Source organism: Vibrio sp. ZF 223 (genome assembly GCF_003050585.1).
GTDB classification, from domain to species: domain Bacteria; phylum Pseudomonadota; class Gammaproteobacteria; order Enterobacterales; family Vibrionaceae; genus Vibrio; species Vibrio crassostreae.
In genome coordinates this window covers 1-57,671 of record NZ_PIGB01000016.1, presented here as the reverse complement: position 1 = coordinate 57,671, position 57,671 = coordinate 1, and the positions used below count along the sequence as shown (strand labels likewise).

Annotated in this window: 59 protein-coding genes and 1 rRNA gene (1 of these 60 running past the window's edge); 37 read left to right on the top strand and 23 right to left on the bottom strand. The window is 45.9% G+C overall.

What is annotated here, in order from left to right:
• A protein-coding gene (gene dnaN, locus CWO13_RS22245) for a DNA polymerase III subunit beta (protein WP_017058809.1) crosses the window boundary here: on the bottom strand, positions 1–50 show its 5' end (the start). It extends 1,051 nt beyond the left edge of the window; only the first 50 of its 1,101 coding nucleotides appear in the window; it begins with the start codon at positions 48–50; the stop codon falls past the left edge of the window.
• Positions 51–131: 81 nt separating this feature from the next.
• Complete coding sequence (gene dnaA, locus CWO13_RS22240; protein ID WP_019825569.1) at positions 132–1,553, bottom strand: chromosomal replication initiator protein DnaA; 1,422 nt, start codon at positions 1,551–1,553, stop codon at positions 132–134.
• A 310-nt stretch (positions 1,554–1,863) separates the two neighbouring features.
• Here dnaA and CWO13_RS22235 point away from each other — a divergent pair, with 310 nt between their 5' ends.
• From CWO13_RS22235 to CWO13_RS22115, 24 genes are all read left to right on the top strand, one after another.
• Entirely contained in the window at positions 1,864–2,613 is a 750-nt protein-coding gene (locus CWO13_RS22235; protein ID WP_009848135.1) for an amino acid ABC transporter substrate-binding protein, read from the top strand.
• A gap of 135 nt (positions 2,614–2,748) precedes the next feature.
• Positions 2,749–3,420 (top strand): amino acid ABC transporter permease, encoded by a 672-nt coding sequence (locus tag CWO13_RS22230; protein ID WP_009848134.1) that lies wholly within the window; start codon positions 2,749–2,751, stop codon positions 3,418–3,420.
• Positions 3,417–4,154 carry an amino acid ABC transporter ATP-binding protein gene (locus CWO13_RS22225; protein WP_048657813.1) on the top strand — a complete coding sequence of 246 codons (738 nt, stop codon included), beginning with the start codon at positions 3,417–3,419 and terminating at the stop codon, positions 4,152–4,154. Before CWO13_RS22230 ends, CWO13_RS22225 begins: the two co-directional genes overlap by 4 nt.
• Positions 4,155–4,361: 207 nt before the next feature.
• Positions 4,362–4,496, top strand: coding sequence for a 50S ribosomal protein L34 (gene rpmH / locus CWO13_RS22220; protein ID WP_004735800.1), 135 nt, complete (start codon positions 4,362–4,364; stop codon positions 4,494–4,496).
• Positions 4,497–4,541: 45 nt separating this feature from the next.
• Positions 4,542–4,865 (top strand): ribonuclease P protein component, encoded by a 324-nt coding sequence (gene rnpA, locus CWO13_RS22215; RefSeq protein ID WP_017055478.1) that lies wholly within the window; start codon positions 4,542–4,544, stop codon positions 4,863–4,865.
• Positions 4,832–5,089 (top strand): membrane protein insertion efficiency factor YidD, encoded by a 258-nt coding sequence (yidD, locus tag CWO13_RS22210; RefSeq protein ID WP_004735802.1) that lies wholly within the window; start codon positions 4,832–4,834, stop codon positions 5,087–5,089. The genes rnpA and yidD overlap by 34 nt, the downstream gene beginning before the upstream one ends.
• 2 nt (positions 5,090–5,091) lie before the next feature.
• Complete coding sequence (gene yidC, locus CWO13_RS22205) at positions 5,092–6,714, top strand: membrane protein insertase YidC (RefSeq protein WP_048657814.1); 1,623 nt, start codon at positions 5,092–5,094, stop codon at positions 6,712–6,714.
• A gap of 130 nt (positions 6,715–6,844) precedes the next feature.
• On the top strand, positions 6,845–8,206 hold the full coding sequence (gene mnmE, locus CWO13_RS22200) for a tRNA uridine-5-carboxymethylaminomethyl(34) synthesis GTPase MnmE (protein ID WP_048657844.1): 1,362 nt from the start codon (positions 6,845–6,847) through the stop codon (positions 8,204–8,206).
• A gap of 50 nt (positions 8,207–8,256) precedes the next feature.
• The gene (gene mioC, locus CWO13_RS22195; protein WP_102432941.1) at positions 8,257–8,691 is read left to right on the top strand and encodes an FMN-binding protein MioC; all 435 of its coding nucleotides are present in this window, start codon (positions 8,257–8,259) and stop codon (positions 8,689–8,691) included.
• Positions 8,692–9,173: 482 nt separating this feature from the next.
• Positions 9,174–11,069, top strand: coding sequence for a tRNA uridine-5-carboxymethylaminomethyl(34) synthesis enzyme MnmG (mnmG, locus tag CWO13_RS22185; RefSeq protein ID WP_017058802.1), 1,896 nt, complete (start codon positions 9,174–9,176; stop codon positions 11,067–11,069).
• Entirely contained in the window at positions 11,069–11,701 is a 633-nt protein-coding gene (gene rsmG / locus CWO13_RS22180) for a 16S rRNA (guanine(527)-N(7))-methyltransferase RsmG (protein WP_017058801.1), read from the top strand. The genes mnmG and rsmG overlap by 1 nt, the downstream gene beginning before the upstream one ends.
• Before the next feature lie 14 nt (positions 11,702–11,715).
• Complete coding sequence (locus CWO13_RS22175; RefSeq protein ID WP_019825554.1) at positions 11,716–12,489, top strand: ParA family protein; 774 nt, start codon at positions 11,716–11,718, stop codon at positions 12,487–12,489.
• Positions 12,490–12,512: 23 nt separating this feature from the next.
• A complete protein-coding gene (locus CWO13_RS22170; RefSeq protein WP_048662696.1) occupies positions 12,513–13,394 on the top strand; it encodes a ParB/RepB/Spo0J family partition protein in 882 nt (293 codons plus the stop codon).
• A 192-nt stretch (positions 13,395–13,586) separates the two neighbouring features.
• Positions 13,587–13,976 (top strand): F0F1 ATP synthase subunit I, encoded by a 390-nt coding sequence (locus CWO13_RS22165; RefSeq protein WP_017058798.1) that lies wholly within the window; start codon positions 13,587–13,589, stop codon positions 13,974–13,976.
• Positions 13,977–13,984: 8 nt separating this feature from the next.
• Positions 13,985–14,782 carry a F0F1 ATP synthase subunit A gene (atpB, locus tag CWO13_RS22160; protein WP_017632650.1) on the top strand — a complete coding sequence of 266 codons (798 nt, stop codon included), beginning with the start codon at positions 13,985–13,987 and terminating at the stop codon, positions 14,780–14,782.
• Positions 14,783–14,833: 51 nt separating this feature from the next.
• The gene (gene atpE, locus CWO13_RS22155; protein WP_004411110.1) at positions 14,834–15,091 is read left to right on the top strand and encodes a F0F1 ATP synthase subunit C; all 258 of its coding nucleotides are present in this window, start codon (positions 14,834–14,836) and stop codon (positions 15,089–15,091) included.
• Between the two features lie 58 nt (positions 15,092–15,149).
• Positions 15,150–15,620, top strand: coding sequence for a F0F1 ATP synthase subunit B (atpF, locus tag CWO13_RS22150; protein WP_010433231.1), 471 nt, complete (start codon positions 15,150–15,152; stop codon positions 15,618–15,620).
• Positions 15,621–15,635: 15 nt separating this feature from the next.
• Entirely contained in the window at positions 15,636–16,169 is a 534-nt protein-coding gene (atpH, locus tag CWO13_RS22145; RefSeq protein WP_009848122.1) for a F0F1 ATP synthase subunit delta, read from the top strand.
• A 13-nt stretch (positions 16,170–16,182) separates the two neighbouring features.
• On the top strand, positions 16,183–17,724 hold the full coding sequence (gene atpA / locus CWO13_RS22140; protein WP_010433235.1) for a F0F1 ATP synthase subunit alpha: 1,542 nt from the start codon (positions 16,183–16,185) through the stop codon (positions 17,722–17,724).
• A 48-nt stretch (positions 17,725–17,772) separates the two neighbouring features.
• Entirely contained in the window at positions 17,773–18,639 is an 867-nt protein-coding gene (gene atpG, locus CWO13_RS22135; protein WP_016794171.1) for a F0F1 ATP synthase subunit gamma, read from the top strand.
• A 34-nt stretch (positions 18,640–18,673) separates the two neighbouring features.
• Positions 18,674–20,077 carry a F0F1 ATP synthase subunit beta gene (gene atpD, locus CWO13_RS22130; protein ID WP_048610850.1) on the top strand — a complete coding sequence of 468 codons (1,404 nt, stop codon included), beginning with the start codon at positions 18,674–18,676 and terminating at the stop codon, positions 20,075–20,077.
• An 18-nt stretch (positions 20,078–20,095) separates the two neighbouring features.
• Entirely contained in the window at positions 20,096–20,518 is a 423-nt protein-coding gene (locus CWO13_RS22125) for a F0F1 ATP synthase subunit epsilon (protein WP_004735742.1), read from the top strand.
• A gap of 183 nt (positions 20,519–20,701) precedes the next feature.
• Entirely contained in the window at positions 20,702–22,060 is a 1,359-nt protein-coding gene (gene glmU, locus CWO13_RS22120) for a bifunctional UDP-N-acetylglucosamine diphosphorylase/glucosamine-1-phosphate N-acetyltransferase GlmU (protein ID WP_108083473.1), read from the top strand.
• A gap of 220 nt (positions 22,061–22,280) precedes the next feature.
• Complete coding sequence (locus CWO13_RS22115; RefSeq protein WP_108083477.1) at positions 22,281–23,900, top strand: sensor domain-containing diguanylate cyclase; 1,620 nt, start codon at positions 22,281–22,283, stop codon at positions 23,898–23,900.
• Positions 23,901–23,970: 70 nt separating this feature from the next.
• Here the strand turns inward: CWO13_RS22115 and punC are convergent, their stop codons facing one another.
• Positions 23,971–25,182 carry a purine nucleoside transporter PunC gene (gene punC / locus CWO13_RS22110; protein ID WP_102480826.1) on the bottom strand — a complete coding sequence of 404 codons (1,212 nt, stop codon included), beginning with the start codon at positions 25,180–25,182 and terminating at the stop codon, positions 23,971–23,973.
• A 163-nt stretch (positions 25,183–25,345) separates the two neighbouring features.
• Between punC and punR the strand changes: the two genes are divergently transcribed.
• Positions 25,346–26,260, top strand: coding sequence for a DNA-binding transcriptional activator PunR (punR, locus tag CWO13_RS22105; RefSeq protein ID WP_048657821.1), 915 nt, complete (start codon positions 25,346–25,348; stop codon positions 26,258–26,260).
• A 99-nt stretch (positions 26,261–26,359) separates the two neighbouring features.
• On the opposite strand, the gene ilvA is transcribed toward punR, so the two are convergent.
• From ilvA to ilvG, 5 genes are read right to left on the bottom strand one after another with little or no spacing between them, the layout of a single operon-like run.
• Complete coding sequence (gene ilvA, locus CWO13_RS22100) at positions 26,360–27,904, bottom strand: threonine ammonia-lyase, biosynthetic (protein ID WP_108083472.1); 1,545 nt, start codon at positions 27,902–27,904, stop codon at positions 26,360–26,362.
• A 2-nt stretch (positions 27,905–27,906) separates the two neighbouring features.
• Positions 27,907–29,748, bottom strand: coding sequence for a dihydroxy-acid dehydratase (gene ilvD / locus CWO13_RS22095; protein ID WP_048610861.1), 1,842 nt, complete (start codon positions 29,746–29,748; stop codon positions 27,907–27,909).
• A gap of 33 nt (positions 29,749–29,781) precedes the next feature.
• Positions 29,782–30,750, bottom strand: a complete 969-nt coding sequence (locus tag CWO13_RS22090) for a branched-chain amino acid transaminase (protein ID WP_048657823.1) — start codon at positions 30,748–30,750, stop codon at positions 29,782–29,784.
• A gap of 12 nt (positions 30,751–30,762) precedes the next feature.
• Entirely contained in the window at positions 30,763–31,047 is a 285-nt protein-coding gene (gene ilvM, locus CWO13_RS22085; protein WP_017055442.1) for an acetolactate synthase 2 small subunit, read from the bottom strand.
• 1 nt (position 31,048) lies between these two features.
• Entirely contained in the window at positions 31,049–32,695 is a 1,647-nt protein-coding gene (gene ilvG, locus CWO13_RS22080) for an acetolactate synthase 2 catalytic subunit (protein WP_048657824.1), read from the bottom strand.
• Positions 32,696–33,167: 472 nt separating this feature from the next.
• On the opposite strand from ilvG, the gene CWO13_RS22075 reads away from it, so the two are divergent.
• Complete coding sequence (locus CWO13_RS22075) at positions 33,168–34,691, top strand: YifB family Mg chelatase-like AAA ATPase (RefSeq protein ID WP_107899436.1); 1,524 nt, start codon at positions 33,168–33,170, stop codon at positions 34,689–34,691.
• A gap of 115 nt (positions 34,692–34,806) precedes the next feature.
• Here the strand turns inward: CWO13_RS22075 and CWO13_RS22070 are convergent, their stop codons facing one another.
• From CWO13_RS22070 to CWO13_RS23540, 6 genes are all read right to left on the bottom strand, one after another.
• Positions 34,807–35,760: a DUF2860 domain-containing protein gene (locus CWO13_RS22070; RefSeq protein WP_107899437.1), complete on the bottom strand. Its 954-nt coding sequence runs from the start codon at positions 35,758–35,760 to the stop codon at positions 34,807–34,809.
• A 139-nt stretch (positions 35,761–35,899) separates the two neighbouring features.
• Positions 35,900–36,499: a thiol:disulfide interchange protein DsbA/DsbL gene (locus CWO13_RS22065; protein WP_055318939.1), complete on the bottom strand. Its 600-nt coding sequence runs from the start codon at positions 36,497–36,499 to the stop codon at positions 35,900–35,902.
• A 55-nt stretch (positions 36,500–36,554) separates the two neighbouring features.
• Positions 36,555–37,541 carry a serine/threonine protein kinase gene (locus tag CWO13_RS22060; RefSeq protein ID WP_048662692.1) on the bottom strand — a complete coding sequence of 329 codons (987 nt, stop codon included), beginning with the start codon at positions 37,539–37,541 and terminating at the stop codon, positions 36,555–36,557.
• A gap of 74 nt (positions 37,542–37,615) precedes the next feature.
• Entirely contained in the window at positions 37,616–39,034 is a 1,419-nt protein-coding gene (gene ccoG, locus CWO13_RS22055) for a cytochrome c oxidase accessory protein CcoG (protein WP_108083471.1), read from the bottom strand.
• A 325-nt stretch (positions 39,035–39,359) separates the two neighbouring features.
• The gene (locus tag CWO13_RS22050; protein WP_009848104.1) at positions 39,360–39,623 is read right to left on the bottom strand and encodes a YihD family protein; all 264 of its coding nucleotides are present in this window, start codon (positions 39,621–39,623) and stop codon (positions 39,360–39,362) included.
• 131 nt (positions 39,624–39,754) lie between these two features.
• Positions 39,755–39,922 carry a hypothetical protein gene (locus tag CWO13_RS23540; RefSeq protein ID WP_004739323.1) on the bottom strand — a complete coding sequence of 56 codons (168 nt, stop codon included), beginning with the start codon at positions 39,920–39,922 and terminating at the stop codon, positions 39,755–39,757.
• Positions 39,923–40,205: 283 nt separating this feature from the next.
• Here CWO13_RS23540 and CWO13_RS22045 point away from each other — a divergent pair, with 283 nt between their 5' ends.
• Together CWO13_RS22045 and trhA are read left to right on the top strand one after the other, a co-directional pair.
• On the top strand, positions 40,206–40,997 hold the full coding sequence (locus CWO13_RS22045) for a sporulation protein (RefSeq protein ID WP_048610874.1): 792 nt from the start codon (positions 40,206–40,208) through the stop codon (positions 40,995–40,997).
• Between the two features lie 156 nt (positions 40,998–41,153).
• Complete coding sequence (gene trhA / locus CWO13_RS22040; RefSeq protein WP_048657830.1) at positions 41,154–41,807, top strand: PAQR family membrane homeostasis protein TrhA; 654 nt, start codon at positions 41,154–41,156, stop codon at positions 41,805–41,807.
• On the opposite strand, the gene CWO13_RS22035 is transcribed toward trhA, so the two are convergent.
• From CWO13_RS22035 to def, 6 genes are all read right to left on the bottom strand, one after another.
• Positions 41,804–42,379: a DUF3157 family protein gene (locus CWO13_RS22035; protein WP_102432382.1), complete on the bottom strand. Its 576-nt coding sequence runs from the start codon at positions 42,377–42,379 to the stop codon at positions 41,804–41,806. The genes trhA and CWO13_RS22035 overlap by 4 nt on opposite strands.
• A gap of 26 nt (positions 42,380–42,405) precedes the next feature.
• Complete coding sequence (locus CWO13_RS22030; protein ID WP_048657832.1) at positions 42,406–43,851, bottom strand: TrkH family potassium uptake protein; 1,446 nt, start codon at positions 43,849–43,851, stop codon at positions 42,406–42,408.
• Positions 43,852–43,930: 79 nt separating this feature from the next.
• Complete coding sequence (gene trkA / locus CWO13_RS22025; protein ID WP_004735766.1) at positions 43,931–45,307, bottom strand: Trk system potassium transporter TrkA; 1,377 nt, start codon at positions 45,305–45,307, stop codon at positions 43,931–43,933.
• Positions 45,308–45,416: 109 nt separating this feature from the next.
• Positions 45,417–46,697: a 16S rRNA (cytosine(967)-C(5))-methyltransferase RsmB gene (gene rsmB, locus CWO13_RS22020; RefSeq protein ID WP_017063007.1), complete on the bottom strand. Its 1,281-nt coding sequence runs from the start codon at positions 46,695–46,697 to the stop codon at positions 45,417–45,419.
• Between the two features lie 92 nt (positions 46,698–46,789).
• Positions 46,790–47,755 (bottom strand): methionyl-tRNA formyltransferase, encoded by a 966-nt coding sequence (fmt, locus tag CWO13_RS22015; protein ID WP_107899440.1) that lies wholly within the window; start codon positions 47,753–47,755, stop codon positions 46,790–46,792.
• Positions 47,756–47,793: 38 nt separating this feature from the next.
• The gene (def, locus tag CWO13_RS22010; protein ID WP_004735769.1) at positions 47,794–48,306 is read right to left on the bottom strand and encodes a peptide deformylase; all 513 of its coding nucleotides are present in this window, start codon (positions 48,304–48,306) and stop codon (positions 47,794–47,796) included.
• Between the two features lie 140 nt (positions 48,307–48,446).
• Here def and CWO13_RS22005 point away from each other — a divergent pair, with 140 nt between their 5' ends.
• Genes CWO13_RS22005 through CWO13_RS21990 form a run of 4 tightly spaced genes read left to right on the top strand, consistent with a single transcriptional unit; the run spans position 48,447 to position 51,708 of the window.
• Positions 48,447–49,538, top strand: coding sequence for a LysM peptidoglycan-binding domain-containing protein (locus CWO13_RS22005; RefSeq protein WP_107899441.1), 1,092 nt, complete (start codon positions 48,447–48,449; stop codon positions 49,536–49,538).
• Complete coding sequence (gene dprA, locus CWO13_RS22000; protein WP_048657836.1) at positions 49,535–50,647, top strand: DNA-processing protein DprA; 1,113 nt, start codon at positions 49,535–49,537, stop codon at positions 50,645–50,647. The genes CWO13_RS22005 and dprA overlap by 4 nt, the downstream gene beginning before the upstream one ends.
• Before the next feature lie 2 nt (positions 50,648–50,649).
• Positions 50,650–51,126, top strand: coding sequence for a DUF494 family protein (locus CWO13_RS21995; RefSeq protein ID WP_048657837.1), 477 nt, complete (start codon positions 50,650–50,652; stop codon positions 51,124–51,126).
• Positions 51,127–51,138: 12 nt separating this feature from the next.
• Positions 51,139–51,708, top strand: coding sequence for a DNA topoisomerase family protein (locus CWO13_RS21990; protein WP_107899442.1), 570 nt, complete (start codon positions 51,139–51,141; stop codon positions 51,706–51,708).
• 105 nt (positions 51,709–51,813) lie between these two features.
• Here the strand turns inward: CWO13_RS21990 and CWO13_RS21985 are convergent, their stop codons facing one another.
• Both CWO13_RS21985 and purE read right to left on the bottom strand, forming a co-directional pair.
• Positions 51,814–52,944: a 5-(carboxyamino)imidazole ribonucleotide synthase gene (locus CWO13_RS21985; RefSeq protein WP_102432376.1), complete on the bottom strand. Its 1,131-nt coding sequence runs from the start codon at positions 52,942–52,944 to the stop codon at positions 51,814–51,816.
• A 5-nt stretch (positions 52,945–52,949) separates the two neighbouring features.
• Entirely contained in the window at positions 52,950–53,435 is a 486-nt protein-coding gene (purE, locus tag CWO13_RS21980) for a 5-(carboxyamino)imidazole ribonucleotide mutase (RefSeq protein ID WP_017073863.1), read from the bottom strand.
• A 194-nt stretch (positions 53,436–53,629) separates the two neighbouring features.
• Here purE and CWO13_RS21975 point away from each other — a divergent pair, with 194 nt between their 5' ends.
• From CWO13_RS21975 to CWO13_RS21960, 4 genes are all read left to right on the top strand, one after another.
• The gene (locus tag CWO13_RS21975; protein WP_108083470.1) at positions 53,630–54,187 is read left to right on the top strand and encodes an L-threonylcarbamoyladenylate synthase; all 558 of its coding nucleotides are present in this window, start codon (positions 53,630–53,632) and stop codon (positions 54,185–54,187) included.
• A gap of 20 nt (positions 54,188–54,207) precedes the next feature.
• Positions 54,208–55,125, top strand: coding sequence for an oxygen-dependent coproporphyrinogen oxidase (gene hemF / locus CWO13_RS21970; RefSeq protein WP_048657840.1), 918 nt, complete (start codon positions 54,208–54,210; stop codon positions 55,123–55,125).
• A gap of 74 nt (positions 55,126–55,199) precedes the next feature.
• Positions 55,200–56,030: a shikimate dehydrogenase gene (aroE, locus tag CWO13_RS21965; protein ID WP_108083469.1), complete on the top strand. Its 831-nt coding sequence runs from the start codon at positions 55,200–55,202 to the stop codon at positions 56,028–56,030.
• Positions 56,031–56,048: 18 nt separating this feature from the next.
• The gene (locus CWO13_RS21960) at positions 56,049–56,318 is read left to right on the top strand and encodes a DUF1488 domain-containing protein (RefSeq protein ID WP_048662686.1); all 270 of its coding nucleotides are present in this window, start codon (positions 56,049–56,051) and stop codon (positions 56,316–56,318) included.
• Here CWO13_RS21960 and CWO13_RS21955 read toward each other — a convergent pair.
• Positions 56,315–56,860: a gamma carbonic anhydrase family protein gene (locus tag CWO13_RS21955; RefSeq protein ID WP_108083468.1), complete on the bottom strand. Its 546-nt coding sequence runs from the start codon at positions 56,858–56,860 to the stop codon at positions 56,315–56,317. The two genes, CWO13_RS21960 and CWO13_RS21955, sit on opposite strands and share 4 nt — an antisense overlap.
• Positions 56,861–57,449: 589 nt before the next feature.
• On the opposite strand from CWO13_RS21955, the gene CWO13_RS21950 reads away from it, so the two are divergent.
• Positions 57,450–57,671 (top strand): 16S ribosomal RNA (locus CWO13_RS21950); the annotation flags it as partial.

Sequence of the window (57,671 nt, the reverse complement as noted above, 5' to 3'; positions counted from 1 at the left end):
ACTTGTTGTAATGGCTTAATCAGGTGACTACGTTCAATGGTAAATTTCATATCTTGCTCTTACGGTCTAAATGGCACTGCGTAATAGTACGTGGCCAAGATTCTGCTTATTAAGGTTAAGAATACTGTGTATTAAGAAGAAAGGGTACGAATCAGGTTCGAATAATCTTCTTTAATGTCGTGGCTCTCTTCACGCAGCTGAGCAATCTTACGACAAGCATGCAGTACCGTCGTGTGGTCACGACCACCGAATGCATCGCCAATCTCAGGCAAGCTGTGGTTTGTTAGCTCTTTCGCCAGTGCCATCGCCAATTGGCGTGGACGAGCAACAGAACGAGAGCGACGCTTAGACAATAGATCAGCGACTTTGATTTTGTAGTACTCGGCTACTGTCTTTTGAATGTTATCAATAGTGACCAGTTTTTCTTGCAGTGCAAGTAGGTCACGCAGTGCTTCACGCACGAAGTCGATCGTGATCGGGCGGCCAGTGAAGTTTGCATTCGCAATAACACGGTTCAATGCGCCTTCCAGCTCACGAACGTTAGAGCGCAGGCGCTTGGCAATAAAGAACGCCACTTCATCCGCAAGGTGAATTTGGTGGTCTTCTGCTTTCTTCATCAAGATCGCAACACGCGTCTCAAGCTCTGGTGGCTCAATCGCAACCGTCAAACCCCAGCCGAAGCGAGATTTAAGACGATCCTCTACCCCGTTGATCTCTTTTGGATAACGGTCAGACGTTAGGATGATCTGTTGGTTGCCTTCAAGCAGCGCGTTAAAGGTATGGAAGAACTCTTCTTGAGAACGCTCTTTATTGGCAAAGAATTGGATGTCATCGATAAGCAATGCGTCAACACTACGGTAGTAGCGCTTAAATTCTTCGATCGCGTTGTTTTGCAGGGCCTTTACCATATCCTGAACAAAACGTTCTGAGTGCATGTAAACCACTTTCGCATTTGGCTTATTATCAACAATGGCGTTACCCACCGCATGCAACAAGTGCGTTTTACCTAAACCAGTGCCGCCGTATAGGAACAACGGGTTGTAGGCTGTTCCTGGGTTATCAGAAACCTGACGTGCCGCAGCCAAACCCAGTTGGTTCGACTTACCTTCAACAAAGTTATTGAACTTATGTTTTGGGTTCACGTTTGAGCGGTGATTCAAATCAACCGCGACAGGCTCTTCATCACGCCAAATATTATGGACAGGCTTGCGAGCTTGTAATTGCGCAGGTGCTGATGACTCAGCGGCCACATCGGCTGCAGTACGAGTCTGAGTCGGTGCTGGTGTCGCAGGCTTTGGTGCAATCACACGCTTGCTTCCCACTTCAAAATGAAGATGTGGGATATCGTTGCCGCAATATTCTTGCAGCAAACGGTTAATGCTATTTAGATACTTATCACGAACCCAATCGAGTACGAAACGGTTCGGTGCAAATAGAGTTAGAGTATTGTCATTGAGCTCCGCTTGTAACGGACGAACCCACATACTGAATTCTGTAGCTGGTAACTCTTCTTGAAGCTGTTGCAAACACTGCAACCAAAGCGAAGATGACACGGTGCCCCCACTCTATTTAAGTAATATGAAATGACTGCTAATTTTACCTGTTGATAAGTCAGATCACCAGCAATTGATCACAGATCCAGTGAATAAGATCCAAGTTATTCACAATAAATTTGTAATTAATCGATGGATCCACACATCTTGCCCCTAATTTACTCACACAATGATCCACTTATGCCCGGATCCTTGCTAGTTATCCCCAAATTGGGAATTCAATCTGGTTATGGTTAATAACATCTGGTTATTTATTCTATTGAGCATTTTCCCAGTAACATCCAACCCTATAAATATAAGGAGTTACCAAATGAATAACTGGATTAAGGCTGCAATTGCGGCTATCGCACTCTCTGCTGCTACTGTTCAAGCTGCGACTGAAGTTAAAGTCGGCATGTCTGGTCGCTACTTCCCGTTTACGTTCGTTAAGCAAGACCAGCTACAAGGTTTTGAAGTAGATTTATGGGATGAGATCGGTAAGCGTAACGATTACAAGGTTGAATACGTAACGGCAAACTTCTCTGGTCTGTTTGGTCTTCTTGAAACGGGTCGCATCGATACTATTTCAAACCAAATTACAATGACGGATGCACGTAAAGCGAAATACCTATTCGCAGACCCATACGTAGTAGACGGCGCACAAATTACCGTTCGTAAAGGTAATGACAGCATTAAAGGTATCGAAGACCTAGATGGTAAGACGGTTGCGGTAAACCTAGGCTCAAACTTTGAACAACTGCTTCGCAGCTACGACAAAGATGGCAAGATCAATGTGAAAACCTACGATACAGGTATTGAACATGATGTCGCATTGGGTCGTGCAGATGCATTCGTAATGGATCGCCTATCAGCATTAGAGCTTATCAAGAAGACTGGTCTACCATTACAACTAGCGGGTCAGCCATTCGAAACCATTGAAAACGCTTGGCCTTTCGTGGACAACGACAACGGCAAAAAACTGCAAGCAGAAGTAAATGAAGCATTAGCAGCAATGCGCGCAGATGGTACGCTAGAAAGTATCTCTCAGAAATGGTTTGGTGCGGACATTACTCAGAAGTAATTACTCACTTTCTCCATTCAAGGCCCACTGCTTTATACAGCGGTGGGCTTTTTGCTTTTGTGCACTGATTAAAAAACCTGATAGAACAGTACTTACATATAGAACAACACTTCCAATAAAAATACGAGATAGATTATGGGATTTGACTTTAATTACATGCTAGAGCTGTTGCCGATACTACTAAAGTATTTAGGCACCACGATGGAGATGGCGACTTGGGGCTTGTTCTTTGCTCTGATCCTGTCTCTGATACTGGCGAATATTCGTGTATTCAAAATCCCAGTACTCGACCAACTGAGCCAGCTTTACATTAGCTTCTTCCGAGGCACACCACTGTTGGTGCAGCTGTTTCTCCTTTATTACGGCTTACCACAAGTCTTCCCGTGGATGGTTGGATTGGATGCCTTCAGCGCCGCTGTGATTGGCTTAACCCTGCACTTTGCCGCGTATATGGCAGAAAGTATTCGTGCCGCGATTATCGGTATTGATCGCAGCCAGATGGAAGCCAGCCTTTCGGTCGGTATGACAACCAGCCAAGCGATGCGCCGAGTGATCTTACCGCAAGCAACTCGCGTGGCACTGCCATCATTGATGAACTACTTCATCGACATGATCAAGTCGACTTCACTAGCCTTCACCCTAGGTGTCGCCGAAATCATGGCTAAAGCTCAGATGGAGGCTTCTTCTAGTTTCCGCTTCTTCGAAGCTTTCTTAGCGGTAGCGCTGATTTACTGGGGCGTGGTGGTTATCCTCACTCGTATTCAAATTTGGGCCGAAGTGAAACTGAATAAGGCGTATGTACGATGATCAAATTACAAAATATCCACAAGCAGTTTGGTGACACCGAAGTTTTGAAAGGGATCGACCTAGAAATCAAGCAAGGTGAGATAATTGTCATCATAGGTTCAAGTGGGACTGGCAAATCTACTTTACTGCGTTGTGTGAACTTTCTAGAGCAAGCCGATCAAGGCACTATTTCGATTGATGATATTAATGTCGATGCTCAGAAACACACCAAAGCAGAGGTGCTGGCACTGCGTCGTAAGACCGGTTTTGTGTTCCAAAACTATGCCCTGTTCGCTCACCAAACCGCGAGACAGAATATTGCTGAAGGTTTAATTACCGTTCGTGGTTGGAAAAAGCAGCAAGCCCATGAAAAAGCGCAACAAATACTTGATGATATTGGCTTGGGAGACAAAGGTGAGAGCTACCCAGCCGCGCTCTCTGGTGGCCAGCAACAACGGGTGGGTATTGGCCGTGCAATGGCACTACAACCCGAGCTTTTACTGTTTGATGAGCCGACTTCAGCGCTCGATCCTGAGTGGGTTGGCGAAGTTCTTAACCTAATGAAAAAACTGGCAAATCAGCATCAAACCATGCTGGTGGTTACCCATGAAATGCAGTTCGCTAGAGAGGTCGCAGACCGAGTGATCTTCATGGCTGACGGCCATATTGTTGAGCAGGGATCTCCACAGGATATTTTTGGTAATCCACAGGATCCTAAATTAAAAAAATTCTTAAATAAGGTTGGGATCGACTAAGGATCCTTGTGATTTTAGTTATTCTACGTATAATCCCCCGACCGGAATTTTAGTTAACCCAATCATTGACACTTTTTGTGACAGTGATTACAATTCCGCCTCTTTGTTGAGAGGCGTCGGTTTTCCTTTCTTATATAAAGAAGAGAAAAAATGCCCACGCCGGGTTTAACAAAAACCTAAAACTACTGATCAGTAAGGTAATTACAAATGAAACGCACTTTTCAACCTACAGTTCTAAAGCGTAAGCGTACTCACGGTTTCCGTGCTCGCATGGCTACTAAGAACGGTCGCGCAACAATCAATGCACGTCGTGCAAAAGGCCGTAAGCGTCTTTCTAAGTAATCTTTGATTATTTTGAATAAGCTAGCCTTCGGTCGGGAGTTACGCTTGTTAACTCCCGAACATTATCAAAATGTCTTCAAGCAAGCTCATCGAGCTGGCTCCCCTCATTTCACCATCATTGCCCGAAATAACTCTCTTTCAAATCCTCGTCTTGGATTAGCCGTTCCGAAAAAGCAGATTAAAACCGCCGTGGGTCGTAATCGATTCAAGCGTCTTACTCGTGAAAGCTTTCGTAACACTCAACACAAACTTCCTAACAAAGATTTTGTTGTAATCGCTAAGAAGAGCGCGCAAGATTTAAGCAATGAAGAAATGTTCAAGCTACTCGACAAATTATGGCTTCGCCTGTCTCGCCCTTCGCGTGGATAGCGCTAATACCCATCTATTTTTATAGATGGTTTATTAGTCCACTCATCGGCCCACGCTGCCGATTTACTCCAACCTGCTCTTTATATGCGATAGAAGCGTTGAAAGCTCACGGTTTTGTAAAAGGGTGTTGGTTATCAGGCAAACGTCTATTAAAATGCCATCCTTTGAACGAAGGGGGCTTTGACCCCGTTCCACCAGTCCAAAAACAAGACAGAGATAAATAACGATGGATTCTCAACGTAATATCCTGTTAATCGCATTGGCTTTGGTTTCTTTCCTACTGTTCCAACAATGGAACGTAGCTCAGAATCCAGCACCACAAGCGGTTGAGCAGGCACAATCTGGCAGCACCCTACCAGCGCCATCTTATGCAGATGATCTAGACCCGGCTCCTGGTCAAGTTTCTTCTTCTGCTAAAACTATCACAGTAACAACTGATGTACTGACTCTGTCAATTGATACGGTTGGTGGTGATGTCGTTAAAGCAAACCTAAACGATTACTCTGCTGAGTTCGATTCTGAAGACACTTTTGTTCTTCTTAAAAACGAACCTGGTCACCAATTTATCGCTCAAAGCGGTCTAGTGGGTCCTCAAGGTATCGATTTAAGCAGCACAAACCGCCCAAGCTACACAGTTTCAGCAGACAGCTTCACGCTTGCTGATGGTCAGGATGAACTACGCATCCCAATGACTTACCAAGCGAACGGCCTTGATTACACAAAAACATTCGTACTTAAACGCGGAAGCTACGCGATTGACGTTGAATACGATGTAATCAACAACTCTGGCAATAACGCAACATTCGGCATGTACGCTCACCTACGTCAAAACGTTATGGATGACGGTGGTAGCCTAACAATGCCAACTTACCGTGGTGGTGCTTACTCTACGGAAGATACGCGTTACAAAAAATACAGCTTCGACGATATGCAAGATCGCAACCTGTCTCTTAACCTAGCAAACGGTCAAGGTTGGGCAGCGATGATTCAGCACTACTTTGCAAGTGCTTGGATTCCACGCGACGAAGCAGGCAGCAACCTTTACACTCGTGTCATTGGTAACCTTGGCGACATCGGTGTTCGCATGCCGAACAAAACCATTGCTACTGGCGACGAAGCAAGCTTCAAAGCAACGCTTTGGGTTGGTCCTAAACTTCAAGACCAAATGGCTGCTGTTGCACCAAACCTAGACCTAGTAGTTGACTACGGTTGGTTATGGTTCATTGCTAAACCACTTCATACTCTGCTTTCATTCATTCAAGGCATCGTTGTGAACTGGGGTCTGGCAATCATCTGTCTAACTTTCATCGTTCGTGGTGCTATGTACCCACTAACGAAAGCTCAGTACACGTCTATGGCGAAAATGCGTATGCTTCAGCCTAAGCTGACTGCAATGCGTGAGCGTATTGGCGACGACCGCCAACGCATGAGCCAAGAAATGATGGAGCTTTACAAGAAAGAGAAAGTAAACCCACTAGGTGGCTGTTTACCTATCCTTCTGCAAATGCCTATCTTCATTTCGCTATACTGGGCACTAATGGAGTCTGTTGAACTGCGTCACTCACCGTTCTTCGGTTGGATTACTGACCTTTCTGCACAAGACCCATACTACATCTTGCCACTTCTGATGGGTGCTTCAATGTTCCTAATCCAGAAGATGAGCCCGACAACTGTAACGGATCCAATGCAGCAGAAGATCATGACCTTTATGCCGGTTATGTTCACATTCTTCTTCCTGTTCTTCCCTTCAGGTCTAGTTCTATACTGGCTAGTATCGAACATTGTAACTCTGATTCAGCAAACGCTTATCTACCGCGCGCTGGAAAAGAAAGGCTTACATTCTAAGTAAGTTCGATAATAGAAAGAGATAAAGAAAGGCGACCAAAAGGTCGCCTTTTTGTTTTTAGCTGATTACAATTCAGCTAATTGATTAATCGTGAGCGCCCCTTTTTGGCTTTCACATGCTAGCAGGCACAACTATGACTACAGATACGATTGTTGCTCAAGCGACTGCACCCGGCCGTGGCGGCGTCGGTATTATTCGCGTTTCAGGCCCACAAGCAGCCCAAGTTGCGCTTGAAGTTACCGGCAAAGTACTGAAACCACGTTACGCTGAGTACACCCCTTTTAAATCTCACGATGGTTTAGAGCTAGACCAAGGTATCGCGCTTTACTTTCCTAACCCGCACTCGTTTACTGGCGAAGACGTATTAGAGCTACAAGGCCACGGTGGTCCTGTGGTAATGGATATGCTCATCAAACGCATCCTTGCGATTCCAGGGCTACGCGCAGCACGCCCAGGTGAGTTCTCGGAGCGTGCCTTCTTGAACGATAAGATGGATCTAACCCAAGCAGAAGCGATTGCCGACCTCATTGATGCCAGTTCAGAAGAAGCGGCGAAATCAGCCCTGCAATCGCTGCAAGGTGAGTTCTCAAAACGCATTAATACGCTGGTGGACTCTCTGATTCACTTACGCATCTATGTTGAAGCCGCTATCGACTTCCCAGAAGAAGAGATTGATTTCCTTGCTGACGGTAAAGTAAGTGCTGACTTACAAGCTATCATCGACAATCTCGAAGCGGTTCGCCAAGAAGCCAATCAAGGTGCCATTATGCGTGAAGGCATGAAGGTGGTGATTGCAGGTCGTCCTAATGCCGGTAAGTCGAGCTTACTGAATGCATTATCGGGTAAAGACTCCGCGATTGTGACTGATATTGCTGGTACCACCCGTGATGTACTGCGTGAACATATCCATATTGATGGTATGCCACTGCACATTATTGATACCGCAGGCCTGCGTGAAGCCTCGGATGAAGTCGAAAAAATCGGTATTGAACGCGCTTGGGAAGAAATTACTCAAGCCGATCGCGTTTTATTTATGGTCGATGGCACCACTACCGATGCAACCGACCCGAAAGATATCTGGCCCGATTTCGTTGATCGTCTGCCGAATAATATCGGAATGACCGTGATTCGTAACAAAGCCGATCAAACAGGTGAAGATCTCGGAATTTGCCATGTTAATGATCCAACTCTGATTCGACTATCAGCAAAGACTGGGCAAGGCGTTGATGCACTGCGTAATCATTTAAAAGATTGCATGGGCTTTGCGGGTGGCAATGAAGGTGGCTTCATGGCACGTCGTCGCCACTTAGATGCCCTAGAACGCGCATCTGAGCACCTAGATATTGGTCAGCAACAGTTAGAAGGCTATATGGCAGGTGAAATCTTGGCAGAGGAGCTGCGTATAACGCAGCAACACCTTAATGAGATTACGGGTGAGTTCAGCTCCGATGACCTACTCGGCCGTATCTTCACCTCTTTCTGTATTGGTAAATAACCCTTAAAGGCCGGCTCATGCTGGCCTTTTTCTTTAGTAAGGACAGCTTAATGATCCACATTATTACAGGTAGCACCTTAGGTGGTGCTGAGTACGTTGGCGATCACCTTAATGATCTTCTTGAAGAACAAGGTCATGAGATAACCCTTCATAATCAGCCTGAATACGATGATATCCCCCAACAAGGCTTTTGGTTGCTGGTGACTTCAACTCATGGTGCGGGTGAATTTCCAGATAATATTAAGCCGTTTATTGACGCATTGACCCAGCAATCTCCAGATTTAAGCCAGATTCGCTTTGCTGTCGTGGCGCTGGGTGATTCGAGTTACGATACCTTCTGTTTGGCGGGAAAATCAGTCCACAGCCAGATGAAAGAGCTCGGTGCTCAGCCTATTTCTGACTGTTTTACTATCGATGTATTGGAAACTCCGGTACCAGAAGACGCAGCAGAAGCCTGGTTTAACGATCATAGCGACCAGTTTTAACCTCTCTCTTTTCTTAAAAAGCGGCTTATGCCGCTTTTTTTGTCTCTGAACATCGCGATTGTGAATAACTTTTTTTCAAAAACATCGAAAATTAGCGATCTATTTTCAATTTCTTCTGTGGATAAGATCATACATATACGGTGATTAACCTATAGTTATCCAAATAACAAGTTTTAGGCTAATTTCCTCCTGTGAATAAGTAGCCATTTTGATCCCAGCTAATCCTCATCCTGATCAAAGTTAGATCACATCATTTGATCCAAAAAAGATCCATGATCTCGTTGATCATTTTCGACTTATCCACAGATACCCTCGATCCTAATAATAGATCTAATAAAAGATCTCCTTAAAGATCTTATCTATATTAATTAAAAACAGCTTTTTCGAAAAATCCCAAAAACGTTTTCTCAGGCTATGAAAACAGGTAGAATATCGCTCCTTTTTATCAATCTAGAAAACGTTTGAATACCTGAGGTCGGTTCATGCTTTATCACGAAAAATTTGACGTCATCGTTGTTGGTGGTGGCCATGCAGGAACGGAAGCCGCACTCGCATCTGCACGTACTGGTCAAAGTACGTTATTACTTACTCATAATATCGATACACTAGGACAAATGTCTTGTAACCCAGCCATTGGCGGGATCGGTAAGGGCCACTTGGTAAAAGAGGTCGATGCAATGGGTGGATTAATGGCGCAAGCTATTGATCATGCAGGTATTCAGTTCAGAACATTGAATGCATCAAAAGGCCCTGCGGTTCGTGCTACTCGTGCACAAGCTGACCGCGCACTTTACAAAGCCTTTGTTCGCAACGTTCTTGAAAACACGCCAAACCTGACTTTGTTCCAACAGTCGGTTGATGACTTGATCGTTGAACAGGATCAAGTGGTAGGTGTGGTTACACAAATGGGCCTTAAGTTCCGCGCAAGCGCTGTGGTTCTGACTGTGGGCACATTCCTAGGCGGCAAGATCCATATTGGTATGGAAAGTTCTTCGGGCGGCCGTGCTGGCGATCCACCATCGATCGCACTGGCTGACCGTCTTCGTGATCTTCCATTCCGAGTTGATCGCCTGAAAACAGGTACACCTCCTCGTATCGATGCGCGTAGCGTTGATTTTTCTGAGCTTGAGGTTCAGCACGGTGATAACCCGACACCTGTTTTCTCGTTCATGGGTAGCCGAGCTCAACAACCTCGTCAAATTCCATGTTACATCACGCATACCAATGAAAATACGCATGACGTGATTCGCGCCAACCTTGATCGCAGCCCGATGTACGCAGGTGTGATTGAAGGAATTGGTCCTCGTTACTGTCCTTCGATTGAAGACAAAGTAATGCGTTTTGCTGACAAGAACAGTCACCAAATTTTTATTGAGCCCGAAGGTCTAACGACTCATGAGCTATACCCGAATGGTATCTCTACCAGTCTGCCGTTTGATGTACAGGTTCAAATTGTTCGTTCGATGAAGGGTTTTGAAAATGCTCATATCGTTCGCCCTGGCTATGCGATTGAGTACGATTTCTTTGATCCTCGCGACCTTAAGCTGACTTACGAAACTAAGTTTATCAAAGGTCTATTCTTCGCGGGTCAAATCAACGGTACCACTGGCTACGAAGAAGCAGCAGCACAAGGCCTGATGGCGGGTCTGAACGCAAGTTTGTTTACTCAAGGCAAAGAAGGCTGGAGTCCGCGTCGTGACCAAGCTTACATGGGCGTGCTTATTGACGACTTATCTACCATGGGTACCAAAGAACCTTACCGCATGTTTACGTCTCGTGCGGAATACCGTTTGCTGCTTCGTGAAGACAATGCCGATATCCGCTTGACTGAAAAGTCGCGTGAACTTGGCCTAGTCGACGATGCTCGTTGGGCTCGTTTCAACGAGAAGATGGAAAACATGGAGAAAGAGCGTCAACGTCTGAAAGAGACTTGGATTAACCCAAAATCTGAAGATATTGATCAACTGAACCAAATTCTTAAAACACCAATGTCTCGTGAAGCGAGCGGTGAAGATCTTCTTCGTCGTCCTGAAATGACTTATTCACAGTTAACTGCATTGGATCGTTTTGGTCCTGCACTGGAAGATCAACAAGCATCTGAGCAAGTTGAGATCCAAGTGAAGTACGATGGTTACATTCAGCGCCAACAAGACGAAATTGAAAAATCACTGCGTCATGAAAACACCAAACTGCCTGCTGATATCGATTACAGCAAGGTAAAAGGACTTTCTAACGAAGTGGTTCTTAAATTAACGACAGCTAAGCCTGACTCAATTGGTATTGCTTCGCGAATTTCAGGTATCACACCTGCAGCAATCTCAATTCTATTGGTTTACTTGAAAAAACACGGCCTGTTGAAAAAAGGTGAGGAAGCATAATGAGCGCATTACGCGAAAAACTGGATCACCTGATTGGCCAGACTGAACTTGAAGTATCTGAAAAGCAACGTGGCCAGTTGGTTGGCTACGTTGAGTTACTGAATAAGTGGAACAAAGCTTATAACCTAACGTCAGTTCGTGACCCGCAAGAAATGATGGTGAAACATATCTTAGATAGCATCATTGTTAGCACTCACTTACAAGGTAAGCGCTTTATCGATGTTGGCACGGGGCCTGGTCTTCCTGGGATTCCGCTCTCAATCATGAATCCAGACTGCGAGTTTTACTTGCTAGACAGCTTAGGTAAGCGTATTCGTTTTATCAAACAGGTGATTCATGAGCTGGGTATCGACAACGTGGTACCGGTTCAAAGTCGCGTTGAAGAATTTCAACCAGAAGAAAAGTTTGATGCAGTGCTCAGTCGTGCATTTGCGTCAATGACAGACATGGTAGAGTGGTGTCACCATTTACCTAAAGAGCAATCCGGTGTATTTTTGGCTCTTAAGGGACAACATCCTAGAGACGAAATCGACCTGTTACCTGAATGGTGTTCAGTGACAGACATTAAAGCTTTGCAAGTGCCAGAGCTTGATGGAGAGCGTCATCTAGTTACTTTATCGCGTCAGGGATAATCAGCGAGGCCATAGTGGGTAGAATCGTAGCAATTGCCAACCAAAAGGGCGGCGTAGGAAAAACAACAACTTGCATTAATTTAGCAGCATCAATGGCGGCAACAAAACGCAAGATATTGGTTGTTGACCTCGATCCTCAAGGTAATGCCACTATGGCGAGCGGTGTCGACAAGTATCAAGTTGAAGCAACTGCTTACGATTTGTTGGTTGAAGACACCCCATTTGATGAGGTAGTTTGCCGGAGTACATCTGGCAATTATGACCTCATCGCCGCTAACGGTGATGTTACTGCGGCAGAAATCAAGCTGATGGAAGTGTTTGCTCGTGAAGTTCGTTTAAAAAATGCACTCGAATCCATTCGCAATAACTATGATTTCATCTTTATTGATTGCCCACCCTCATTAAACCTTCTTACAATCAACGCGATGGCTGCGGCCGACTCCGTATTGGTTCCTATGCAATGTGAATACTTTGCTTTGGAAGGTTTGACTGCATTGATGGATACCATCAGTAAGCTAGCGGCTGTTGTAAACGAGAACCTGAAGATCGAAGGTCTTCTGCGTACTATGTACGATCCTCGCAACCGCTTATCGAACGAAGTATCTGATCAACTCAAAAAACACTTTGGTAGCAAAGTCTACCGAACTGTGATCCCTAGAAATGTGCGTCTGGCAGAAGCCCCGAGTCACGGCAAGCCAGCAATGTACTACGACAAATATTCCGCAGGAGCTAAGGCTTACCTTGCTCTTGCTGGCGAAATGTTGCGTCGTGAAGAAGTCCCAGTATAGGTCCAACCAAAGGAATTCGCTCAATGTCTAAGCGTGGTTTAGGAAAAGGGCTAGATGCATTGCTTGCAACTAGCTCATTGGCTCGTGAAAAACAGCAAGTTGCTTCTCATAGTCAGGCGTTGTCGGCTGATGGTGAGCTTATTGAACTGGCTGTTGGTTGCTTGAAGCCTGGTGTATATCAACCGCGTAAGGATATTGCGCCTGAAGCGCTAGAAGAGCTGGCAGCATCAATTCAATCTCAAGGCATTATCCAACCGATCGTAGTTCGCCCATTGGCGCACGACCAGTTCGAGATTATTGCTGGTGAACGTCGTTGGAGAGCGGCTCGTCAAGCTGGCCTTAAACAAGTGCCATGTTTGGTCAAGAGAGTCGAAGACAAAGCCGCTATCGCGATGGCGTTGATTGAGAATATTCAGCGTGAAGATCTGAATGTTATCGAAGAAGCACAAGCGCTAGAGCGCCTACAGAACGAATTTGAGCTGACACACCAACAAGTCGCTGATGTGATCGGTAAATCGAGAGCAACGGTGAGTAACTTATTACGTCTAAATCAGCTCGAAAATGAAGTGAAAGGTTTAGTTTCCAATAAACAACTGGAAATGGGGCATGCTCGAGCACTGCTTGCGCTTGAAGGTGATACCCAGGTTGAAGCTGCAAATACTGCGGCAACCAAAAAAATGACCGTGCGTCAAACTGAGCAACTTGTCAAAAAGTGTTTAAAACCAGACGTTGAAGCTGAATCGAAGCCTGAAGACACAGAAGCTATCGAACTTTCACGAAGACTCACGGAAAAATTGCAAGCAAACGTTTCAGTTACTCGTTCTGTTAGTGGTAAGTCAAAAGTGACGATTACTCTTGATGAGCCTCACAAATTAGAGCAACTTATTGCTAAACTAGAGTACTAAATGAGATAATTGATTTAGGTCAATTATGTAATAAACAAGTAATTTCGTACAAAAGTTGTCGGTTTGTATGCAAAAATGTAAATGATTGCTGCGTTGTTATTGCAATCAATTTGGCTGAACGTATAATTTTCGCCAATTTCTCAGCACGCTTTTAAGCGAGTAGTAAAGAAGGCTTAAAAGAGGAACGAATACATGGTAGCGGCGTTAGCAAGACCAGGACGAGTGCTTGCAAAGCAAATGTTATTGATCGAGCTTAGCGCGGTTATATTAGTGGCGATAGGGTTAGGTTTAGCTGTTAATCCTGATTGGGGTTTTGCTGCATTAATCGGTGGCGGTATTTTTGTCATCGCAAATGCAGTTTTTTGTGTGTGTGCTTTCCTATTTAGTGGAGCTCGTGCAACTAAGTTAGTTGCGGCGTCGTTCTATGCAGGCGAAGCGCTAAAAATCCTTATCACAGTTTTACTATTCTCTATTGTCTACATGTATATGCAGGTGGAATTAGTTCCCCTCAAACTGACCTATTTACTGGTTCTAGGTATTAATATCTTTGCGCCAGTGCTTTTCATTAACAATAAAAAATAGGATGAGTTATGGCTGCGCCAACAGCATCCGGATACATTGAACACCACTTACAAAACCTTTCTTTAGCTAAGTTTGGTCTTGTAGAGGAGACAAGTTTCTGGAACGTACATATAGACAGTCTGTTTTTTTCGGTGTTGACAGGGATGTTATTCCTTTGGGTTTTTCGCTCAGTCGCTAAGAAAGCAACAGTAGGTGTACCTGGTAAGCTTCAGTGTTTTGTTGAAATGGTAGTGGAATTCGTTGGTGACAACGTTAAAGAAACTTTCCATGGCCGCAACCCTCTGATTGCCCCACTAGCACTGACTATATTCTGCTGGATTATCTTAATGAACTTGATGGACCTAGTGCCTATCGATTTCTTACCATATCCTGCAGAGCATTGGCTAGGTATCCCTTACTTGAAAGTGGTTCCTACAGCTGATGTAAATATAACAATGGCAATGGCTTTAGGTGTTTTTGCTCTGATGATCTACTACAGCATCAAAGTGAAAGGTCTAGGCGGATTTGCTAAAGAATTGGCACTGCATCCATTTAATCACCCAATCATGATTCCATTTAACTTGGTACTTGAGGTAATTTCGTTATTAGCGAAGCCACTATCTCTAGGTATGCGTTTATTTGGTAATATGTTTGCGGGTGAGGTGGTGTTTATTCTTATCGCGGCAATGCTACCGTGGTACTTACAATGGGTAGGTGCACTACCTTGGGCTATCTTCCATATCTTGGTTATTTTGATTCAAGCGTTTGTTTTCATGATGTTGACAATCGTTTACTTATCAATGGCTCATGAAGATAGTGATCACTAAAAAAAATTTTTAAGCTTTATTCTAACTATTAATGTTAATCGGAGAACGTAAATGGAAACTGTACTAAGTTTTTCAGCAATCGCTGTTGCTATTATTGTTGGTCTTTGTGCCGTAGGTACTGCAATTGGTTTTGCTATTCTTGGTGGTAAATTCCTAGAAGGCGCTGCGCGTCAACCTGAAATGGCTCCAATGCTACAAGTTAAGATGTTCATCATCGCTGGTCTACTGGATGCTGTTCCAATGATCGGTATCGTAATCGCACTACTATTCACGTTTGCTAACCCATTTGTTGGTCAACTAGCAGGCTAATTAACTCTCAATAGTTAATTAAATTTTTGTAGTTGATTCTTAACGAGGGGTAGCTGTTGTGAATATGAACGCAACTCTGTTAGGTCAAGCAATTGCTTTTTCATTGTTTGTTTGGTTCTGCATGAAATATGTATGGCCACCAATCATGCAAGCAATTGAAGAACGTCAGAAAAAAATTGCTGACGGTCTAGTAGCCGCTGAACGCGCTGCTAAAGACTTGAACCTGGCACAAGCCAACGCTTCTGAGCAAATGAAAGAAGCAAAGCGCACTGCAACTGAGGTTATTGATCAGGCAAACAAACGTAAAGCTCAAATTATTGATGAAGCACGCGAAGAAGCTCAGGCAGAACGCCAGAAAATCTTAGCGCAAGCTGAAGCAGAAATTGAAGCAGAGCGTACACGTGCCCGTGATGACCTGCGCAAACAAGTCGCAACTCTGGCTATAGCTGGTGCTGAGAAAATCCTTGAGCGTACAATCGATAAAGATGTACACGATGATCTTCTTAACAACATTACTGCAAAACTTTAAAGCAAGGGGCTGTATATGTCTGATTTGACTACAATCGCACGCCCCTATGCTAAAGCAGCGTTTGACTTTGCGGTAGATAAAGGTGAGCTAGACCAATGGGGTCAAATGCTTACTTTTGCTGCCGAAGTGGCACAAAATGATGATGTTCATAATTTATTAAGCGGTTCTATGACTGCTGAAAAATTAGCTGAAGTATTCATTGTAATTTGTGGCGAACAATTTGATGAATTCGGTCAGAACTTAATTAAAGTGATGGCAGAGAATGGCCGCTTAATGGCTTTTCCTGATGTTTGTAAAGAGTTCTTTATACTCAAAAAAGAGTATGAGAAAGAGATCGACGTTGAAGTTACTTCAGCGGTAGAACTTTCTGAAGAACAACGCGCAGAGATCAGCAGCAAATTGGAACAGCGCTTAGCGCGCAAAGTTCAGCTGAATTGCAGTATAGATGAGACTCTACTTAGTGGAGTTATTATTCGAGCCGGAGACCTAGTCATCGATAACTCAGCGCGCAGTCGTTTAGACCGCCTGAGCGATGCATTGCAGTCTTAATGGGGATTGGAGCATGCAACTTAATTCCACTGAAATTAGCGATCTAATTAAACAACGTATTGAATCTTTCGACGTTGTTAGTGAAGCTCGCAATGAAGGTACTATCGTTTCTGTAAGCGATGGCATCCTTAGCATCCACGGCCTAGCGGACGTGATGCAAGGTGAAATGATCGAACTACCGGGTGGCCGTTACGCTCTAGCACTAAACTTGAACCGTGATTCGGTTGGTGCTGTTGTAATGGGCCCGTATGCTGACCTACAGGAAGGCATGAAAGTTACAGGTACTGGTCGTATTCTAGAAGTACCAGTAGGTCCTGAAATGCTTGGTCGTGTTGTAAACACGCTAGGTGAGCCAATTGATGGTAAAGGTCCAATCGAAGCTAAATTGACTTCGCCTGTAGAAATTATCGCACCAGGTGTAATCGACCGTAAATCGGTAGATCAACCTGTTCAAACTGGTTACAAGTCTGTTGACTCAATGATCCCTATCGGTCGTGGTCAACGTGAACTAGTAATCGGTGACCGTCAGACTGGTAAAACAGCAATGGCGATCGATGCGATTATTAACCAAAAAGATTCTGGTATTTTCTCTATCTACGTAGCTATCGGCCAAAAAGCGTCGACTATTGCTAACGTAGTTCGCAAACTAGAAGAGCACGGCGCACTAGCAAACACTGTTGTTGTTGTTGCATCTGCTTCTGAATCTGCAGCGCTGCAATACCTTGCACCGTATGCTGGTTGTGCGATGGGCGAATACTTCCGTGATCGCGGTGAAGATGCACTGATTGTTTATGATGATCTATCTAAGCAAGCTGTAGCTTACCGTCAAATCTCGCTACTACTTAAGCGTCCACCAGGTCGTGAAGCGTTCCCAGGTGATGTTTTCTACCTTCACTCTCGTCTACTAGAGCGTGCTGCTCGTGTAAGCGAAGCATACGTAGAAAAATTCACTAACGGCGAAGTGACAGGCAAGACTGGTTCTTTAACTGCTCTTCCTATCATCGAAACGCAAGCTGGTGACGTATCTGCATTCGTACCAACGAACGTAATCTCGATTACTGATGGTCAGATCTTCCTACAAACTGAGCTATTCAACGCGGGCGTACGTCCAGCTGTTGACCCAGGTATCTCAGTTTCTCGTGTAGGTGGTTCGGCGCAGACTAAAATCATCAAGAAGCTATCTGGCGGTATCCGTACTGCTCTAGCTCAATACCGTGAACTTGCAGCATTTGCTCAGTTCTCTTCGGATCTTGATGAGGCGACTAAGAAGCAGCTAGACCACGGTCAAAAAGTTACAGAACTGATGAAGCAGAAGCAATACGCTCCTATGTCTGTATTTGACCAAGCTCTAGTAATCTTCGCTGCAGAGCGTGGATACCTTCAAGACGTTGAACTTTCTAAAGTTCTAGATTTTGAAGCTGCTTTACTGTCGTTTGCTCGTGGTCAATATGCCGATCTAGCAACACAGATCGACACAACGGGTGCTTTCAATAAAGAAATCGAAGCTGAGCTGAAGAAGCTTGTTGACGATTTCAAGGCAACCCAGACCTGGTAATTGGTAGGTGGTCTTAGGGCCACCTCATACCATTAACGGAGAGTAACGATGGCCGGCGCAAAAGAGATACGTAATAAAATCGGTAGTGTTAAAAGCACACAGAAGATTACGAAAGCAATGGAAATGGTAGCAGCTTCAAAAATGCGTCGTTCTCAAGACGCAATGGAAGCTACTCGTCCATATGCAGAAACAATGCGTAAAGTGATCGGTCATTTGGCTAATGGTAGCCTCGAGTATAAGCATCCTTATCTTGAGGAACGTGAAGCCAAACGTGTTGGTTACATCATCGTTTCTACAGACCGTGGTCTTTGTGGTGGTTTGAACATTAACTTGTTCAAGAAAGCCATGAACGACATGAAAGATTGGTCTGAGAAAGGTGCTGACGTTGAACTTGCAATTGTAGGTTCTAAAGCGACAGCATTTTTCAATAACAGCGGCGCGAAAGTAGCAGCTCAAGTTTCTGGTCTGGGCGATCGTCCAAGCCTTGAAGACTTGATTGGCTCTGTAAGCGTTATGCTGAAGAAATATGATGAAGGCGAATTAGATCGCCTGTTCGTAGTGTTCAACAAGTTTGAAAACACTATGGTTCAAGAACCAACGATCGATCAATTACTTCCTTTGCCTAAATCAGACAGCGAAGAAATGAAACGCAGTCATTCTTGGGACTACATTTATGAGCCCGAGCCAAAACCACTACTAGATGCACTATTGGTTCGCTATGTCGAATCTCAAGTGTACCAAGGTGTGGTTGAGAACCTTGCTTGTGAGCAAGCGGCTCGAATGATTGCAATGAAATCAGCAACAGATAACGCTGGTGACATTATTGATGACTTAGAACTTGTGTATAACAAAGCGCGTCAAGCGGCGATTACACAAGAACTTTCTGAGATCGTTTCAGGCGCAGCTGCGGTTTAAGCTTAGGTAAAACTAAATAGTTAGAGGATTAACGATGGCTACAGGTAAGATCGTACAGATCATCGGTGCGGTAGTCGACGTAGAGTTCCCACAGGGTGAAGTACCTCGTGTATACGACGCTCTGAATGTTAATGAAGTACAAGAACGTCTAGTTCTTGAAGTTCAGCAACAACTTGGCGGTGGCGTAGTTCGCGCAATCGTAATGGGTAGCTCTGATGGTTTACGTCGTGGTTTGACAGTTGAAAATACTGGCGCTCCAATCTCAGTACCAGTAGGTACTAAGACATTGGGTCGTATCATGAACGTCCTAGGTGACGCGATTGATGAGTGTGGTGAAATCGGTGCTGAAGAGCATTACGCAATTCACCGTGAAGCTCCAAGCTACGAAGAGCAGTCTAACGAGACAGCTCTTCTAGAAACTGGTGTTAAAGTAATCGACTTGATTTGTCCATTCGCTAAGGGTGGTAAAATCGGTCTATTCGGTGGTGCTGGTGTAGGTAAGACCGTTAACATGATGGAACTTATCAACAACATCGCACTTCAACACTCAGGCCTATCTGTATTTGCAGGTGTAGGTGAGCGTACTCGTGAAGGTAACGATTTCTACTTTGAGATGCAGGAAGCAGGTGTTGTAAACATCGAAAAACCTGAAGAATCAAAAGTAGCGATGGTTTACGGTCAGATGAACGAGCCACCAGGTAACCGTCTACGTGTTGCACTGACTGGTCTAACAATGGCAGAGCGCTTCCGTGACGAAGGTCGTGACGTTCTACTGTTCGTTGATAACATCTACCGTTACACACTAGCAGGTACTGAAGTATCAGCACTTCTAGGTCGTATGCCTTCTGCGGTAGGTTACCAACCTACACTAGCTGAAGAAATGGGTGTTCTACAAGAGCGTATCACGTCAACTAAATCTGGTTCTATCACGTCTGTACAGGCGGTATACGTACCAGCGGATGACTTGACTGACCCGTCTCCAGCAACAACGTTCGCTCACTTGGATGCAACGGTTGTACTTAACCGTAACATCGCATCTATGGGTCTATACCCAGCGATCGACCCGCTAGATTCTACTTCACGTCAACTGGATCCATTGGTAGTTGGACAAGAGCATTACGACATCGCTCGTGGCGTTCAGTCTACTCTTCAGCGCTATAAAGAGCTGAAAGATATCATTGCTATCCTAGGTATGGACGAGCTATCTGAAGAAGATAAGCAAGTTGTATCTCGTGCTCGTAAGATTGAGAAGTTCCTAACTCAGCCTTACCACGTAGCGGAAGTATTTACAGGTGACCCAGGCGTTTACGTACCTCTTAAAGAGACTCTACGTGGCTTCCAAGGTCTTCTATCTGGTGAATACGATGACATTCCAGAGCAAGCGTTCATGTACTGTGGTGCAATTGACGAAGCTATCGAGAATGCTAAGAAGCTATAAGGCTAACTAGGAGGCGATATGGCAGCAATAACCTTTCACCTAGACGTTGTAAGCGCAGAGAAACAAATTTTCTCAGGCCTTGTTGAGACGTTTCAGGTGACCGGTAGTGAGGGTGAGCTTGGTATTTTCCATGGTCATACTCCACTGCTGACCGCTATCAAGCCTGGTATGGTGCGTATTGTTAAGCAGCACGGCCACGAAGAAATCATTTATGTTTCTGGTGGTATGGTAGAAGTTCAGCCTGGTACAGCGACTGTACTGGCTGATACAGCTATCCGTGGTGAAGAGCTAGACGCAGCAAAGGCGGAAGAAGCTAAACGCAAGGCTGTGGAGAATATCCAAAATCAGCATGGCGACATAGACTTCGCACAAGCGGCCGGTGAACTGGCTAAAGCCATTGCTCAGTTACGAGTTATCGAACTGACAAAACAGCGTCGTTAATCTTTTTTAAGATTATAGACTCTGAGATAAAGGCGACCTAAGGGTCGCCTTTTTGCATTTTTAGATTCTCAAAAATGCTTCTTTTACGTATCACTACTGGTTAAATGGTTATTGCGATTTAATTTTTTAACTAAAAACGGTTACAATATCGGCTTAATAAAAATAACGTTGGATAGGTTTACAATGAAGTTTAGCGCAGTCATTCTCGCGGCGGGCAAAGGCACTCGCATGTATTCAAACACACCAAAGGTTCTGCACACACTTGCAGGTAAGCCAATGGTGAAGCATGTTATCGATACCTGTAATGGTTTAGGCGCTCAAAATATCAACCTGGTTTACGGCCACGGTGGTGATCAGATGAAGGCTACTCTAGCTGAAGAATCTGTAAATTGGGCACTGCAAGCTGAGCAGCTAGGTACAGGCCACGCGGTGGATCAAGCATCTGCACATTTCGCTGATGATGAAAAAGTATTGGTGCTCTACGGTGATGTTCCACTGATCTCACCTGAAACCATTGAAAACCTATTAGACGCCCAGCCAAACGGTGGCATCGCGCTACTTACGGTCGTGTTAGACAACCCAATGGGCTACGGACGTATTATTCGTCGTAATGGCCCTGTTGTGGCTATCGTTGAGCAGAAAGATGCAACCGATGAGCAGAAGCTTATCAAAGAGATCAACACCGGCGTTATGGTTGCTACTGGTGGTGATCTGAAGCGTTGGTTGTCTGGCCTAAGTAACGACAACGCACAAGGCGAATACTACCTGACTGACGTTATTGCTGCGGCTCACGATGAAGGTCGTGCAGTTGAAGCTGTACACCCAGTAAGCCCAATTGAAGTGGAAGGCGTGAACGACCGCTCTCAACTTGCTCGTCTAGAGCGCGCTTACCAAGCTGAGCAAGCAGATAAGCTATTGAAGCAAGGCGTAATGCTTCGTGACCCAAGCCGTTTTGATCTGCGTGGTGAACTGCAGTGCGGTATGGATGTTGAGATTGATACTAATGTTATCATCGAAGGCAGCGTAAGCATTGGCGACAACGTGGTTATCGGCACCGGTTGTGTCTTGAAAGACTGTGAGATCGATGACAACACCATCGTGCGTCCATACAGCGTAATTGAAGGTGCAACGGTCGGTGAAGACTGTACGGTTGGTCCTTTTACTCGTCTACGTCCTGGCGCTGACATGCGTAATAACTCGCACGTCGGTAACTTCGTAGAAGTGAAAAATACTTGTCTTGGTGAGGGTTCGAAAGCGAACCACTTAACGTATCTAGGCGATGCTGAAATTGGCCAGCGTGTAAACGTGGGTGCGGGTGCAATTACTTGTAACTACGATGGCGCGAATAAGTTTAAGACCATCATTGGCGACGACGTATTCGTTGGTTCAGATAGCCAATTAATAGCGCCTGTTACGATTGGTAATGGTGCTACCGTTGGTGCTGGCTCTACAGTAACGCGCGATGTTTCTGAAAATGAGTTAGTTATCAGCCGTGCTAAAGAACGTAAGATTGCTGATTGGAAACGTCCAACTAAGAAGTAAGTTCTAACGCCCAAAAGATATTTTTATGAAAGCCAGTAGCATCGCTACTGGCTTTTTTGTATCGGCCACACACTGCTAACAAAATAATCAATTTGGCAATTGTATTTTTTTAATAAATTGTTAGTATTCGGGCTGTGGTTCGGTATAAATGGATTGATGTACGGTGATATTGGTTGAAAAGAAATGGCAAACATTGCCGATCATTATTTTGTCTTTTTCAATGTTAATTGGTCTATATGGCTTTTATGTAACGCTGGAAAAGTTGGTTGTTGAGAATGAGCGTGATCACCTTGTCTCTTTGATGTCAGATGTCGTGTACGAGGTCCGTGAAGATAGTCGTTTATTCTCGGAAGGGGTAGATGTTGATGATTACATTGGTAATCTTACCCAAGCTAGTACACGATTAAGAATTCAGGTTATTAATCCTGATGGTGCAGTGATTGGGGATACGGACCTTTCTGATCATGCGCTTGCTGGCGTTGAAAACCACAGCGATCGACCTGAATTTCAACAAGCTCTAAAAACAGGCTTTGGCAGTGACGTGCGCTTTAGTACGGTCACTTCGGTTGATCGTATCTATTACTCCCATAAAGAATCCATGAACGGTAACAGCTTCGTTATCGTCATCTCCTCACCGATGCACCAACTTAAGCAGATGAATTTCCAATTGATGGGGATTCTGGTTGGTATGGTGTTGCTGAGTTTGAGCTTCTTGATTGGTACCTCTTACGTGAGCAATCGCCAAATTGTTCATCGAGTAGAAGAAGAACAGAAGAAGCAAGATGAACGCATTCGCCAGCGAACCCATGAAATCGAGTTGATGCACCGCCTCGCGAATATGCTTGCCGCGTGTAACAACATGGTGGAAGCTCAACAAATCGTTTCGGATATCTTGCCGCGAATTCTCGGTAACGTGAACGGCAGTGTTTCTTTGATGCGTGCATCGCGTAACCAGTTGATCACTCAGCTCGATTGGGGGGAAACTTGGCCTGGAAGTGCGAGCTTTGCTCCAGAAGAGTGTTGGTCACTGCGTAAGGGGCGTGCGCATCAATCGAATGATGATTTCCACTCTCTAACCTGTGGTCACATGCATGAGATGGAAAATAACCAAACCCTGTGTATTCCGTTGACGGCACATGGCAACACCATCGGTATCATGCACCTTTATTTCGGTGTCGGTGATATCAATATCGATCCTATTATCGAGCAATTAGCCTTCAGTGTTTCAGAGCACTTAGGGTTAGCATTGGCTAACCTGAGCTTACAAGAGAAGCTTCGCTCTCAAGCGTTGAGCGATCCGCTGACTGGCTTATTCAACCGTCGTTTCTTCGAGCAGAAATTGGAAGAGCACTCGATGAATTCGGCCACCAGCGAACAACCTCTATCGTTACTCATGCTCGATTTGGATCACTTCAAACGCTTCAATGACAACTTTGGTCATGATGCGGGTGACTTTGTGTTGAAAGAGATCAGTGCGCTACTTAAACAGAGTGTCAGTGAAGATGAGATTGCTTGTCGATTGGGTGGTGAAGAGTTAGCTGTGCTGCTTCCGCATTACACCATGCAGCAAGCGACCGAGTTTGGACAAACGTTATGTGATGCTGTGCGTTCTATGCATCTTGAACACAAAGGCCTATCGCTAGGTCAGCTTGGTGTTTCAATTGGTGTGGCGACTTATCCTAAGCCAGCATCTGATACCGAATCTTTGGTTAAGATGGCTGATAATGCTTTGTACATGGCCAAAGACATGGGTCGTAGCCGAGTGGTTAACTATGATGAATACAGCCGTCATAAAGCGCCTGCGTTAGAAGTAGTCGATGGTGAAGTTGCTGCCAAGTAAGTAGAAGTCAAATTTAGATATAAAAAAAGAGCGAGTAATCTCGCTCTTTTTGTTTTCGTTAACTTAGGAACTAGTCTTGTTTCTCGTCAGCGACCACTCGAGAGTTGTCTGGTGTCGCGAAGTGTTCAGAAAGCTCTTTGTTCGAAACAATATAGCCAACCCACAATGCACCTAAACAAATCACAACTGCAATACCCGTTGCGCTTAGTGCTTGGCTAGCCATTGCCGCGACCAATGCACTTGATAGGCCACTGATACTGATTTGCAGACTATTTTGTAGACCAGCAGCTGTTGCTGGGCTTTGCTTGGCACTTGATAGGGCACGGTTTACTACGATTGGGTAAAGTGCGCCATTTGCTACTGCAATCAAACAGAAAGGTGCAAGTAGAGGCCAGATTGACGTTAGTTCCCACTGTGATGCGATGAAGATAAGCATTGCAGCAACACTGAACAAACCAATCAGATTTCTTAGCACCACGCCATCTCCATACTTCTTCACCGCTTGCTTACCGAAGTAACCACCCGCCATGAATGCGATCGTTTGTGGGATGAAGCTCAAACCGATGTCTTTTGCTTCGTAGCCTAATTGAGCCATGATCTCTGGCATGCCCGTTAGGTAAGCGAAGAACGCTGCAGATGCCGAAGCAAACATTAAAACATTACCCATGTAAGGCTTTGATTTAATAAGCATCTTGATGTCTGTCTTAATCGATGTCTGTTTTACTTCAGGTGCTTCTTTTGGTTGAGCCATTGTGGTTGCAACTAGCAGTGCACCCATCAAGGTCAATGTGATGAAGATACTGTGCCAGCCAAAGCTATCCGCCAGTAACACACCTAACTGAGGTGCTAGTGCAGGAGATAACGCAACCAAAGGCATGATGGTTGCAAAAATTTGCTGGCTGCTACTTTGCGAGTAACGCTTGATAACCATGGCTTGCCAGATTACCGCCGGAGCACATACACCGATTGCTTGAATGAATCGTAGTGTCAGTAGGTGCCATACCTCGGTGCTGAATGCTAAGCCGAATGAAGCTGCCGTAAAGATCACAAGACCAACCGCCAGCGTATTGCGGTGACCATACTTGTCACTTGCCAGACCCCAAAGAAGCTGACCCATTGCCATACCGCCAAGGAATACGGTTAGAGATAGAGCAATCTGCTCCGGGCCGGTTGCGAAATCAACTTCCATTGCCTTAAATGCAGGAAGGTACATATCGGTCGCAATAAAGCCAAGCATTGAAAGAACAGCAAGGTAGACCAATTGAAATTTAGAAATATTCATAAGATGCCATTAAGCTAAAGGTAATGATGTTTTTATCATCAAAAAAATTGTTTGATATACAGAGGTGAAAGCCCCTGTTTATTTATGTTGACATTCTATTTTTCAGACCTGATAAAATAAAACGCTAAAATATGTGGTTATCAATCAAAAAATTTGAAGGCTTATGTTCTCTAAATCCTCTTTAGAAATGCTCGACACAGTGGCGCGCTTGGGTAGTTTTACCGCAGCTGCTGAACAGTTGCACAAAGTACCATCGGCGATCAGCTACGGTGTTAGACAGGTTGAGCAAGAACTGGATGTGCTACTTTTCAGGCGTTTACCGAGAAAGGTAGAGCTGACACCTGCAGGTGAGTTGTTCATTGAAGAGGCTCGTGCATTGCTCAGACAGATGGAAGAGGTCAGTGCCCAGACTCGACGAGCAGCGCGTGGTTGGAAGAAAACCTTGCGCCTAACGCTCGATAACGTGGTTAAGCTCGATAAGATGAAGCCGATGATTGAAGAGTTCTACCAAACCTTTGAGTTTGCAGAGCTCCAGATCAACATGGAGGTGTTCAACGGCTCTTGGGAAGCCATTGCACAGGGCAGAGCGGATATTGTTATTGGTGCTACTTCTGCGATTCCAGTTGGTGGTGACTTTGAGGTGAAAGATATGGGGCGCTTGGACTGGGCGTTTGTGATGTCGCCAAGTCACCCGTGTGTGCGAGAGCAAAACCTCAATGAAGAATTCGTGAGTCAGTTCCCTGCAATCTGTTTGGATGACACCTCTAGCGTACTGCCTAAACGCCACACCGGCCATTATGGCAACCAAAGGCGCTTGTTGTTACCTAACTGGTATAGTGCGATTGAGTGCCTTAAGAATGGTGTTGGAGTGGGCTACATGCCAAGACATATCGCTGCTCCTATTATTGAGCAGGGTTTGCTGGTGGAGAAAATCTTGCCTGAACCAAGCCCGCAGAGCCATTGTTGTTTGGTGTGGCGAAAAGACGATAACCATAAATTGATCGAATGGATGGTGAAGTACCTAGGATCGAGTGAGCAACTTCACCAAGATTGGTTGGATCATCGTAAGGCGATCTAATGATCGATTTGAAAGTGATCTTTTGGGTGCTTGGCCTGAATTGTCGCCAATAAAAAGAGCGAGTAAAAACTCGCTCTTTTTGGTTCGATAGCTTAACTCTTAAGACAAGAAGAACTTGTAAGAAGGGTTATCGGTTTCGTCTTTACACTGATAGCCAAGCTCTCGTAGGTGTGTCGAGAACTGAGCCAAATCATCATCACCAAGTTCGAAGCCACACAATACGCGACCGTAATCGGCGCCGTGGTTACGATAATTGAACAGGCTGATATTCCAGTGAGTACCTAAGGTATCAAGGAATTTAATCAATGCACCTGGATATTCTGGAAACTCGAAGCTGTACAGACGTTCTTGCAGTGGCTTCGATGGTTTGCCGCCAATCATGTAGCGAATGTGCAGTTTTGCCATCTCATCATCAGACAGATCGACAACTGGGTAGCCGCCTTCACGTAGGTCATTAATGATGTGATCGAGCTCTTCTTGACCACCTTGCAGACGTACACCAACGAAGATATTCGCTAGGCTTTCGTCGTTGTGGCGGTAGTTAAACTCCGTCACCGCTCGGCCGCCAATAATATTACAGAACTCTAGGAATGCACCTTGTCGCTCTGGAATAGTCACCGCAAGTAGACCTTCTCGTTTTTCGCCCAACTCACAACGTTCAGACACATAGCGCAAACCGTGGAAGTTGGTGTTAGCACCAGACAGTACCGTTGCCAGTTGCTTGCCTTGCAGTTGGTTCTGCTCAGCAAACTTCTTGAGACCAGCCAGAGCCAGCGCTCCCGAAGGTTCAGCAATCGCACGAGTGTCTTCAAAGATGTCTTTTACCGCAGAGCAGATCTCATCGCTAGACACGGCAATATGACCATCGATGTACTGTTGGCATAGGCGGAAGGTCTCTTCGCCAATGCGCTTAACCGCAACGCCATCTGCAAACATGCTGACCTGATCCAGTACCACTGGCTCACCGGCATCGAGAGCTGATTTCAAGCAAGATGAGTCTTCTGGTTCAACCGCGATGACTTTAATTTCTGGCATCAGCTGTTTAACCAGCACAGCAACACCAGCAGCTAAGCCACCGCCACCAACAGGCACAAAGATGTAATCCATGTGACCATTCTGCTGCAGCATCTCCATGCCCATAGTGCCTTGTCCAGCGATCACCAATGGGTGATCAAATGGAGGCACAAAGGTGTAGCCGTGTTCAGCAGAAAGGCGTTCAGCCTCTGCCTTCGCTTCATCAAAGTTGCTGCCGTGCAGAACCACGTTACCGCCAAAGCCACGTACCGCATCAACCTTGATATCAGGAGTGGTTTTTGGCATCACAATCGTGGTTTGAATACCAAGTTTAGAACCGGACAGCGCCATACCTTGAGCGTGGTTACCCGCCGATGCAGCAATCACACCAGCAGCTTTCTGTTGCTCTGAAAGGCTTGATACCATGTTGTAGGCACCACGTAGCTTGAACGAGTGGACCGGCTGACGGTCTTCTCGCTTTAGCTGAACCTGATTACCAATGCGCGCGCTTAAACGCGGCATCTCTTGCAGAGGTGTTACGATTGCCGCTTCGTAAACCGGCGCTCTCAGGATCTGACGCAGATAGTCTGCGCCAGTTTGTTTTTTGGGGCTGGAGGTGTCATCACTCATAGTTAGCCCTCAAGCTTAGACTTATCACGCACGGCGCCTTTGTCGGCACTGGTTGCCATGCTTGCGTAAGCTTTCAGTGCGAATGAAACTTCACGCTGACGGTTTTCTGGTTTCCAGCCTAGTGCGTCTTGCTTAACACGACGCGCTTCTAGCTCAGCTTCAGGCACATCAAGTGTGATTGAGCGGCTAGGGATGTCGATAGTGATGATGTCGCCAGTATTCACTAGACCAATAACACCGCCACTTGCTGCTTCTGGAGAAGCGTGACCGATAGACAGACCCGAAGTACCACCAGAGAAACGTCCGTCCGTTAGAAGCGCACAAGACTTACCTAGACCCATAGATTTTAGGTAAGTAGTTGGGTAGAGCATTTCTTGCATGCCCGGACCACCTTTAGGACCTTCGTAACGAATAACAACCACTTCGCCGGCTTTTACTTTACCCGCTAAGATACCGTCTACTGCCGTGTCTTGGCTTTCAAATACGATTGCAGGACCTTGGAATTTCAGGTTCTCCTCATCAACACCCGCGGTCTTGACGATACAACCATCAACGGCGATGTTACCTGAAAGTACCGCTAGGCCACCTTCTTGGCTGAATGCGTTCTCTTTGGTACGAATACAACCATCGACACGGTCATCATCAAGGCGATCCCAACGACAATCTTGTGAGAAGGCTTTAGTCGTACGAATGCCCGCAGGGCCTGCACGGAAGAACTTAAGCACGGCTTCGTCTTCGGTCTGCATGATGTCGTATTGAGCTAGCTGCTCTTGCATGCTTAGGCCAAGTACAGTGCGTGTTTGGTTGTTTAACAGGCCAGCACGGTCTAGTTCACCTAGGATAGCCATTACGCCACCAGCACGGTGAACGTCTTCCATGTGGTATTTAGGTGTTGAAGGAGCAACCTTACATAGGTGTGGAACACGGCGAGACATCTCGTCGATATCACCCATATCAAAGTCAATCTCACCTTCTTGAGCCGCCGCTAAAAGGTGAAGAACTGTGTTACTTGAACCACCCATTGCGATATCTAGCGCCATTGCATTATCAAAGGCTGCGCGGTTAGCGATGTTGCGTGGCAGTGCTGATTCGTCATCTTGCTCGTAGTAGCGCTTAGTTAGGTCAACGATGCGCTTACCTGCATTGATGAATAGCTCTTCACGGTCAGCGTGCGTTGCTAGCATAGAGCCGTTACCTGGTTGAGATAGGCCAAGTGCTTCAGTTAGACAGTTCATTGAGTTAGCCGTGAACATACCTGAACATGAACCACATGTTGGACATGCAGAACGCTCTACTTGCTCACTTTGCTCATCAGAAATGGTTGGATCGGCACCTTGGATCATTGCGTCAACAAGGTCTAGCTTGATGATTTGATCTGAAAGCTTAGTTTTACCTGCTTCCATAGGGCCGCCAGATACAAAGATCACTGGGATGTTTAGGCGCATTGCAGCCATCATCATTCCCGGAGTGATTTTGTCACAGTTAGAGATACACACCATTGCATCCGCACAGTGTGCATTGACCATGTATTCTACTGAGTCTGCGATAAGCTCACGTGATGGCAGTGAGTACAGCATGCCGCCGTGGCCCATTGCGATACCATCATCCACTGCGATGGTGTTGAATTCTTTAGCGATACCACCCGCTTTCTCGATTTCACCCGCAACCAATTGACCCATGTCTTTAAGGTGCACGTGGCCTGGAACGAATTGAGTGAACGAGTTTACAACCGCGATGATTGGCTTACCGAAGTCATCATCTTTAACGCCAGTTGCACGCCATAAAGCGCGCGCACCAGCCATGTTGCGTCCGTGGGTAGTCGTTGCTGAACGATAGATTGGCATTGCTTAAATCCTTATAAAATATTTGGCTGTTGCTTACTTAGTTGTTTGCGTTTGGTTTTCTGAAGCTTGGTCTGCTGGGTACACATAGTCTAACCAGCCCCACTTATCTTCAGTGGTTCCATTGAAGAGACCAAAGTAAGCCGCTTGAACTTTTTCAGTGATAGGACCGCGTTTGCCTTCACCTACTGTAATTTTGTCTACACTGCGAACCGGAACGATTTCCGCTGCTGTGCCTGTCATGAAGACTTCGTCAGCAAGGTATAGTGCTTCACGAGCAATGTTCTCTTCACGGATCTCATAACCCATGTCTTTTGCTAGTGTCATGATCGAATCACGAGTGATACCCGGTAGAATTGCGCTGGTCGCTGGTGGCGTTGATAGCACGCCATTACGTACTACAAAAATGTTTTCGCCAGCACCTTCAGAAAGGTAGCCATCAACACTCAGAGCGATACCTTCATCGTAACCATGACGGCGAGCTTCGCCACCAACCAGTAGTGAAGATAGGTAGTTACCACCGGCTTTTGCTGCGGTTGGGATCGTGTTTGGAGCTGCACGGTTCCAGCTAGAAATCATTGCATCAACGCCGTTTTCTAGCGCTTCTTCGCCTAGGTACGAACCCCAAGGGAAAGCAGCGATGATCAATTCCATCTCGGTATTTTCTGGCGGGCAGACACCTAAACCAACGTTACCTACGAAACCTAGAGGGCGGATGTACGCTGACTCTAGCTTATTTTGGCGTAGCGTTTCGCGAGTTGCTTCCATAATTTCTTCCTCAGTGTAAGGAATAGGGAAGCGGTAGATTTTTGCTGAGTCTTTTAGGCGCTTAGCATGCTCAGGGTGACGGAAGATAACCGGCCCCTTTGGTGTGTTGTAGCAACGAACACCTTCAAACACAGAAGTACCGTAGTGCATTGCGTGAGTCAGGACGTGAACGTTCGCCTCTGCCCAAGGAACCATCTCACCGTTAAACCAAATATAGTCTGCTGTTTTAGCTGTCATGTTTACGGTTCCCTATGCGTTTATCTTTTGTTGTAAGTTGTTGTTTGGCAGTTCATTACGGCTGATAGAGATAACGTCAACGGTACGCACATCCCACAGCTTCTCGATTTGATTGACCAAGAAAGAGATCGGACGGTCACTGTCTACGATGATCTCAACACTCGCCACTTTGCTTTCGTGGTTTTGAGTGCCCGCAACTTGCTTAACAATGAAGCCACGGTGGCGGATAACACGAAGAACACGCTCTAGTAGTACAGGCTTATCATCGGCTTTGATGTCTAATAGGTATCTTTTCATGTTATGTGTTCTCCAACATCTCACTGTTTGAAGCACCTGGCGGTACTAGTGGCCATACGTTTTCTTCTTCATCGATAAGAACATGAAGTAGGTAAGCGGTTTTGCTCTCTAGCATCTCTTTCAATGCTGGTTCTACTTCTTCTTTACGAGTGATGGTTTTGCCCGGGATGTCGAACGCTTTCGCGAGCATCACGAAATCAGGGTTGTCATCCAAGATAGTTTCACTGTGGCGGCCATCAAAGAACAGCGATTGCCATTGGCGAACCATGCCCAAGCGAGAGTTATTAAGCAGTACCATCTTCACTGGGATCTGACGACGCTTTAAGGTGCCAAGCTCTTGAATGTTCATCATGAACGAGCCATCACCAGAGATTAGAATCGATTGGTCATCAGGACGACCAACCGACGCACCCATAGCCGCTGGTAAACCAAAGCCCATGGTGCCTAAACCGGCAGAGGTAATGAAGTTTTGTGGATCGCGAGGCTGAATGTGCTGGGCTGCCCACATCTGGTGTTGGCCAACATCGGTCGAAACGATAGAGCTTGCTGGCATCATGTCAGATAATTGTTTTAACAGCAGTGGAGCAAAGATCAGATCGCCAGGGTGGTCGTAACGCCATTTGAATGAGCTACGAAGCCCTTCAGAGTGGTGAACCCAAGAGGAGATGTCTTGGCTTAGCTCTAGTTGAGGCATGATCTTGTTGATGTCACCGCGAATTGGCGCGTTGGCCAGACGCAGTTTGCTGAACTCTGCTGCATCGATATCGATATGGATAACCTTCGCGTGTGGCGCAAAAGTATCGAGTTTGCCTGTTACTCGGTCATCAAAACGGGCACCGACAACAATCAGTAGGTCACTCTCTTGAACTACAAGGTTAGCGGCTTTAGTGCCGTGCATACCCAGCATGCCAAGGTAGTGTGGGTCATCACGTTCGATAGTTCCCAAGCCTTTTAGTGTGCTTACGGCTGGCATTGGGTTAAGGCGTAAAAACTCACGAACCGCATCGGTTGCTTTAGCAAGTTGAACACCACCACCTACGTATAAAACAGGACGGGTTGCTTGAGATAAGAAGTACTGCGCCTGTTCAATGGCATCAGTTGTTGAAACAGGAATTGCGGGTGGAGTAAATTCAGGAAGAGAGTTAACTGGAGCTTCAGCCAGTTGAACATCTTTAGCGATATCGACGATAACCGGGCCAGGACGACCAGACTTCGCAACCACAAACGCTTCAGCGAGGGTTGGAGCAAGATCTTCAATATCAGTCACTAGGTAGCTGTGTTTAGTACATGACAGAGACATACCAATCACATCCATTTCTTGGAATGCATCGGTACCAATGTGGGAACTTGCAACCTGACCTGTGATTGCAACCATTGGGATAGAGTCCATAAAGGCATCAGCAAGGCCAGTGACTAGGTTGGTTGCACCTGGGCCAGACGTTGCCATACAAACAGCGACATCTTGTGTTGCTCGAGCCATGCCGATCGCGGCCATAGCAGCGCCTTGCTCATGGCGACATAGGATATGTTCAACCCCGCCGTCATAGAGTGCATCGTAGATTGGCATGATGGCACCACCTGGGTAACCAAATACGGTCTCAATTCCTTGTTGCTTGAGTGCGGATACGACTAGTTCTGCGCCTTTCATCGGAATTCTCCCGTATTACCTTTATTTTGGTAACTGTTTCCTTTGTCTCTGCACATCTTGTGCTCCCATTCTTCCTGTAAATCGGCAAAGCCGAAAATGCTCAAAAATATAAAAATCGAATGTTTAAATTAGAAAAAACCCCCGGACTTGTCAGTGCGGGGGTTTTTTCTAATTCGTGGTTACTTTCTTCCCACTCGCCCCCGCGCAGTCTTAATAATGACTACGATAATCAGGTTAATCAGTGCGTAAATGCGAGCGTTAAAAATCATAATATTCGAGTTTTCTCGTTTATTGTCTTCAGTAAATGTCTACATCTCTAGTGTTATCACACAAATCTGCCGCATGACAAGGAAAATGTCATTCTTTTTTCACATTAAAACACCATTCCACCAAGCTATATAACAACCTTATAGCTTTGGTGAGCAACGAATATCCAGAGCGAATACTTTTAAATCAAAGACAAAGGAAAGTTATGGGACTCGCGATAATTCATAGTCGAGCTAGTGTGGGTGTAGAGGCGCCAGAAGTGACCGTTGAGGTGCATATAAGCAACGGAATGCCTGGTTTTACGCTGGTAGGTCTACCTGAAACAACGGTCAAGGAATCTAAAGATCGAGTGAGAAGCGCGATCATCAATTCCCGCTTTGAGTTTCCATCCAAAAGAATCACGGTCAACCTTGCCCCTGCCGATTTACCCAAGGAAGGAGGTCGTTTCGACCTGCCAATCGCGCTTGGGATTTTAGTGGCATCGGATCAGCTACCGACATCAAAAATAGCTCAGCATGAATTCATCGGTGAGTTGGCGTTGTCAGGAGAGTTGCGTTCAGTAAAGGGCGTGTTGCCAGCGACGTTAGCCGCCGATAGCGTCGAACGATGCTTAGTTGTCCCACATGATAACGGTGATCAGGCAGCGTTGGTGGGCAAGGGAGCCCATAAATCAGCGCAAACCTTGTTGGAGGTTTGCGCTGACATGTGTGGACAGGCTCAGCTTGGCCTATATCGAACGGAGCATCATCAGGCTGATGTTTCAGTGCTTCGCGACCTTCAAGATATTATCGGTCAACAACAAGGCAAGCGAGCTCTGGAGATAGCAGCCGCTGGCAACCATAACTTACTGTTCCTTGGCCCTCCGGGAACCGGAAAAACCATGCTCGCTTCTCGGTTACGCGATTTGTTACCGGAGATGAGTGATGACGAGGCGATGGAAACCGCATCGGTGGCCTCGCTAACGCAGCAAGAGATCAATCAATACAATTGGAAGCAGAGGCCATTTCGTTCACCTCACCATTCGAGTTCGATGGCTGCATTAGTGGGAGGTGGGTCAGTCCCTCGCCCCGGTGAGATCTCTCTGGCGCATAATGGATTACTGTTTCTAGATGAGATGCCGGAGTTTGAACGCAAGGTGCTCGATTCACTGCGCGAACCGCTAGAGTCGGGCGAGATTATTATTTCACGCGCGGCAGGTAAGACTCGTTTCCCTGCTCGCTTTCAGTTGGTCGGCGCCTTGAATCCAAGCCCGACTGGTTATTACGAAGGCAATCAAGCACGCGCTAATCCGCAGATCATTTTGCGTTATCTTAATCGATTGTCTGGGCCATTGCTTGATCGCTTTGATATGTCGTTAGAGATCCCACTACTGCCTAAAGGGATGTTGGCTGAAGGTGGCGATCGTGGTGAAACCACCCAAGTCGTAAAACAAAGGGTCAAACAGGCTCGTCAAACCATGCTATCTAGAAACCATAAATCGAATGCACTGCTCGGTAGTCGAGAAATAGAGAAGTATTGCCCATTGCGACGTGAAGATGCGGAGTTTCTCGAGACTGCACTGCATCGATTGGGTCTGTCGATTCGTGCTTATCATCGAATCATTAAGGTAGCACGAACCATTGCCGACCTTGACGGTAACGAGCAGATCGAAAAGAAACACCTATCAGAAGCGCTTGGTTATCGAGCGATGGATAGATTATTGAAGCAACTCACGGCACAAGCTGTGTAGTCATGCCAATGGTAGTAAACAACTGGCCATTTATTTACAGTGATTGGTATACAAACAAAAAAGCCTGCTTCAGTGAGCAGGCTTTGGTTTGATAATTTATTGGCGCTGGCTGGAGTTAGAATTTGTAGTTCAAGCCAACTGAAACGATGTATTGAGACTCGTCGTAGAAGGTGATATTGGAATCGCTTGTGCCGTAACCCGCAAGAGATACGAATGACCAGTTTTCCCAATCCATGAATTGATCATATTCATAGGCGGCGAATAGATTGATGTTGTCGTCGCTGCGTTTCTTTTGGAAAGTGATGCTGCTTGCATCATAAGAGCGTTGGTTGTAACCCGCCGTTAGTGCGTATTGATGACGTCCCATACCACCAAATAAGCTGACCTCACCACCGAACTGCTCGAACGATGCCGCATCGCCGTCTGCATCACTTGATTGATAAATCAAAGACGGTACCAGCATCATAGTACGGCTAATCGGCTGGCGATATTGACCTTTCAGGTAGAAGGTATCGGCGTCGCGTTTTAGTGCTTCTTCAACGCGATCATCTTCCACATCTTTGGTGGCGTAGGCCATGTCTAGCGAGAAAGCTGCCCCCACAATGTTGCTTAGCTTCAAACGAAACGCATTGCCAGTTTCATCGGTCTTCGTGCGAGCTGATGTGGTGTTGTACGGATCAGCCCAAGTTTCACCCGACATAATGGTTGGCAGCAGTGAAGCGTCGATCACCATGCCAGACTCAAGTTGGTATTTGTAACCAACCTCTAGCACTACAGTACCTGTCGCTACGTCATCACGAGCGGTACCTGTGTAAACCTGATGGTTCAGCTTTTCACCAAAGGTGTAAGCAATGCTGCCGAGAGGTGCAACTAAAAACGAGTTCTCAGACGAAGCTTTTTGATTGGTTGAGGCGATCTTACTGTCAGCGTCGGTATTAAAATTTGAGGTCGAAGAAGTGACACCGGTGTTGATAGATATTTCACCACTGAAACCTGGCTCATCAGCAAGCTTGGCAAACGCGGGCGCAGTAGCAACGCTCAATGCCAGGAGAGTTATTTTTATGTTCATTTAAGGGCTCCTTGCCCACCGATTCTTAGGACGGGTTATTAATATCAGTAAAGTACTACGTTTTTTGGCTGATTATTTATCAATGATGATTTTTGAACTAGTAAAAAAAAGGAAGCCGAAGCTTCCTTTCATCAATGTCTTACTTCTTCAATAAGAAGTTAACGAGCTCGAAGTACTCATCAAGAGAGCTGATACCTTGAGCTTCTACTAGGTAGCGGTTATTCACTACGACGGCTGGTACGCCAGAAAGGCCGCTATCTTTGAATGCTTTGTCGAAGCGACGAACCATAGAATCTACAGCAAAGCCGTTGTATGCCGCATCGAATTTCTTAGCATCAACGCCTTCATCTAGGAAGATTTGACGCAATTCGGCTTCATCACGTGGTGGCTTGTTCATGGTGTGGATGCGGTTAAACATCACTGGAACCATTTTGTCTTCAACTTTCAGTGCAATCATGGTCGCGTAAGCTTTGCTCATTGGCAGACCCATGTTGCCACCCATGAATGAAACATGGTTCTTCTGTAACTTAGCGTCTTTAGGTAGCTGCTGTTTTAGCTGCTGGATGATTGGCTCAAAGCTATTACAGTGTGGGCAGTAAAAAGAGAAGAACTCTGTCACCATTGGTTTTTTTGATGCTTCTAGATCGAGAACTTTGTAGTGTTCACCTTCGTTAAATTTCGCAGCGTGAGCTGAAAGGCTCAACATGATTAATGAGAAAAATGCGAATAGCTTTTTCATTTATCCAATCTCCATTATGTTTGAATTTTTATCCAGTTGTATGTTGCGATTGCTGTTACCACTGAGGCATTAACGAAAGTGGTGGCTCTTGCAGGGTAGCAATTTGCTCTTTACAAGCAAGTACTTGTTGCTCCCAATATTTCGGATCATTAAACCACGGGAAGGCTAAAGGAAACGCTGGATCGTGCCATCGCTTCGCTAACCATGCCATGTAATGCACCATACGTAGACCGCGTAGTGGTTCGATTAGTTTCAGTTGCGAGGTATTAAAATCGCAAAACTCTTGATAACTCTCTAGCAGAATATCGAGTTGCATCAGTTTATCTTGGCGTTCACCGTTGAGTAGCATCCACAGATCTTGTATCGCAGGGCCATTACGTGCGTCATCAAGATCGACGAACATTGGTCCATCGCGCCACAAGATGTTGCCTGGGTGGCAATCACCATGCAGGCGGATGTTGTCAATGTTGCTCGGCCACTGACTCTCTAGCTCTTTTATCAGAAGGTCTACGTCATTGAAGAACGCTTTTTCTAGGTGTGTCGGGATAAACTGAGAGTTCTCTAGAATCTTACGTGGCTGATAAAGGTATTCATCTAAGCTGATGGTCGGGCGATGTTGGAATGTTCTTCCCGCGCTGGCTTTATGAATACGACCCAGAAAACGTCCAACGCCTTCCAGTTGATCTAGATTGTCGACTTCATACTGTCTGCCGCCAACGCTTTCGAACAATGCAAACAGGTAGCCTTGATATTCATGCAAGGTTTCACCGTTGACTCGCATTGGTGGAGCGACAGGCATCTCTTGTTCAATCAGTTCTAACGCGAAGTCGTGCTCTTCTTGGATCTGGGCTTTGTTCCAGCGCTGCGGACGATAAAACTTAACGACGTAGCGTTTACGGTCTTCATCGGTGAATTGATAGACCCGATTTTCGTAACTGTTGAGAGCGAGAAGCCCGGATTCAGCACGAACTCCAATACTCTCCAGTGCGTACCACATGAAGTCAGGAGTCAGGTTATCAAAATTAAAGGCTTGCATCGTCATAGAATAAAAAAGGCTCATTACTGAGCCTTTTTCCATTTATTGGGTTGTTATACCAAGCGCTAAGGAGGCTGGTATCAGAGCTTCTTGATAAAGCGGCTTTCGACTTCCATCGTAAACTCTTCATTATCCGAGAGTATAAACTGAATTGTCGAAACTGGTGAGCTCAGTTTTTCTGGGTCGGCGCCTAAACTGATAGGTAGGTTCAAAACCTCGCCTGGATCGACAGTAATCGTCTGTTTGCCGTACCAGATAGAATCGGGCAGTCCGCTAACATCGAGCTTGTACTCTTGCTCTTGTTGAGTCTTGTTGATCACTTTCAAGGTGTAGGTATTTTCAACCAACCCTTGGTTATTGACTCTGAACAACTGGTTTCGGTCACGCAGAACACTTAGGCCGGCAGGATCAACGCTCGCGATTTGGGCGAAGAACAAGCCCAGCATCACGATCAAGATGGCGCCATAGCCCAACAGTTTAGGACGCATTACCTTGGTCGAGTGACCTTCAAGTCTGTGCTCGGTGGTGTAGTTGATCAGGCCTTTCTCGTAGCCCATACGCTCCATGGTGTTGTCACAGGCATCAATACACGCGCCGCAGTTAATACACTCATATTGCAGGCCGTCACGGATATCGATACCCGTTGGGCACACTTGAACACATAGATTACAGTCAATACAGTCGCCTAGACCAAGCTCTTTTGGATCGGCTTTACGAGAGCGAGGGCCACGGCTTTCACCGCGTTCTGAATCGTAGCCCACGATGAAGGTGTCTTTGTCGAACATTGCCGATTGGAAACGCGCGTAAGGACACATGTGCAGACAAACAATCGAGCGCATCCAACCAGCATTGGCATAAGTACACCCAGCAAAGAACAGTACCCAAAACACCGGCCAGAAAGACGAGTTAAAGGTAAAGAAGCCAACCACTAACTCTTTAATTGGGATGAAGTAACCAACAAAGGTTAAGCCCGTCGCAATGGCAATCGCCCACCACGCAATGTGTTTGAGGGTTTTTCTGAGGATTAAATTGCTCGTTAGTTTGCCCGAGTCTTGTTTTCTTCGTTTATTGGCAGCACCTTCTAGTTTCTCTTCGAACCAAATGTATATGAAGGTCCAGACGGTTTGCGGGCATAAATAGCCACACCAGACACGGCCTAAGAAGGTGGTTATGAAGAATAAGCCAAACGCAGCAATCATAAATAGGATCGCGAGTAGGGTCAGATCTTGCGGGTATAAGGTGGTGCCAAAGAAGTTGAACTGTTGGTTGCCGATATCGAGCAAGATCGCTTGGCGTTCACCAAATGGAATCCATGGAATAAGCGCAAAAAGTAAAAGTAAGAACCAACCGCCATAACGACGCAGTTGTTGGAATTTACCTTTGCTTTCTCGAACATAGATTCGGTTACTTGGGTTAAATCGATCTCCATTACCTTTATGTGTTTTCGGGTTAAAGGTTTTAGGAGTCACATCTTTGATATCGATTTTATCCTGACTCATGAACTATCCTTTTTGTGGCTTGTTTGCCCGGTTAAATCGGGCATGACGACATTACTTGAAAGTATGGTTTAGAGAACCTGTTGAAATTGAGCTTGGTGCATTTGTTGTTATCGCACTCACTCTTATTATTTTAGAAGATTCTTATGGATGGCGATTATAGCGACAATCTTGTTCTCATTTCTTTAACGCTATCAACCTTTAACAACAAAAGTCATAACAGTTGTGACGAAAAAATAGCGAACAGAAACAAAAAAGCGACCTGGCGGTCGCTTTTTAAATTGAGTGTTTTATCTATACGGCAATTGAGTTCTAAACAAATGGGCGACTAAAGAAGGCCACGTGCTTTTAGAATTGCGGTTTTGAAATCATCTTCTTGGTCTTTTTTCAGGCCTGGGATCATTTCATCTTTTTCGCTGTTGCGCATTTTTAGGTGGTAGATAAGAACATCGTCAGTCAGTTCTTCAAGCTTGCCTTGGTAGCCCGCTTCTTTTGATAGCTTAATGATGAACTCTAATAGGTTAAGCTCTTGATCTTTCTGCCACTCAGGCTCCATCAGTTCAAGCAGTTCTTCAATGCGGTGACACTTCATACTTTATTTCTCCACAAATTTTATAATGATTTGTGGCTAAGGTATCAAATCGGGTAGGGAATACCAATGTGTAAACACATTTCAAGATGGAAGCGGGCAAGAAAAAAGCGCAGTAAAAACTGCGCTTTTTGTTAAGCGGCTTTAATCACTTTTGTTGTAGTCGGTGCTAATAAAGCAGTCTTCTCAACTAGAGTCATTGTAGGAGCCAATTTCTTAGCCGTTGGAGCAGCAACAAAGCCACTACGACGACGCATCGCACTACGGTTGGTGTGCGAGAACCTGACAGCTGTTGGGCGCATTAATTTACCTAACGGTCAGGCATATCCATTGCCAATCTAATGGCCTGATTTACCATGAGCTCCACTTCAATTGCTTGAAGCGTTACTCGTCTGGCTTTCGCCAATCCGAAGAATAAATCAGGATAATGATATGCATGCATATCAAGGCTTAGATTATCACTATCTAAGTTATCGATCGACGCCTGAGTGATAAATAGACGATATTAGAGCTAAAATAGTGTGAGCAGTATATTTGAGTTTGAACCTCTTTCAGGCTTAAGATGATGCTTTAAAGGAGGTGCATATGTCGTTCTTAAAGAAAACGTTAGCAAGTTTTGGAATTGGATCTGCCAAGGTGGATTCTGTATTGCAACAGGAAGTGCTTTATCCAGGTAAGAAGGCGAGCATTATTGTGCATGTCTATGGTGGCGCTCAGCCACAAGAGATCGACAACATCGATCTCAACTTGTGCTGTCGTTACGTTAAAGAAGTTACCATGAACTCGCAAAGGCAAGAAGGTGGTCAAACACGTCGAATGCACCAGACATACTCGTTGGCCAAATGGAGCCTGCCTTATGCCTTTGTTATTCAGCCGGGTGAAACCCGTGATTTTGAATGTGAGTTTGATGTCCCGCTGAACACACCGGTCACGATTGGTGATTCAAAGGTGTGGCTAGAAACCGGGTTGGATATTGCGATGGCAATTGATCCATCGGATAAAGACATCTTAACGGTTCGTCCTGATGCACTCCTCGATGGTATTTTTAACGAACTTGAAGCTCAAGGGCTGCGCATTCGCCAAGTGGAGTGTGAAGCGGTAGAAGGCTTTGAACTGCCATTTGTACAAGAGTTTGAGTTTGTGCCGACTACGGGTCCTTATCATGGCCGCTGGCGTGAGCTTGAAGTTGTTGCCCATCGTGACGAAACTGAGCTTAAGCTTTGGTTTGAGATAGATCGCAATCGCGACGGTGCCAAAGGCATGTTGGCGAGTTTATTGGGAGTGGGCCAGCTACAGCGTCAATTGAGTGTGCCACTCGATACCTCTCCAGAAGAAGCCGGCAAGATGGTACTTGAGTATCTAGATAGCGCCTCTTAATTCGCTTTTTGGTTCTTTAGCTTTAGAGAGCCTAGCCTTATCACACTGTTTAGGCGTCATTGATGTCATAAAAGCTGTCATAAAAATTTAAGCTTACACGTGTAAGCTTAATGTGCAATACTAGGTCAATTGAACATTTACTCTAGTAGGATACTCATGTCTGCATCATCAGCTAGCGAATACAGCGACATCGAAGAACGCGCTAATGCGATAACCCACGGCTTGGGCGTCGTGCTTGGCGTTATTGGTTTGATCTTGCTACTGATTCGCGCGTTTGATTACCAAGCCGACATGTTGACGGTTGCCAGTATGACAATCTATGGCAGCAGCATTATCCTGCTCTTTCTTGCTTCCACGCTTTATCACTCGATCACCACAGAAAAAACTAAGCGTTTACTAAAAACCCTCGATCACTGTGCGATTTATTTACTGATCGCAGGTAGCTACACGCCGTTTTTATTGGTTGGCTTAAGAACCCCATTGGCGATGGGCTTGATGGCGGTTATTTGGGGAATTGCGCTGGTCGGTATCATCATGAAGATTGCCTTCGTTTACCGATTCAAGCGCTTATCGCTGTTCATTTACTTAGCGATGGGCTGGCTATCTTTGATTGTTGTTTATCAATTAGCGATGAACATCGATATAGGTGGTTTGGTGTTGTTAGCGGTTGGCGGGGTGATCTATTCGCTGGGTGTGATTTTCTATGTTGCAAAACGCATCCCTTACAACCATGCAATCTGGCACTTGTTTGTATTGGCGGGTTGCGCTTGCCATTTCTTCGCTATCTATCTGTACGTGACTCCGGTTTAGCGAGCCAGTACTTCAGTAATCTCAGCTTTAATCTGATATTCAGGGTGTTGTTCTAGGTCGATCTTGATTAGCTTGCCTTCTTCACCTGTTTTTGGTCGCAAGTATGTGTCAGCCATACGTTTGATTGATTTCCATACAGCAATTTCTTCTTCTGCCAACAACGTACCTTCTGCAGTAAATACGCTGATGTTAAGTGATACTAAAATGACAGCTTGAGTGCCTTGGTTGGTGATGGCTGTCGGAATGATAAGTTCACCACCTTCATAGCGACTTGCACCCAATACAACATCCACTCCTGATTGAGACAGCTGTAAGCTTGGCTTTTTACTATTCACTACAATCGTAGTGCCACGCGTGTTCGTCGTAACTGGGACAGCGACTACGGGTACTGCTGCGACAGGCTCGGCGATCTCTGAAGTTGTCGCTACTTCTTCCGCTTGTTTCTGTGCCACGTACTGCCACGTAAAGTCGTCTTTCAGCAGTACTTGTTTTCCATCTTGTAGAGTCACCATTTGGTCGGCGAAGGCTGAACTGCTCAGCAGTGCGCTTGCGATAAGTAGGTATGATTTCATCTCTTTTTCCTTAAATATTCGTGCAATTAGCGTCGCCAGAAGGCTGGGAAGAATAGAACGATCAGCGTCAGTATCTCGAGTCTTCCCATCAACATACCAAGGCTTAATAACCACTTTGCAGCGTCTGGCAGCGGCGCAAAATTCCCGGTTGGACCGATCACACTGCCCATGCCAGGACCAACGTTGGCAACGGCTGTGATAGCGCCAGATATACTGGTCACAGGATCAAGTCCCATCGCACTCAAGCCACCTGCAATTAAGATAATCGTAATAAAGAACATCAAACCAAATGCGACTAGTGAGCGCACAATGTCGTCATTCACTGGGCGTTGGTTATAGCGCTGAACAAAGACACCAGATGGGTGGATCAGCTTCATCATTTGTTTATGAAGCATGGTCATCGCGATCTGGAAGCGGAAGATTTTGATACCGCCAGAGGTTGACCCCGAGCACGCGCCCGCCATCATTAAAAACGCGAACAAGGTAGTCGGTAGTGCGCCCCACGCGGTGAAGTCTTCTAAGCCAAAACCGGTTGTGGTGACGACTGACACTATGTTGAACATCGAAACACGCATTGCATCCATGATGGTGTAGTCATCCCTAACCACCAGCCATGTCGATATTACGGCACTGGTGACCAAGAATAGATACGTGAAACCTCTCACTTGAGCGTCTTTGTAGAGGATTGAGAGTTTTCTACCACGCAGTGCGCCAACAAACAGTAAGAACGGCAAACCACCTAGGAACATGAACAGGGTTCCCACCCAGTGAGCACTGTTAGAGAAGTGGTTCATTGAGCCATCTGATGTTGAGTAACCACCCGTCGACAGTGTTGTGAAGGCGTGATTGATCGCATCAAAGATGCCCATGCCTGCAAACAGATAGCTAATGATGCACAAGCCAGTCAGAACCAGATAAACCGCCACGATGTTCTTCGCGACCGTTTTCGCTCGTGGGCTGCTTTTATCTGACCAATCGGAGGACTCGGTTTGGAATAGGCGCATACCACCGACGTTAAGCATTGGCAGAACCGCTACCGCCATAACGATGAAGCCGATGCCGCCTAACCATTGCAGTATAGAGCGCCACAACAGAATGCTTGGTGCCATGCTGTCTAAGCCGCTCAATACAGTTGAGCCAGTCGTGGTGATACCAGACATGGTTTCAAAATAGGCGTCGGTGAAGCTGATGTGGTTGATGAAGACAAACGGCAGTGCAGCAAAGGCACTGGCAATCGTCCATACCAGAGAGGTGATCAGGAACATGTCCCGTACCCCAAGTCGGAACTTAGCTGAACGGCCTAAACTCAAGCAGATGAACGCCACTATGTGCGTGATCACTACCGACTGACCAAACTCGAGGAAGCCACCGGTGCCTGTAAAAAAGGCAACCAATGTAGGGATGTACATGAAAAGGGCGAGTTTTGATAACACTAACCCTATCACTAATAATATTGGACGAAAGTTGACCATAGCTTAATAGACCATCGCTTTGTGCCGAAGCTTGTTCTCACAAGAAGAAGGTTGTGAGAACAAGCTTACGAGAACAAGGCTATAAGAAGAACGGGCTCGGTTGGAATAGAGACTCAACATCAGGTACGTATTTCTTGTCCACTAGGAACATAACTACGTGGTCATCTTGTTCGATAACGGTTCTATCGTGCGCGATAAGCACCTCTTCTCCGCGAACAATCGCACCAATAGTGGTACCCGGTGGTAGTTTGATGTCGCCAATAGCTCGGCCAACCACTTTAGATGTGGTTTCGTCACCGTGAGCAATCGCTTCGATCGCTTCAGCAGCGCCGCGACGCAGAGATGATACGTTTACAATATCAGCACGACGAACGTGAGTGAGCAGCGCAGAAATGGTCGCTTGTTGTGGAGAGATAGCAATATCAATCACACCACCCTGAACAAGGTCGACGTAAGCACCACGCTGAATCAGTACCATTACCTTCTTGGCACCCATTCGCTTAGCCAGCATCGCTGACATGATGTTGGTTTCATCTTCATTGGTTAGGGCAATGAACACGTCCACTTGATCGATGTTCTCTTCGGTCAGCAGCTCTTGGTCTGCGGCATCACCACAGAAGACGATGGTGTTTTCTAATTCTTCAGACAACTTCTCGGCACGAGTGTAACTGCGCTCAATAAGTTTGATGCTGTAGCTCTGTTCAAGGCGTTTAGCCAAGCTTGCACCAATGTTACCACCACCGACAATCATGATGCGGCGGTACGGTTTCTCTAGGCGTTGCAGTTCACTCATTACTGAGCGGATATGGTTACTTGCCGCCACAAAGAACACTTCATCATCGGCTTCAATGATGGTGGTGCCTTGTGGGCGAATAGGGCGACCTTGACGGAAGATAGCCGCAACACGCGTATCGATGTGCGGCATGTGCTCACGCAAAGCAGATAGGGCGTTACCGACCAGTGGACCACCGTAGTAGGCTTTTACTGCTACTAGGCTAACTTTCTGTTCAGCAAAGCTCACAACCTGCAATGCACCTGGATATTGAATCAGGCGTTCGATGTAGCTGGTCACTAGCTCTTCGGGTGCGATCAGGTGGTCTACTGGGATAGCACCTGATTTGAATAGTGCTTCTTTTTCTTCTAGGTATTGAGGAGAACGAATACGAGCAATTCGGTTTGGCGTATTGAAAAGAGAGAAAGCAACCTGACACGCAGCCATATTGGTTTCATCCATATTGGTTACGGCAACCAACATGTCGGCATCTTGCGCACCTGCTTCACGTAGTGTGTTTGGGTGGCTGGCATAACCGTTTACAACCCTAAGGTCGTACTTATCCTGAAGTTCACGAAGTCGGTCAGCATTACGGTCGACAATGGTGATGTCGTTGTTTTCACCAACTAGGTTTTCAGCAAGGGTACCGCCAACTTGTCCAGCACCTAGGATAATGATCTTCATAGCCTTTCTCTTATTTTTGCCGTTGTAATTCTAGTGCGTGCATTTTGCTTCGATAATGCACTAGAAAGAAACAGCGGCTAAGAAATAAATTCTTAGCCGCTGTTAGTTGTTATGCCTGTTTTACTAGAACTGCGTAGTAGAAGCCATCCATATCTTCTTCCCCAGGCAGTATTTGACGACCCGGATTTTCGATATCAGACCCAACCAGCGTTGCGTTCTCTGTACGTGCTAGGAATGCTTTCACTTGCAGCACGTTTTCTTGCGGCGTGATAGAACATGTCGCATAAACCATGGTGCCGCCTTCTTTCAGCTGACGCCACATAGCATCCATAATCTCGCTTTGCAGTTCAGCCAGCGCGTCAATGTCAGATGCACGACGTAGCCACTTGATGTCAGGGTGACGGCGAATTACGCCAGTCGCTGAACAAGGTGCATCAAGCAGAATACGGTCGAACTTATCACCCATCCACCACTCTTCAGGGTAGCGAGCATCGCCACAAATTACGTCGGCACGTAGTTGTAGGCGCTCAAGGTTATCGTAAACACGGTCTAGACGTTTGATGTCGCAGTCAATCGCAACCACTTCAGTATCGTTGGTATGCTCAAGAATGTGTGCCGTTTTACCACCTGGCGCAGCACAGCAATCTAGGATCAGCTCACCATCTTTTGGTGTTAGGTAATCAACCGAAAGCTGAGCAGCAGCGTCTTGCACAGATACCCAACCTCTGTCGAAGCCAGGAAGCAAAGTAACATCACAAGGTGCAGCTAATTTTATGGCATCGGCTGCTTCAGGGTGCAATGTGTATTCAATGTTTTCGTTTTTAAGCAGCTCAACATACTCGTCACGAGTGTGGTGTTGGCGGTTAACGCGCAGCCACATTGGTGCCTTGCTGTTGTTTGCTTCAACCAGTTGCTCCCATTGATCTGGGTAGCTCTCTTGAAGCATTTTTAGAATCCAGCTTGGGTGGCCGTATTTGCCTGCATTGTGGCTAACGGCTTTCTCGTCTAGTTCTTCTTGGTCACGTAGGTAGCTACGTAGTACAGCGTTGATCAAACCACTCAGGCTTGGGCCACGCAGTGTTTTAGTACCCTCAACCGTTTCAGCAACCGCGGCATGCGAAGGGATACGCATGAAGCTTAGTTGGTAAATGCCCACCAAGATTAGGTGGTGGAATACACGCTTTTTACCTTTAAGCGGGTTTTCCATTAGTTCGTTAGCGATTGACTCTAAACGAGGCAGGTAACGAAGTGCGCCGTAGCAAATCTCTTGCAGTAGAGCATGGTCTCGCGGACGGATCGTCTTTTGAGCCGCAGGGAGAGCGTGTGAAAGAGAGTGGCCTTTATCGACAACTTGGAATAGGACATTTGCAGCAGCAGCGCGAACATTCATGAGGGGTACCGAATATTTATTTGAATACATGAGGGCATCTCTGCCCTCGTAAAGGTTTTCTAAGCTGCGTAATTAACAGCTTTAAAAGCGGATTAAGAAAGTTGAGTACCAACTTCAAACCAGCTTGCACGTGAGTTCAAGATATCCTGAACTGACATGGCTTTTTTACCTGGAACTTGCAGCTGTTCCAATACTAGTACTTTGTCGCCAGTCGCAACATAAATACCAGTCTTATCTGCTTTGATGATTGAGCCAGCTGGCGCAGATGTCGATTCTTCATCAACACGCGTCTGCCAAACTTTAATGCTTTTTTCATCATTAGAGCTGCTATCAACAATCGCAAAGTGACTCATTGGCCACGGGTTGAAAGCGCGCACACAACGTTCGATGTGTTCTGCACTGTCATTCCAATCAATTTTAGCTTCTTCCTTGCTCAGCTTCTTCGCGTAGTTAGCAAGTTCGTCGTCTTGCTTCTCAGCAACAGCCTTACCAGAAGCGATGTCTGCTAAACACTCAACAAGAGCATCAGGACCAAGACCAGCTAACTTTTCGTACATTGACGCACTGGTATCTGTTGCTTCGATTGGTAGCGTCGCGATGCTGAGCATATCACCGGTATCTAGGCCGATATCCATCTGCATGATCGTCACGCCAGTCTCTTTATCGCCCGCCCAGATAGAGCGTTGAATCGGAGCAGCACCACGCCAGCGCGGCAGGATAGAGCCATGCACGTTAATACAACCCAAGCGAGGCGTATCTAGTACAGCTTGTGGAAGAAGTAAGCCGTATGCGACAACAACCATGATGTCAGCATTCAAATCTGCTAGCTCTTGCTTAGCTTCATCTGACTTGAAATTTTCTGGTTGGTAAACCGGAATATTGTTTTCAAGTGCGATGTTTTTTACTGGGCTCGCAGTCAGTTTTTTACCGCGGCCTGCTGGACGATCTGGCTGTGTGTAAACAGCAATAACTTCATGCTCCGAAGACAACAACGCCGCCAAATGACGGGCGGCGAAATCCGGAGTACCTGCGAAGACAATTCTTAAAGATTGACTCAAGGTAGACTTCCTTCTTAATTTAGTAATAGCAGCGGTTATTAACCTTGTTTCTCGTTGAAACGTTTAATCTTCGCTAGCTTATCTTGAATACGTTTGCGCTTTAGTGGCGATAGGTAATCAACAAACAACTTGCCTTCTAGGTGGTCAAGTTCGTGCTGAACACAGATAGCCAGAAGGTCGTCAGCGTCGAATGTGAATTCGTTGCCTTCACGGTCTAAAGCTTTAACCGTTACTTCTGCAGCGCGAGGTACTAGAGCTCGAGCGCCTGGTACAGATAGACAGCCTTCTTCGATACCATCTTCGCCACGTTTGTCGGTAATTTCAGGGTTGATCAGAACCATAGGCTCGTCACGTGTTTCTGAAATATCGATAACAACGATGCGTTGGTGGAAATCTACTTGCGTTGCAGCAAGGCCGATACCTTCTTCGTCGTACATGGTTTCAATCATGTCATCAACGAACTTTTGAATCTCTGGGGTAACTTCTTTTACCGGTTTCGCCACGGTACGTAGGCGATCATCTGGTAATGTTAATACTTGTAATACAGACATATACACTCGAAATATTGAACTGTGCCGAAACAGCTTAAACCTTGTTGGCTCAATTCTAGACATTTTAGAGGTCAAATGACAGCATCCTGAAGGTAATTCTCTAATCAGATGTCATATATTCAGACCAAGGAACCTAGGTCATGCGTCATTTTTTCCCCGCTTTATCTCTTATTTGTGCCTCGCTTTCGTTCGCCACTATGGCTGAAAATAGTGAACAACCTTTAACCATTAAACAAGGAGCACCCGAAGCGTATGTGGTGGTGAAGGGCGATACTTTGTGGGATATCTCTGCGATGTACCTCGATAGTCCATGGCTGTGGCCGAGGTTATGGCAGGTAAACCCTGAGATAGAAAATCCTCACCTTATTTACCCCGGAGATAAATTGTCGCTGGTTTGGATTAATGGCGAGCCTGTCTTGAGCCTCAAACCCGTCATTAAGCTAAGCCCTAAGATTCGTGTATCAGAGAAGAAAGCGGTGCCAACCGTCAATGAGGGGCTGGTTCTGCCTTATCTGCAATCTGATCGCTTGGTTGAACAGCAAGATATTCAATCGGTTCAACGAGTGTTAGGGACCAGTGATGGTAAGAGATTCTTATCGGGTGAAGACCGGTTGTTTATCTCGGGCAACCAACAACATCAAAAGTGGGGTATCTACCGCGCCGTTGAAACCTACCAGCGACAGCAACCTCAAGCGAGTATGACCTCGTTGCGTTTGGTCGCCACGGCACGCTTAAAAGAAGTGGACGCTGAGTTCAGTAGCTTACAGATAGAGACTCAGCTGCAAGAAGTACTGCTTAACGATCTTGTGTTGCCAGAGCTTGGTGTTGATCAGGTGAAGCTCTCAACCACATTTTATCCAGCGCCTAGTGCGGCGGGTCAGTTTGCCAATATCTTGGGTTCATTGGATGGCAGCCAATACAGCGCAAAGAATCAGGTCGTTGTTATCAACAAAGGCTCGCAGGACAACCTTCGCCAGGGCTCTATGTTCACCCTTAGCGAGAGCGGGGCTGTGGTGTTTGGTAAGCAAGGTGAATACAGCTATAAAGAATCAGCGGCGAGCGATAAGGTGCAATTGCCAAGTACGTCACTGGGTAGTTTGATGGTCATTCGCCCTTACGAGTATTTTAGTTTGGCGTTGATCACTCAAAGCTCCAAGCCGGTTAGTAATGACATTCTGGCGGTATCGCCTTTGGATCTTGCGTTGACGGAAGAGGTTAAGGGCACCGAGTGAATGAGCAACAACTGAGTGCTTGGTTAACTTTAAGTTTTGTTCCGCAGTTGGGTGGCAAGCGCCTTTCTCGACTGCTGAGCATTGATTCCCCATCGAATATTGTTGGTTACTCCAGCCAACAGCTGCAAGCGATTGGTTTGTCAGCCAAGCAAATCTCCTACTTAAGACAGCAAGCCCCTAAAGAAGTGGAGGCTTGCCTGGCGTGGCAAGCGAGTCAGACCAACCATCACATCATTACCCCTAATTGTCCTCATTATCCCAAACTGCTGAACGAGACAGCCTCCGCACCAAGTGTGCTTTTCGTTAAAGGTCATGTTGAAAAACTGATTGAGCCTCAAATCGCGATGGTCGGTAGTCGTAACGCCAGTCTCGAAGGGCTGCAAACTGCGAAGTCCTTCGCTAAAGAGTTTGTCCAAAACGGCTTGATTGTCACCAGTGGTTTAGCGCTCGGTATCGATGGCTATGCTCATGATGGTGCTCTAGATAAAGGAGGGGAAACTTTTGCTGTGTTGGGCTCTGGCTTGGATTCCATTTATCCTGCGCGACACCGAAATCTCGCGGAGAGGATCTGTGAAAATGGTGCGTTGATTTCAGAATTCCGCCCAAACGCTAAACCTCGACCTGAACATTTCCCACGGCGTAACCGTATTATAAGTGGATTGTCTTTGGGGACTCTCGTCGTTGAGGCGGCCGAGAAAAGCGGTTCTTTGATTACGGCGCGTTATGCGATGGAGCAAGGTCGCGAAGTGTTTGCGCTTCCCGGTTCGATTCATAACCCAACCAGTCGCGGAGGCAACAGTCTAATTAAGGCAGGAGCATGTTTGGTACAGAGCGCTCAAGATGTTCTAATTGAAATAAAGAGTCTGTTAGACTGGTCTATAGATCAGCAGCCCAGTTTGTTCGAACCTACGCCGAACAAGAGTGAAAATGAACAATTGCCATTTCCACAGCTGTTAGCTAACGTAGGATTAGAGGCGACACCCGTTGATATTTTGGCACAGAGAACCCATATACCTGTGCATGAGGTCATGATGCAGCTTTTAGAGCTTGAGCTCTCAGGGCATGTTGTTGCAGTTTCCGGTGGCTATATTCGAAAGGGGAGAGGCTAGCTATGATGATGGACATACTGATGTACTTGTTTGAAACCTACATCCATAGCGATTCTGAATTGCAGGTGGATCAAGATGAGCTGGAAGATGAGCTTCTTCGAGCAGGGTTTCACCAAGACGATATTTATAAGGCCCTCCATTGGTTAGAAGATCTTGCTGCACTGCAAGATACCGACAACCAAGCGGCGATTACTATGTGCTCCAATACCTCGATGCGTGTTTACACCAGTCGAGAGGTATCGCGTATTAATATGGAGTGTCGAGGTTTCTTACTGTTCCTAGAGCAGATCAACGTGCTCACGACAGAGATTCGTGAAATGGTTATTGATCGTGTGATGGGGCTTGAGACCAACGAATTTGAATTGGATGATCTGAAATGGATTATCTTAATGGTGCTATTTAATGTGCCGGGTAATGAAAGTGCTTACACGCAAATGGAAGAGCTGTTGTACACCAAAGAGCAAGGCATCTTGCATTAATACAGGCTTGTCATGAGTAGTAAGATTGATAATCAGCTTTTTTCAGCACATGAACATGCGTTAGAGCATGAACCATGTCCGCAGTGTGGTGGGGAGCTTCAGCTTCGCCATGGTAAGCACGGCCCATTTTTAGGCTGTAAGCAGTATCCGAGCTGTGATTACATCAAGCCTCTTCATCAAAATGATGGTCATGTGGTGAAAGAGCTAGGCGTTCCGTGTCCTAAGTGCCAAAACGAATTGGTATTAAGGCAGGGGCGCTTTGGGATGTTCATTGGTTGTAGTTGTTACCCAACGTGTAATCACATCGAATCTTTGGATCAACCGAAAGAACAACCTGAAGAACAGCCACTTGTTGCCTGCCCTGAGTGTGGTCGAGGCCACTTGGTTGAGCGTAAATCTCGCTATGGTAAAACTTTTTATGCGTGTGATAACTACCCTAAGTGTAAGTTCGCCGTTAATCAGCCACCAGTTATAGGTCGTTGTGAAGAGTGCCAGTTCCCGTTGTTACTTGAGAAGAAAACAGCCAGTGGCACTAAGAAGCAATGTGCTGATCGCAAGTGTCATCACATTCAATCTCAGTAGTCATGTTAATCACAGTAAGTGAATGACCAGAAACAAAAAAACGGCGCTCAATGAGCGCCGTTTCTATATCCAATGAACTTTTTATATCAATAAACCAATGTAGGCTTACTTCATCTGCTCAGCAAACTCATGCACAGCAGGGTAGGCTTGCTGATCAAGAATATCAGACAATGAGCACAACGCTCTTTGCAGTTCTGCGTTGTAATCAGCGCTCACATTAATGTGGCCCATCTTACGACCTGCACGCTTCTCTTTACCATACCAGTGAACATGACAGCCGCCTTGAGCCAGAATAGCCTCAGGTAGAGTATCTTCACCAAGAATGTTGATCATTGCGGTTGGACGAATCAGCTTGGTGCTACCTAGTGGCATCCCACACACGGCACGCAGGTGGTTTTCAAACTGACAAGTTTCAGCGCCTTGCTGTGTCCAGTGGCCAGAGTTATGAACACGTGGTGCAATCTCGTTAACCAGCAGTGAACCTTGAACATCAAAGAACTCTAGCGCGAGTACACCAACGTAATCTAAGCGTTCAGCAATGGCAGTGAACATGGTTTTCGCTTGCTCTTGCAGTTCAATGTCATCAATCGCTGTCGATAAGCTCAATACGCCGTCGGTGTGAACATTTTCAGCCAGTGGATACACTTGAATCTCGCCATTGGTACCACGAGCACCAACCAGTGATACTTCGCGGTCAAACGGAACAAACTCTTCAGCCACAATCGCTTGGTTGTCTGTTGCGGCAATGCACTCAGCCATTTCTGCCCAAGTTACGTCAACATTGTCTAATGCCTTTAAGCGCCACTGGCCTTTACCATCGTAGCCGCCAAGTGTACTCTTCAATACCATTGGTAAGCCAACGTGAGCGATCGCTGCGTCAAAGTCTTCGCGAGAGTTGATCACGTAGTATTTAGCATTCTTCACGTTCGCTTCGTCTAACAGCGCTTTTTCAAGGCGACGGTCACCGCCAGCTTTGATTGCTTCTGTTGTCGGTAAGAACTTACCGCTGCGCTCACATACCTCAAGCACATCATGAGGGATGTGTTCGAACTCAGCAGTAATGACGTCCGCGCGATCTATCGCATTTTCTAAGCCGTTGCCTAGAATCGCTTGCGTTAATGGGTGAACAATATTTTTGCTGCCAACATCAAAAGCAGAAATTTCAATATTCAGCGGTGCCCCAGCTAGGGACATCATGCGAGCAAGTTGGCCCGCGCCTAACACAAGAACATGCATGGGAATTAGTCCTCTGCAGGGTTTGGATTTGCAAGTACCGTTTCTGTTTGCTCAGAGCGGAACGCTTCTACTTTTGCCATCACATCTTCATTGTGTGTACCAATTATTTGCGCTGCTAGGATACCAGCGTTCGCTGCACCAGCTTCACCGATAGCCAGAGTACCTACCGCGATACCTTTTGGCATTTGCACGATAGAAAGTAGCGAGTCCATGCCTTTCAATGCTTTAGATTGAACTGGAACACCAAGAACAGGTACGCTTGTGAAGGCAGCTGCCATGCCTGGTAGGTGAGCTGCACCGCCAGCGCCAGCAATAATCACTTTAATACCACGCTCTTTCGCACTGGTTGCGTAGTCTGCTAGCAACTGAGGTGTGCGGTGAGCAGAAACCACTTTTGTTTCGTACGCCACGCCAAACTGATCCAACATTTCTGCAGCTAGCTTCATTGTTGGCCAATCAGATTTAGAACCCATGATAATACCGACAGTCATCTCAAACTCCTTCAGGTACGATTTAATTAGTGATTAGATATTTTGCGCGCATTATACGGGTAAAATCGCCCAAGGAAAACGTTTGCGTCACTCTAAGTTGTTAATTGATACATTTTATAAACAAATAGCTTTAGTCACAGTGAGTGATAATTTGTACACTTAGTGAGTTAGATAACTGAATTAATGAGGCACCCGTGGATAACTTTCAACATACATTGCAGGCATTACAACAAGGTGAAGTCATTGCTTACCCGACCGAAGGCGTTTTTGGGGTCGGTTGTGATCCAGATAATCCACAAGCCATCCAGAAATTACTCGAGTTAAAACAGCGCCCGGTTGAAAAGGGCTTGATCTTAATAGCTGCAAGCTACGAGCAACTGTTACCTTACATTGATGAAAGCCAATTGACGGAAGAGCAGCTGACGACAGTAAAAGCCACATGGCCAGGCCCGGTAACTTGGATTATGCCAACCAGTGCTAAGGTGACAGACTGGGTGAGTGGTCAGTTTGATTCAATCGCGGTACGAGTGACGGATCACCCTTTGGTTCAAAGAATGTGTAATGAATTCGGTAAGCCGTTAACCTCTACCAGTGCTAACCTGACTGGCGAAACGCCTTGTATGACGACTGAAGAAGTTCAGCAGCAACTCGGCCAACATTTGGTGGCGATTTTAGAAGGTCAAACGGGTGGTCGTGACAAGCCAAGCGAAATTAGAGATGCAAAAACGTCGAAAATATTAAGACAGGGTTAAACCCTGCAAAGGAAAGTAAAATGGCAGCAATTGATAAAGAAGCAGTAAAGCAGTTTTTACTGAACCTACAAGATTCGATTTGCCAACAGCTTGAACAAGCTGATGGTAGTGCACTATTTGAAGAAGATGCATGGGAGCGCGAACCTGGCGAACGCCTCGGAGGCGGTGGTCGTACTCGTGTGATGACTGATGGTGCGGTCTTTGAGCAAGGTGGTGTTAACTTTTCTCACGTTGCAGGTAAGGCAATGCCAGCTTCAGCAACCGCTCACCGCCCTGAATTAGCCGGACGTAAGTTCGAAGCGATGGGTGTATCGTTAGTTATCCACCCTAAAAACCCTTATATCCCAACCTCACACGCCAACGTACGATTCTTTATTGCCGAAAAGGAAGGGGAAGACCCTATCTGGTGGTTCGGTGGTGGTTTTGATTTAACTCCATTCTATCCTGTCGATGAAGATTGCCAATCTTGGCATCAAACTGCTAAAGACCTGTGTGCACCATTTGGTGATAACGTGTATCAAGAACACAAAGAGTGGTGTGATAAGTACTTCTATCTTCCACATAGAGATGAAACACGTGGTGTGGGTGGTCTGTTCTTTGATGATCTTAACGAGTGGGGCTTTGAGAAGAGCTTTGCTTATATGCAGGCGGTCGGTGAAGGTTTTGCTGCGGCGTACTTGCCGATTGTTGAGCGTCGCAAAGAGACACCTTATGGCGAACGTGAGCGTGACTTCCAACTTTATCGTCGTGGTCGCTATGTTGAATTTAACTTAGTGTATGACCGTGGCACCCTATTTGGTCTACAAAGCGGTGGTCGCACAGAGTCTATATTGATGTCGATGCCGCCATTGGCTCGCTGGGAATACCGCTACGAACCACAAGCAGGTTCACCAGAAAGTCTGCTTTATAGTGACTACCTAAAGCCTCGAGTTTGGTAGTTCTTCCTTCCTTATAGGTATAGTGATAGGGTCATCTATATAGATGACCTTTTTTATTTCTGTTAGGTAAGGATATGACACAGCAAGTAGATCGTTATGCCGTTTTCGGTAACCCTATTGGGCAAAGCAAATCGCCATTCATTCACACATTATTTGCTCGCCAAACCAGCCAACAACTTACCTATACAGCACTGCAGCCAGAGCATGGTGAATTTATCACAGCTGCCAAATCCTTTTTCAGCGAAGGTGGTCGAGGATGTAATGTCACAGCGCCTTTTAAAGAAGATGCCTATCAGTTTGCCAATCGCCTAACTGAGAGAGCTGAGCTAGCCGGTGCCGTAAATACCCTTAAGAAGTTAGATGACGGAGAGATCATTGGTGATAACACCGATGGTGAGGGTTTAGTTCAAGACCTGCTTCAACATCAAGTGACGCTAAAGGGAGCACGTGTTCTTCTTCTTGGCGCTGGTGGTGCTGCGAGAGGAGTGATTCAACCTCTTCTCGACCAAAAGCCACAACAGTTGGTGATCGCTAACCGAACCAGTTCAAAAGCAGAACTATTGGCTGAGATGTTTTCGTCGCATGGAAATATCAAAGGTATGGGGCTAAGTGATGTTAATGATGGCTTTGATGTCATTATTAACTCGACCTCATCAGGTCTAAGCGGTCAGCTCCCTGAAGTTTCCGATGTAATCTTTAATACAAACAGCGCCGTTTATGACATGGTCTACGGATCTGGAACGACAGTATTTAATCAGTGGGCGTTAGATAACGGTGTTCATGCTGCTTATGATGGTTTGGGTATGTTAGTGGGGCAGGCTGCAGAGAGCTTTATGCTTTGGCGTGGCCTTCGTCCGGGAACAAAACAGATTTTAAGAGAATTACGTAAAAACCTAGAGATGTAATGAGGTATTTATAAAAAAATGAATCAATCAATTCTATTTCCAGATATCCAAGATTGGAATGAAGAGAATCAAACAATCACCTTCCCTGCACAACAGTCGGGCGCATTGATTGAATGTGTCATGTCTATTGAAGAATTATCACGATTGGCAGGTAGAGATATAGAAGAAGGCGATCAAGCTTTAGTTATCTTTTCTGAGTTACGTTTCGATATTGAAGAGCTAGCGGAAGAGTTAATAGAAGAAGAGGAGTATGACTCCTCTAATCGGATTCAGATCAAAGCGCTTTAGACTGGAAGTACAGAGTCTAGATAGTCGTTTTTATTCTGAACATAGTTGTCAGCGGACTTCTGTAAAAAGGCACGCTCTTTATCATTTAATGGGCGTGCTTGTTTTACTGGGCTTCCTACATATAGGTAACCGCTTTCAAGTACCTTATTAGGCGGCACTAAGCTACCAGCACCAATCATGACTTCTTGTTTGATGATCACGCCATCCAACACGATAGCTCCCATGCCAACAAGTACACGATCTTCAATTGTGCAGCCATGCAGCATTACTTTATGTCCGATAGTGACATCATTACCTATTAATAGAGGATAACCCTCAGGGTTTTCTGCATTCTTATGGGTGACGTGCAAAACGCTGCCGTCTTGGATATTCGTTCTATCTCCAATATGAATGTGGTTTACATCTCCTCGAGCTGCAACCAAAGGCCACACGCTAGAGTCGTTACCGATTTTGATATCACCAACCAGTATCGAACTTGTATCTATATAGACGTCTCGCCCGATCTGAGGTGATATACCTTTATAACTGCGTATTGAACTCATAAATCCTCCTTTATATAGGCACCTTAAGCCCTTAATTAAGAGGAATACTAGTGAAAATGGCGTGTTTTGAACAAAAAACGCTCGAACAATCAAAAAAGTAAGAAAAACTTCAAAAAGGGCTTGCCAGTGTGATCGAAATCTCTATAATGCGACCTCGTTGAAACGGGAAGGCTTCGTAAGAAACCAAAACGAATCAGCAGGTCAAATTAGCCAAGCTAAGCGCTTGAAAAAATTTTTGAAAATAGTGGTTGACACTAAAACTTAAATCGCTAAAATGGCCGTCCGATTTGAGCGAAGCTCAAAAAGGAAAAGCTCTTTAACAATTTAAACCTATCAATCTGTGTGGGCACTCGTTGATGAATATCAAAACGTTATTACTTAGGTAATAGCAGTTACTTCGGTAACAAAATTGATTTCAATGAACTGAGTGACCAATACGTTTAACTACTTGTAGTTATTCGGCACAGTCAATTCATTATCATTCTGTTGGAATGGTAATAGCTTTAGAATTACATGTTCATGTTCCTTTTTCGAAAAGAGCGAATGAATATTAGTTTTGAAGTCAGTATTCGTTGAGTCACAAAATCTTAAATTGAAGAGTTTGATCATGGCTCAGATTGAACGCTGGCGGCAGGCCTAACACATGCAAGTCGAGCGGAAACGACACTAATAATCCTTCGGGTGCGTTAATGGGCGTCGAGCGGCGGACGGGTGAGTAATGCCTAGGAAATTGCCTTGATGTGGGGGATAACCATTGGAAACGATGGCTAATACCGCATAATGCCTACGGGCCAGAGAGGGGGACCTTCGG

Bases quoted from the DNA above. Each gene is read 5' to 3' on its own strand.
- CWO13_RS22235 (WP_009848135.1), top strand. From the start codon at position 1,864: ATGAATAACTGGATTAAGGCTGCAATTGCGGCTATCGCACTCTCTGCT.
- CWO13_RS22230 (WP_009848134.1), top strand. From the start codon at position 2,749: ATGGGATTTGACTTTAATTACATGCTAGAGCTGTTGCCGATACTACTA.
- CWO13_RS22225 (WP_048657813.1), top strand. From the start codon at position 3,417: ATGATCAAATTACAAAATATCCACAAGCAGTTTGGTGACACCGAAGTT.
- rpmH (WP_004735800.1), top strand. From the start codon at position 4,362: ATGAAACGCACTTTTCAACCTACAGTTCTAAAGCGTAAGCGTACTCAC.
- yidD (WP_004735802.1), top strand. From the start codon at position 4,832: ATGGCTTCGCCTGTCTCGCCCTTCGCGTGGATAGCGCTAATACCCATC.
- yidC (WP_048657814.1), top strand. From the start codon at position 5,092: ATGGATTCTCAACGTAATATCCTGTTAATCGCATTGGCTTTGGTTTCT.
- mnmE (WP_048657844.1), top strand. From the start codon at position 6,845: ATGACTACAGATACGATTGTTGCTCAAGCGACTGCACCCGGCCGTGGC.
- mioC (WP_102432941.1), top strand. From the start codon at position 8,257: ATGATCCACATTATTACAGGTAGCACCTTAGGTGGTGCTGAGTACGTT.
- mnmG (WP_017058802.1), top strand. From the start codon at position 9,174: ATGCTTTATCACGAAAAATTTGACGTCATCGTTGTTGGTGGTGGCCAT.
- rsmG (WP_017058801.1), top strand. From the start codon at position 11,069: ATGAGCGCATTACGCGAAAAACTGGATCACCTGATTGGCCAGACTGAA.
- CWO13_RS22170 (WP_048662696.1), top strand. From the start codon at position 12,513: ATGTCTAAGCGTGGTTTAGGAAAAGGGCTAGATGCATTGCTTGCAACT.
- CWO13_RS22165 (WP_017058798.1), top strand. From the start codon at position 13,587: ATGGTAGCGGCGTTAGCAAGACCAGGACGAGTGCTTGCAAAGCAAATG.
- atpB (WP_017632650.1), top strand. From the start codon at position 13,985: ATGGCTGCGCCAACAGCATCCGGATACATTGAACACCACTTACAAAAC.
- atpE (WP_004411110.1), top strand. From the start codon at position 14,834: ATGGAAACTGTACTAAGTTTTTCAGCAATCGCTGTTGCTATTATTGTT.
- atpH (WP_009848122.1), top strand. From the start codon at position 15,636: ATGTCTGATTTGACTACAATCGCACGCCCCTATGCTAAAGCAGCGTTT.
- atpA (WP_010433235.1), top strand. From the start codon at position 16,183: ATGCAACTTAATTCCACTGAAATTAGCGATCTAATTAAACAACGTATT.
- atpG (WP_016794171.1), top strand. From the start codon at position 17,773: ATGGCCGGCGCAAAAGAGATACGTAATAAAATCGGTAGTGTTAAAAGC.
- atpD (WP_048610850.1), top strand. From the start codon at position 18,674: ATGGCTACAGGTAAGATCGTACAGATCATCGGTGCGGTAGTCGACGTA.
- CWO13_RS22125 (WP_004735742.1), top strand. From the start codon at position 20,096: ATGGCAGCAATAACCTTTCACCTAGACGTTGTAAGCGCAGAGAAACAA.
- glmU (WP_108083473.1), top strand. From the start codon at position 20,702: ATGAAGTTTAGCGCAGTCATTCTCGCGGCGGGCAAAGGCACTCGCATG.
- CWO13_RS22115 (WP_108083477.1), top strand. From the start codon at position 22,281: ATGTTAATTGGTCTATATGGCTTTTATGTAACGCTGGAAAAGTTGGTT.
- punC (WP_102480826.1), bottom strand. From the start codon at position 25,182: ATGAATATTTCTAAATTTCAATTGGTCTACCTTGCTGTTCTTTCAATG.
- punR (WP_048657821.1), top strand. From the start codon at position 25,346: ATGTTCTCTAAATCCTCTTTAGAAATGCTCGACACAGTGGCGCGCTTG.
- ilvA (WP_108083472.1), bottom strand. From the start codon at position 27,904: ATGAGTGATGACACCTCCAGCCCCAAAAAACAAACTGGCGCAGACTAT.
- ilvD (WP_048610861.1), bottom strand. From the start codon at position 29,748: ATGCCAATCTATCGTTCAGCAACGACTACCCACGGACGCAACATGGCT.
- CWO13_RS22090 (WP_048657823.1), bottom strand. From the start codon at position 30,750: ATGACAGCTAAAACAGCAGACTATATTTGGTTTAACGGTGAGATGGTT.
- ilvM (WP_017055442.1), bottom strand. From the start codon at position 31,047: ATGAAAAGATACCTATTAGACATCAAAGCCGATGATAAGCCTGTACTA.
- ilvG (WP_048657824.1), bottom strand. From the start codon at position 32,695: ATGAAAGGCGCAGAACTAGTCGTATCCGCACTCAAGCAACAAGGAATT.
- CWO13_RS22075 (WP_107899436.1), top strand. From the start codon at position 33,168: ATGGGACTCGCGATAATTCATAGTCGAGCTAGTGTGGGTGTAGAGGCG.
- CWO13_RS22070 (WP_107899437.1), bottom strand. From the start codon at position 35,760: ATGAACATAAAAATAACTCTCCTGGCATTGAGCGTTGCTACTGCGCCC.
- CWO13_RS22065 (WP_055318939.1), bottom strand. From the start codon at position 36,499: ATGAAAAAGCTATTCGCATTTTTCTCATTAATCATGTTGAGCCTTTCA.
- CWO13_RS22060 (WP_048662692.1), bottom strand. From the start codon at position 37,541: ATGACGATGCAAGCCTTTAATTTTGATAACCTGACTCCTGACTTCATG.
- ccoG (WP_108083471.1), bottom strand. From the start codon at position 39,034: ATGAGTCAGGATAAAATCGATATCAAAGATGTGACTCCTAAAACCTTT.
- CWO13_RS22050 (WP_009848104.1), bottom strand. From the start codon at position 39,623: ATGAAGTGTCACCGCATTGAAGAACTGCTTGAACTGATGGAGCCTGAG.
- CWO13_RS23540 (WP_004739323.1), bottom strand. From the start codon at position 39,922: ATGCGCCCAACAGCTGTCAGGTTCTCGCACACCAACCGTAGTGCGATG.
- CWO13_RS22045 (WP_048610874.1), top strand. From the start codon at position 40,206: ATGTCGTTCTTAAAGAAAACGTTAGCAAGTTTTGGAATTGGATCTGCC.
- trhA (WP_048657830.1), top strand. From the start codon at position 41,154: ATGTCTGCATCATCAGCTAGCGAATACAGCGACATCGAAGAACGCGCT.
- CWO13_RS22035 (WP_102432382.1), bottom strand. From the start codon at position 42,379: ATGAAATCATACCTACTTATCGCAAGCGCACTGCTGAGCAGTTCAGCC.
- CWO13_RS22030 (WP_048657832.1), bottom strand. From the start codon at position 43,851: ATGGTCAACTTTCGTCCAATATTATTAGTGATAGGGTTAGTGTTATCA.
- trkA (WP_004735766.1), bottom strand. From the start codon at position 45,307: ATGAAGATCATTATCCTAGGTGCTGGACAAGTTGGCGGTACCCTTGCT.
- rsmB (WP_017063007.1), bottom strand. From the start codon at position 46,697: ATGAATGTTCGCGCTGCTGCTGCAAATGTCCTATTCCAAGTTGTCGAT.
- def (WP_004735769.1), bottom strand. From the start codon at position 48,306: ATGTCTGTATTACAAGTATTAACATTACCAGATGATCGCCTACGTACC.
- CWO13_RS22005 (WP_107899441.1), top strand. From the start codon at position 48,447: ATGCGTCATTTTTTCCCCGCTTTATCTCTTATTTGTGCCTCGCTTTCG.
- CWO13_RS21995 (WP_048657837.1), top strand. From the start codon at position 50,650: ATGATGATGGACATACTGATGTACTTGTTTGAAACCTACATCCATAGC.
- CWO13_RS21990 (WP_107899442.1), top strand. From the start codon at position 51,139: ATGAGTAGTAAGATTGATAATCAGCTTTTTTCAGCACATGAACATGCG.
- CWO13_RS21985 (WP_102432376.1), bottom strand. From the start codon at position 52,944: ATGCATGTTCTTGTGTTAGGCGCGGGCCAACTTGCTCGCATGATGTCC.
- purE (WP_017073863.1), bottom strand. From the start codon at position 53,435: ATGACTGTCGGTATTATCATGGGTTCTAAATCTGATTGGCCAACAATG.
- hemF (WP_048657840.1), top strand. From the start codon at position 54,208: ATGGCAGCAATTGATAAAGAAGCAGTAAAGCAGTTTTTACTGAACCTA.
- aroE (WP_108083469.1), top strand. From the start codon at position 55,200: ATGACACAGCAAGTAGATCGTTATGCCGTTTTCGGTAACCCTATTGGG.
- CWO13_RS21960 (WP_048662686.1), top strand. From the start codon at position 56,049: ATGAATCAATCAATTCTATTTCCAGATATCCAAGATTGGAATGAAGAG.
- CWO13_RS21955 (WP_108083468.1), bottom strand. From the start codon at position 56,860: ATGAGTTCAATACGCAGTTATAAAGGTATATCACCTCAGATCGGGCGA.